Origin of the sequence: Mycobacterium sp. SMC-13 (assembly GCF_045311035.1) — a bacterium.
Taxonomy (GTDB): domain Bacteria; phylum Actinomycetota; class Actinomycetes; order Mycobacteriales; family Mycobacteriaceae; genus Mycobacterium.
This window is the reverse complement of the sequence record NZ_JBJIAI010000001.1, coordinates 568,777-613,166: the sequence shown is the minus strand read 5'-3', so window position 1 is coordinate 613,166 and position 44,390 is coordinate 568,777. Positions and strand designations below refer to the sequence as shown.

General features: G+C 67.6%; 41 protein-coding genes (1 of these 41 running past the window's edge). 17 read left to right on the top strand and 24 right to left on the bottom strand.

Annotated features, from left to right (window positions below; genetic code table 11):
* Positions 1–149: 149 nt before the first annotated feature.
* Positions 150–1,352 carry an MFS transporter gene (locus tag ACJH6I_RS02990; protein ID WP_406774561.1) on the top strand — a complete coding sequence of 401 codons (1,203 nt, stop codon included), beginning with the start codon at positions 150–152 and terminating at the stop codon, positions 1,350–1,352.
* 167 nt (positions 1,353–1,519) lie between these two features.
* Positions 1,520–2,953: a glyceraldehyde-3-phosphate dehydrogenase gene (locus tag ACJH6I_RS02985; protein ID WP_406774560.1), complete on the top strand. Its 1,434-nt coding sequence runs from the start codon at positions 1,520–1,522 to the stop codon at positions 2,951–2,953.
* Positions 2,954–3,026: 73 nt separating this feature from the next.
* On the opposite strand, the gene ACJH6I_RS02980 is transcribed toward ACJH6I_RS02985, so the two are convergent.
* Positions 3,027–3,695 carry a TetR/AcrR family transcriptional regulator C-terminal domain-containing protein gene (locus ACJH6I_RS02980; protein ID WP_318985072.1) on the bottom strand — a complete coding sequence of 223 codons (669 nt, stop codon included), beginning with the start codon at positions 3,693–3,695 and terminating at the stop codon, positions 3,027–3,029.
* A gap of 102 nt (positions 3,696–3,797) precedes the next feature.
* Between ACJH6I_RS02980 and ACJH6I_RS02975 the strand changes: the two genes are divergently transcribed.
* The 3 genes from ACJH6I_RS02975 to ACJH6I_RS02965 all read left to right on the top strand — a co-directional run bounded on the left by ACJH6I_RS02975 (position 3,798) and on the right by ACJH6I_RS02965 (position 8,379).
* Positions 3,798–4,811, top strand: coding sequence for an NADP-dependent oxidoreductase (locus ACJH6I_RS02975; protein WP_406774559.1), 1,014 nt, complete (start codon positions 3,798–3,800; stop codon positions 4,809–4,811).
* 7 nt (positions 4,812–4,818) lie between these two features.
* Positions 4,819–5,937, top strand: coding sequence for a hypothetical protein (locus tag ACJH6I_RS02970; protein WP_406774558.1), 1,119 nt, complete (start codon positions 4,819–4,821; stop codon positions 5,935–5,937).
* A 111-nt stretch (positions 5,938–6,048) separates the two neighbouring features.
* The gene (locus ACJH6I_RS02965; protein ID WP_406783702.1) at positions 6,049–8,379 is read left to right on the top strand and encodes an arylsulfatase; all 2,331 of its coding nucleotides are present in this window, start codon (positions 6,049–6,051) and stop codon (positions 8,377–8,379) included.
* 68 nt (positions 8,380–8,447) lie between these two features.
* Here the strand turns inward: ACJH6I_RS02965 and ACJH6I_RS02960 are convergent, their stop codons facing one another.
* The 9 genes from ACJH6I_RS02960 to ACJH6I_RS02920 all read right to left on the bottom strand — a co-directional run bounded on the left by ACJH6I_RS02960 (position 8,448) and on the right by ACJH6I_RS02920 (position 19,493).
* Complete coding sequence (locus ACJH6I_RS02960; protein ID WP_406783701.1) at positions 8,448–9,305, bottom strand: hypothetical protein; 858 nt, start codon at positions 9,303–9,305, stop codon at positions 8,448–8,450.
* Positions 9,306–9,449: 144 nt separating this feature from the next.
* Positions 9,450–10,502: an LLM class flavin-dependent oxidoreductase gene (locus tag ACJH6I_RS02955; RefSeq protein WP_406774555.1), complete on the bottom strand. Its 1,053-nt coding sequence runs from the start codon at positions 10,500–10,502 to the stop codon at positions 9,450–9,452.
* Positions 10,502–11,008, bottom strand: a complete 507-nt coding sequence (locus ACJH6I_RS02950) for an SRPBCC family protein (protein WP_406774554.1) — start codon at positions 11,006–11,008, stop codon at positions 10,502–10,504. The genes ACJH6I_RS02955 and ACJH6I_RS02950 overlap by 1 nt, the downstream gene beginning before the upstream one ends.
* Before the next feature lie 4 nt (positions 11,009–11,012).
* Positions 11,013–11,609, bottom strand: coding sequence for a TetR/AcrR family transcriptional regulator (locus tag ACJH6I_RS02945; RefSeq protein WP_406774553.1), 597 nt, complete (start codon positions 11,607–11,609; stop codon positions 11,013–11,015).
* A gap of 160 nt (positions 11,610–11,769) precedes the next feature.
* Complete coding sequence (locus ACJH6I_RS02940; protein ID WP_406774552.1) at positions 11,770–13,572, bottom strand: fatty acyl-AMP ligase; 1,803 nt, start codon at positions 13,570–13,572, stop codon at positions 11,770–11,772.
* A gap of 61 nt (positions 13,573–13,633) precedes the next feature.
* Complete coding sequence (locus tag ACJH6I_RS02935; RefSeq protein ID WP_406774551.1) at positions 13,634–14,758, bottom strand: LLM class flavin-dependent oxidoreductase; 1,125 nt, start codon at positions 14,756–14,758, stop codon at positions 13,634–13,636.
* 3 nt (positions 14,759–14,761) lie between these two features.
* Positions 14,762–16,150, bottom strand: coding sequence for an NtaA/DmoA family FMN-dependent monooxygenase (locus ACJH6I_RS02930; RefSeq protein ID WP_406783700.1), 1,389 nt, complete (start codon positions 16,148–16,150; stop codon positions 14,762–14,764).
* On the bottom strand, positions 16,147–17,325 hold the full coding sequence (locus ACJH6I_RS02925) for an LLM class flavin-dependent oxidoreductase (RefSeq protein WP_406774549.1): 1,179 nt from the start codon (positions 17,323–17,325) through the stop codon (positions 16,147–16,149). The genes ACJH6I_RS02930 and ACJH6I_RS02925 overlap by 4 nt, the downstream gene beginning before the upstream one ends.
* 407 nt (positions 17,326–17,732) lie before the next feature.
* Complete coding sequence (locus ACJH6I_RS02920) at positions 17,733–19,493, bottom strand: amidohydrolase family protein (RefSeq protein WP_406774548.1); 1,761 nt, start codon at positions 19,491–19,493, stop codon at positions 17,733–17,735.
* Between the two features lie 139 nt (positions 19,494–19,632).
* Here ACJH6I_RS02920 and ACJH6I_RS02915 point away from each other — a divergent pair, with 139 nt between their 5' ends.
* Complete coding sequence (locus ACJH6I_RS02915) at positions 19,633–20,268, top strand: TetR family transcriptional regulator (protein ID WP_318985079.1); 636 nt, start codon at positions 19,633–19,635, stop codon at positions 20,266–20,268.
* A 45-nt stretch (positions 20,269–20,313) separates the two neighbouring features.
* Here ACJH6I_RS02915 and ACJH6I_RS02910 read toward each other — a convergent pair whose 3' ends face one another.
* The 4 genes from ACJH6I_RS02910 to ACJH6I_RS02895 form a co-directional block, all read right to left on the bottom strand.
* Positions 20,314–21,171, bottom strand: coding sequence for an SDR family NAD(P)-dependent oxidoreductase (locus tag ACJH6I_RS02910; protein ID WP_406774547.1), 858 nt, complete (start codon positions 21,169–21,171; stop codon positions 20,314–20,316).
* Between the two features lie 63 nt (positions 21,172–21,234).
* Positions 21,235–21,660 (bottom strand): hypothetical protein, encoded by a 426-nt coding sequence (locus ACJH6I_RS02905; protein ID WP_212811458.1) that lies wholly within the window; start codon positions 21,658–21,660, stop codon positions 21,235–21,237.
* Positions 21,661–21,717: 57 nt separating this feature from the next.
* Positions 21,718–22,068, bottom strand: coding sequence for a hypothetical protein (locus ACJH6I_RS02900; protein WP_212811459.1), 351 nt, complete (start codon positions 22,066–22,068; stop codon positions 21,718–21,720).
* A gap of 107 nt (positions 22,069–22,175) precedes the next feature.
* Entirely contained in the window at positions 22,176–23,333 is a 1,158-nt protein-coding gene (locus ACJH6I_RS02895) for an acyl-CoA dehydrogenase family protein (RefSeq protein ID WP_212811460.1), read from the bottom strand.
* A gap of 86 nt (positions 23,334–23,419) precedes the next feature.
* On the opposite strand from ACJH6I_RS02895, the gene ACJH6I_RS02890 reads away from it, so the two are divergent.
* On the top strand, positions 23,420–24,049 hold the full coding sequence (locus ACJH6I_RS02890) for a TetR/AcrR family transcriptional regulator (protein WP_212811461.1): 630 nt from the start codon (positions 23,420–23,422) through the stop codon (positions 24,047–24,049).
* 45 nt (positions 24,050–24,094) lie between these two features.
* On the opposite strand, the gene ACJH6I_RS02885 is transcribed toward ACJH6I_RS02890, so the two are convergent.
* The 5 genes from ACJH6I_RS02885 to ACJH6I_RS02865 form a co-directional block, all read right to left on the bottom strand.
* Positions 24,095–24,484 carry a hypothetical protein gene (locus ACJH6I_RS02885; protein ID WP_212811462.1) on the bottom strand — a complete coding sequence of 130 codons (390 nt, stop codon included), beginning with the start codon at positions 24,482–24,484 and terminating at the stop codon, positions 24,095–24,097.
* 69 nt (positions 24,485–24,553) lie between these two features.
* Positions 24,554–25,606 carry an alcohol dehydrogenase catalytic domain-containing protein gene (locus ACJH6I_RS02880; protein ID WP_318985081.1) on the bottom strand — a complete coding sequence of 351 codons (1,053 nt, stop codon included), beginning with the start codon at positions 25,604–25,606 and terminating at the stop codon, positions 24,554–24,556.
* Positions 25,603–26,847 carry an LLM class flavin-dependent oxidoreductase gene (locus ACJH6I_RS02875; protein WP_244872553.1) on the bottom strand — a complete coding sequence of 415 codons (1,245 nt, stop codon included), beginning with the start codon at positions 26,845–26,847 and terminating at the stop codon, positions 25,603–25,605. The genes ACJH6I_RS02880 and ACJH6I_RS02875 overlap by 4 nt, the downstream gene beginning before the upstream one ends.
* 171 nt (positions 26,848–27,018) lie before the next feature.
* Positions 27,019–27,660, bottom strand: coding sequence for a TetR/AcrR family transcriptional regulator (locus ACJH6I_RS02870; RefSeq protein WP_406783699.1), 642 nt, complete (start codon positions 27,658–27,660; stop codon positions 27,019–27,021).
* Between the two features lies 1 nt (position 27,661).
* Positions 27,662–29,287, bottom strand: coding sequence for a PucR family transcriptional regulator (locus ACJH6I_RS02865; RefSeq protein WP_406774542.1), 1,626 nt, complete (start codon positions 29,285–29,287; stop codon positions 27,662–27,664).
* 114 nt (positions 29,288–29,401) lie between these two features.
* On the opposite strand from ACJH6I_RS02865, the gene ACJH6I_RS02860 reads away from it, so the two are divergent.
* From ACJH6I_RS02860 to ACJH6I_RS02830, 7 genes are all read left to right on the top strand, one after another.
* Positions 29,402–30,901: a CoA-acylating methylmalonate-semialdehyde dehydrogenase gene (locus tag ACJH6I_RS02860; protein ID WP_406774541.1), complete on the top strand. Its 1,500-nt coding sequence runs from the start codon at positions 29,402–29,404 to the stop codon at positions 30,899–30,901.
* 27 nt (positions 30,902–30,928) lie between these two features.
* Positions 30,929–32,311 carry an aspartate aminotransferase family protein gene (locus ACJH6I_RS02855; RefSeq protein WP_406774540.1) on the top strand — a complete coding sequence of 461 codons (1,383 nt, stop codon included), beginning with the start codon at positions 30,929–30,931 and terminating at the stop codon, positions 32,309–32,311.
* Between the two features lie 15 nt (positions 32,312–32,326).
* Positions 32,327–33,055 (top strand): (Fe-S)-binding protein, encoded by a 729-nt coding sequence (locus tag ACJH6I_RS02850; protein WP_406774539.1) that lies wholly within the window; start codon positions 32,327–32,329, stop codon positions 33,053–33,055.
* Positions 33,052–34,518, top strand: coding sequence for a LutB/LldF family L-lactate oxidation iron-sulfur protein (locus ACJH6I_RS02845; protein ID WP_406774538.1), 1,467 nt, complete (start codon positions 33,052–33,054; stop codon positions 34,516–34,518). The genes ACJH6I_RS02850 and ACJH6I_RS02845 overlap by 4 nt, the downstream gene beginning before the upstream one ends.
* A complete protein-coding gene (locus ACJH6I_RS02840; RefSeq protein ID WP_406774537.1) occupies positions 34,515–35,132 on the top strand; it encodes a lactate utilization protein C in 618 nt (205 codons plus the stop codon). The genes ACJH6I_RS02845 and ACJH6I_RS02840 overlap by 4 nt, the downstream gene beginning before the upstream one ends.
* Before the next feature lie 20 nt (positions 35,133–35,152).
* The gene (locus ACJH6I_RS02835; protein ID WP_406783712.1) at positions 35,153–36,277 is read left to right on the top strand and encodes an epoxide hydrolase family protein; all 1,125 of its coding nucleotides are present in this window, start codon (positions 35,153–35,155) and stop codon (positions 36,275–36,277) included.
* Between the two features lie 368 nt (positions 36,278–36,645).
* Complete coding sequence (locus ACJH6I_RS02830) at positions 36,646–37,218, top strand: hypothetical protein (protein ID WP_406783698.1); 573 nt, start codon at positions 36,646–36,648, stop codon at positions 37,216–37,218.
* On the opposite strand, the gene ACJH6I_RS02825 is transcribed toward ACJH6I_RS02830, so the two are convergent.
* The 4 genes from ACJH6I_RS02825 to ACJH6I_RS02810 all read right to left on the bottom strand — a co-directional run bounded on the left by ACJH6I_RS02825 (position 37,188) and on the right by ACJH6I_RS02810 (position 40,788).
* Positions 37,188–38,570, bottom strand: a complete 1,383-nt coding sequence (locus ACJH6I_RS02825; protein ID WP_406783697.1) for a purine-cytosine permease family protein — start codon at positions 38,568–38,570, stop codon at positions 37,188–37,190. The two genes, ACJH6I_RS02830 and ACJH6I_RS02825, sit on opposite strands and share 31 nt — an antisense overlap.
* 4 nt (positions 38,571–38,574) lie before the next feature.
* Positions 38,575–39,459: an EamA family transporter gene (locus tag ACJH6I_RS02820; RefSeq protein WP_406783696.1), complete on the bottom strand. Its 885-nt coding sequence runs from the start codon at positions 39,457–39,459 to the stop codon at positions 38,575–38,577.
* Positions 39,460–39,597: 138 nt separating this feature from the next.
* Positions 39,598–39,843 carry a hypothetical protein gene (locus ACJH6I_RS02815; RefSeq protein ID WP_406783695.1) on the bottom strand — a complete coding sequence of 82 codons (246 nt, stop codon included), beginning with the start codon at positions 39,841–39,843 and terminating at the stop codon, positions 39,598–39,600.
* 123 nt (positions 39,844–39,966) lie between these two features.
* Positions 39,967–40,788, bottom strand: coding sequence for an acyl-CoA thioesterase domain-containing protein (locus ACJH6I_RS02810; RefSeq protein WP_406783694.1), 822 nt, complete (start codon positions 40,786–40,788; stop codon positions 39,967–39,969).
* An 85-nt stretch (positions 40,789–40,873) separates the two neighbouring features.
* On the opposite strand from ACJH6I_RS02810, the gene ACJH6I_RS02805 reads away from it, so the two are divergent.
* Genes ACJH6I_RS02805 through ACJH6I_RS02795 form a run of 3 tightly spaced genes read left to right on the top strand, consistent with a single transcriptional unit; the run spans position 40,874 to position 43,119 of the window.
* Entirely contained in the window at positions 40,874–41,797 is a 924-nt protein-coding gene (locus tag ACJH6I_RS02805) for a LysR family transcriptional regulator (RefSeq protein ID WP_212811472.1), read from the top strand.
* 29 nt (positions 41,798–41,826) lie between these two features.
* Positions 41,827–42,636, top strand: coding sequence for a tat pathway signal sequence (locus ACJH6I_RS02800; protein WP_406783693.1), 810 nt, complete (start codon positions 41,827–41,829; stop codon positions 42,634–42,636).
* A gap of 9 nt (positions 42,637–42,645) precedes the next feature.
* Positions 42,646–43,119: an RDD family protein gene (locus ACJH6I_RS02795; RefSeq protein ID WP_212811473.1), complete on the top strand. Its 474-nt coding sequence runs from the start codon at positions 42,646–42,648 to the stop codon at positions 43,117–43,119.
* A 4-nt stretch (positions 43,120–43,123) separates the two neighbouring features.
* Here ACJH6I_RS02795 and ACJH6I_RS02790 read toward each other — a convergent pair whose 3' ends face one another.
* On the bottom strand, positions 43,124–44,390 hold the 3' portion of the coding sequence (locus tag ACJH6I_RS02790; protein ID WP_406783692.1) for a carboxylesterase/lipase family protein. Its footprint extends 245 nt past the window's final position; 1,267 of the gene's 1,512 nt are visible here — the last part of the coding sequence; the start codon falls outside the window, past its right edge; it ends in the stop codon at positions 43,124–43,126.

Sequence of the window (44,390 nt, the reverse complement as noted above, 5' to 3'; positions counted from 1 at the left end):
AACACTGACCTCAATGATCTATCTCTGCCTGGGCGGGCTCCACCCTCAGCTACCCACGAGAAGGTGAGGAGTAGCACATATGTGCGATTATGCCAGACGGGTCGGACACGTGCCATGTATTGCCGCCGGGTCCCGTGCACAATCGGTGCGTGACCGGCCGACCGCTCAAGCCCTGGCACTTCGTCCTCGTCTTCGGGGTGGTGAGCCTGCTCGCCGACATGGTGTACGAAGGCGCCCGCAGCATCATCGGTCCCTATCTTGCGACCCTCGGCGCGTCCGCCGCAGTCGTCGGATTGGTCGCCGGCGCAGGCGAATTCATCGGATACGGGCTGCGCGTCGTCGCCGGCTATGCCGTCTCGCGCACCCAGCACTACTGGACGTGGACGATCACCGGCTACGCGCTGACCGTGCTGAGTGTCCCGTTGATCGGCGTCACCGGATCTCTCGTTCCGGCGCTGCTGTTGTACGGCACCGAGCGTCTCGGCAAGGCGGTGCGCTCGCCGGCGAAGGACACTCTGCTGTCGCATGCGTCGACGAGCACCGGGCGCGGCAGCGCGTTCGGCGTGCACCAGGCCCTCGACCAGACCGGTGCCATCGCCGGGCCGCTGTTGCTCGCGGCGGTGTTGAGCGCCCACGCGGGCGACTACCGAATGGCGTTCGGCGTACTCATCGTTCCCGGCGTCCTGGTCCTGGTCCTGCTGGGCTGGCTTCGGTTTCGCGTTCCCGACCCGCGGAGCTACGAAGAAGAGGCCGTTCGCGAAGCCACGGAATCCACCCCGGGCAGCCCCGCGGTGCCGAAGCGATTGCCCGCCCAGTTCTGGCAGTACGTCGTCGCGATCGGCCTGCTGTCATGCGGCGTCGCATCATTCCCGTTGTTGGCGTTCCATGCCCAGCGCACCGGACTGCTCACCGACGCTCAGGTGCCGATCCTGTTCGCGATCGCGATGGCGGTGGACGGCGCAGCGGGTCTGGTGATGGGCCGGGTGTACGACAAGCGTGGACCGATCGTGCTGCTCGCGGTTCCCCTCGCCGCCGCGTGCTCGGCGATTGCTTTCACCGGTGACCGCACCCTGGTCTGGGTCGGCGTCGCGATCTGGGGTGTCGTCAACGGCGTGCTCGATTCCACGGTGAAATCGGTGGTCACCGAGCTCGTGCCGGCAAACACCAGGGCCATCGCCTTCGGCTGGCTGGCCCTGTTGCGGGGCGTCGCGTTGCTGATCGCCGGCGGCCTGCTCGGTGCCGTCTACGACATCTCCCCCGGCTACACGATGGCCCTGATCGTCGTGGCGAACATCGCGGCGCTCGCCGGTTTGGTGCCGGTGTTGCGGCGGATCCAGCCGGCCGCACGCTGACGCCGCGCTGAAACACCTGGGTGAGGCCTGTTCGGCGCACGCGCCAGCGTGCCTGTCAACCCCTACGTGCCCTGCCAGCGGGACGACCTGCAGAACCGGAAATGCCGATCGCTAACATGAATGCGCTGCTCAGCGCGATCGGCCAAGCGACCCGTAGGACAGATGAGTTGAATACACCAGAACTTGCCAATTGGAACACCCAGGAAGCCCTGGCGGAGGCGATGATTCCGATCGTCGGCACCTTGCACCGCACGCGCGGCGTCACCGTCCTGCTGCACAGCCGGTCGCTGGTGAACAAGTCGGTGATCAGCATCCTGCGCACCCACCGTTTCGCTCGGCAGATCGCCGGCGAAGAGCTGTCGGTGGTCGAGACCTTCCCGTTCCTGGAGGCTCTGGCGAACCTGGACCTGGGTCCGGCCAAGATCGATCTCGGCCTGCTGGTACACGCCTACCGCGCCGATGAGCGTGGCCTCTCGGTCGCCGACTTCGTCGCCGACGCGCTGTCCGACGTCACCGGTGACAACAAGGCCGAGCCGCAGGGCCCGCGCGACGTGGTCCTGTACGGCTTCGGCCGGATCGGTCGCCTCGTGGCGCGACTGCTCGTCGAGAAGGCCGGCGGCGGCAACGGCCTGAACCTGCGCGCCGTCGTGGTCCGCAGCGGTGGCGCCGACGACCTGAAGAAGCGTGCTTCGCTGCTGCGCCGCGACTCGGTGCACGGACACTTCAACGGCACCATCAAGGTCGACAAGGAGAACAACCTCCTCATCGCCAATGGCAACGTCATCAAGTTCATCTACGCCAACGACCCGTCCGAGGTCGATTACACGCAGTACGGCATCAACGACGCCATCCTCATCGACAACACCGGCAAGTGGCGTGACCGCGCGGGTCTCGAGCAGCACCTGCGTCCGGGCGTCTCGAAGGTCGTCCTGACCGCGCCGGGCAAGGGCGACGTGCCGAACATCGTGCACGGCGTCAACCACCTCGGCCAGGATGTCAGCCAGCAGATCTTCTCGTGTGCGTCGTGCACCACCAACGCGATCGTCCCGCCGCTCAAGGCGATGGACGAGAAGTTCGGCATCATCCGCGGCCACGTCGAGACGGTGCACTCGTTCACCAACGACCAGAACCTGCTGGACAACTACCACAAGGCCGACCGTCGTGGCCGTTCCGCGCCGCTGAACCTGACGATCACCGAGACCGGCGCCGCCTCGGCCGTCGCCAAGGCCCTGCCGGAGCTCAAGGCCAAGATCACGGGCAACTCGATCCGCGTCCCCACCCCCGACGTCTCGATCGCCATCCTGAGCCTGCAGCTCAAGAAGGAGACGACGAAGGACGAGGTGCTCACGCACCTGCGCGAGACGTCGCTGTCGGGCCCGCTGAGCCGCAACCTCGACTACACCGCGGCCACCGACGCGGTGTCGAGCGACTTCATCGGTTCGCGTGCGGCGTCCATCATCGACGCGAACGCGGCCATCGTCGATGGCGACCAGGCGATCCTGTACTGCTGGTACGACAACGAGTTCGGTTACTCGTGCCAGGTCGTCCGCGTCGTGCAGTTCCTCTCGGGTATCGAATACCCGACGTACCCGCGCAGCTGATCCACCTTCCGCCGAAACGGCATTCCGACAGACAAGTTCACGAGACTTGCTCTGCTGGAATGCCGTTTCGGCGCTAGAGGGGCAGCCCGTAATGCGCCGCGATACCGGTCAGCAGCAACGTGATTCGATGCTGGAAGGCCTCGTCACCGAACGGGTCGTCACCCGATTTCGCGATGGCACGCAACGTGGGAAACTCCGACGGTGAACGTTTGGCGGTGAGCGCGAGAATCCGGGCCAACCATGGCTGCCCGCTCTCGGAGTACAGGTATTCGCGATGGGCCTCGGTGACACTGCCGACTGCCATGGTACTCACCGATGCCCATACCGCGAGGGCGTCGCTCGGCGACAAACCTTGCGCGGCAAGCGCTTCCACTGCATCGGCGGTGTACTCCATCTCGACGTCATGGCCGACCGCACCACTGACGAACTTCTCCACCAGCGCGGGTTCGGCGGCCAGCACCGTCCGGATGTAGGACGCATAGTCGCGGAGCCAGGTCGCCCAGTGTCCGCCGGTGTACCGCGGCGGCGGTGAGTTCGTCAGGGCACTGACGGTGGCCAGGCGCAGCAGGTCGTGCTGGTTTTTCACGTGATGGTAGAGCCCCGGCAGGCTGATACCGAGATGCTCGGCGACCCGGCGCATCGTGGCGTTCTCGGTGCCGATCTCCAAAACCGCTGCGGCAATGGCACTCTGGTCGACACGCGGCGGCCGCCCCCGGCGGGGTGCTGCGTTGTTGACGCTCATCGGACTCTCCTGGCGACCACTTCCACATTCGGGGTTGACGATAACCGAGAGGACTTTTAATAATCAATATGAAAACTCTCCGGTACCCACAGAAACGACACGATGAACCGAGAAAACCGTCAGATCCGGTTGCGGCGCCGCCCCAACGGTCTGGTCTCCCCCGACGACACCGAGATGGTGACGGTGCCCGCACCCGTCCCCGCAGAGGGTGAAGCACTGCTGCGGACGACCTATGTCGGCATCGACGCCGCTGCCCGCACCTGGCTGGACGGCGAACCCGGTTATCTCCCGGCGCTGGGGCTCGGTGAGGTGGTGCGCGTGGCAGGCATCGGCGAGGTCGTCGAATCTCGTTGCGAGGCCTACAAAGTCGGCGACCTGGTCACCACGCTGACCGGCCTGCAGGACTACGCGATCATCCGCGACGACCTGTTCAGCACACCGGTGGTGGGGTACACCGACCCTCTCGCGGTGATGTCGATCTACGGTCCCACCGGGGCGACCGCCTACTTCGGCATGACAGGCGTCGGAAAGCCCCAACCCGGCGAGACGGTCGTCGTCTCCGCCGCTGCAGGCGCCACCGGATCGGTCGCCGGGCAGATCGCCAAGATCGCCGGCGCGCGCGTCGTCGGCATCGCGGGCGGCCCGGAGAAGTGTCGCGTCGTGGTCGAGGAGTTCGGGTTCGACGCCTGCGTCGACTACAAGGCCGACGATTTCCCGGCCGCCTTGAAGGCGGCCTGTCCGGGCGGCATCAACGTCTACTTCGACAACGTCGGTGGCGACATTCTCAATGCCGCACTCGGCAACCTCGCCCACCGGGCGCGGGTGGTCATGTGCGGCATCATCACGACGTACCTCAACGGCGACCACCCCGGTCCGTCCAACTACGTGAACCTGCTGTCCACGGCCTCGACGATGCAGGGCTTCATCGCACTCGAGGAGTGGGCACGGTTCGACGAGGCCTTCGCGGCACTCAGCGGCTGGGAACAGCAGGGCCTGCTGGTGCATCGCGAAACCGTTTACGAGGGACTGGAATCCAGCATCGACGCGCTGAACGGTCTGTTCACCGGGGCGAACATCGGCAAGATGCTGGTGAAGATCAACGACCCGAAGCGGTGACGCCGCCGTGCTGACGCCCTTTGACGACTATCCGATTCACGCCTCGGCAGACCCGGTAGGCGTGCCGGCCAGCGGTGACCCCAACCACTACGATCGCTACTGGTTCAACGGCCACCAGCGTGACGGCGACTTCTACTTCGGTGCGGCCATGGGGCACTACCCCGTTCGCGGCATCATCGACGCTGCCTTCAGTGTCGTGAAAGACGGTGTCGAACATTCGATCTTCGCCTCGGGCGCTATGCCCCTGGACCGGTCGGCGACCATCGGCCCTTTCCGCGTCGAAGTCGCCGAACCATTGCGGACCATCCGCTATGTCGTCGAGGACAACGAGCAGAACATCTCCTGCGACCTGACCTTCCGAGCCACCACCGTGGCCGTCGAGGAGCCACGTCAACAGCGCCGCACCGCTGAAGGCATCGTGCTGACCGACCACACCAGGCTGACGCAATGGGGGTCGTGGGAAGGGATCATCAGCGTCGACGGCGAGGACCTTGCGGTCAGAGCCGGTGACGTGCCGGGGACCCGGGATCGGTCGTGGGGCATCCGGCCGGTCGGCGAACAGCTCGCCGTGTTGCGCCAACCCATGCCGTTCCAGGTCTTCTGGCTCTGGGCGCCATTGCATTTCGGAGACCGATTCACCCACTACGCGTTCCATGAGCATGAGGACGGCCGCCGGTGGCTGGAGACTGCCGCGGTCCTGGACCCGCTGCCGGACGGTGCGTCACCGTGCAGTCGCGTCGGCGTACGCGAGTGCTACGACATCGGCTACGAACTGGACTGGGAGCCCGGGCGGCGCGAAATCCGGCGGGCCCACCTGTGGTTCACCGATCCCATCGAGGGCGAGACACACATCGAACTGGAGAAGCTCTATACGTTCCGGATGCGCGGCATCGGCTACTGGCACCCGCACTGGGGCCACGGCTCCAATCATGGCCCGTACGAAATCGGCAGGGAATCAATCCGGTTGGGCGATTTCGATCCGACGGACTTCACGTCGCTGCACCTGCAGAACGTCGTGAAGGCGACCATGGGTGAGCGCACCGGGATCGGCGTCGTCGAACAGATCGCCATCGGTCCGCACACCCCGTCGGGACTCACCGGATTCCTGGAGGGCTACCAGGGCTGACCCGGCACGGCAAAGATCTCCCCCGCTGACGCGACCGTCAGTGGCGTACGGCACAGTAGACCCCGGATCGGGGAGCAGTCTCTTGCCGCATCAGCAGAAGGAGGTGTCGAGTTGTCTGACACGAGTGTGGTGGCACCGGTACTGCCGGACGGTGGCGTGTTGCCATTCCCGCCGGTTCCATCCGCCAGCATCGCCGGCCGGACGCTGCAGGAGTCGACGTACCAGCCGCGGACCGTCCCCAAGCGGTTGCACGACGACACCCCCAACATCGTCATCGTCCTCATCGACGACGCCGGTCCCGGACTGCCGTCCACTCTCGGTGGTGAAGTGACCACCTCGACACTCGACCGGGTGTGCGCGGAAGGCGTCTCCTACAACAGGTTTCACACCACGGCCATGTGCTCGCCGACGCGGGCCTCGCTGTTGACGGGTCGCAACCATCACGAGATCGGCAACGGGCAGATCGCCGAACTCGCCAACGACTGGGACGGGTACGCGGGCAAGATTCCGCGGTCCAGCGCGACGGTCGCCGAAGTTCTCAAACAGTACGGCTACGCCACCTCGGCTTTCGGCAAGTGGCACAACACCCCAGCAGAGGAAACCACCGCGGCCGGCCCGTTCGAGAACTGGCCCACCGGTTTGGGTTTCGAATACTTCTACGGCTTTCTCGCCGGTGAGGCGTCCCAGTACGAACCCAACCTGGTCCGCAACACCACGGTGGTCGCCCCGCCGAAGACTCCCGAAGAGGGCTACCACCTGTCGGAAGACCTCGCCGATGACGCCATCTCGTGGCTGCGCCGGCACAAGGCCTTCAATGCCGACAAGCCGTTCTTCATGTATTGGGCGAGCGGCTGCCTGCACGGCCCGCACCACATCATGAAGGAATGGGCGGACAAGTACGCGGGCAAGTTCGACGACGGCTGGGATGCCTACCGGCAGCGGGTCTTCGAGCGGGCCAAGGAAAAGGGCTGGATTCCGCAGGACTGTGAACTCACCGAACGCGACGAGACCCTGCCGGCGTGGGACGACATCCCCGAGGACGAGAAGCCGTTTCAGCGGCGCCTGATGGAGGTCGCCGCCGGCTACGCCGAGCACGTCGACGTTCAGGTCGGCCGGATCGCCGACGAACTCGATGCCCTCGGCTACGGCGACAACACCCTGTTCCTGTACATCTGGGGCGACAACGGTTCCTCCGGCGAAGGCCAGAACGGCACGATCTCAGAGCTGTTGGCGCAGAACGGAATTCCCACGACGGTGCGCCAGCACATCGACGCGCTCGATGAGCTCGGCGGACTGGACGTCCTGGGCTCTCCCCTGGTCGACAATCAGTACCACGCGGGCTGGGCCTGGGCCGGCAGCACGCCCTACAAGGGCATGAAGCTGCTGGCGTCGCATCTGGGCGGCACCCGGAATCCGCTGGCGGTGCGTTGGCCCGCGAAGATCGCCGCCGACACCGTGCCGCGCGACAACTTCCTGCACTGCAACGACATCGTGCCGACGATCTACGAGGTGGTCGGCATCGAGCCGCCGCGCACCGTCTACGGCGAACCGCAGATGCCGCTGGCCGGCGCCAGCTTTGCCCGCACCCTCGCCGACCGGAACGCGCCGGGCGGCAAGAAGACTCAGTACTTCGAGATCATGGGCAGCCGGGCGATCTATCACGACGGCTGGATCGCGTCGGCGCGTGGGCCGCGGTTGCCGTGGGTGCCGGGGCAACCCCCGGGCATCGCGACGTGGACGCCCGATCAGGATGTCTGGGAACTGTACAACCTGGATGAAGACTGGTCGCAGGCCAACGATCTCGCAGGGCAGCTGCCGGAGAAGCTCGCGCAGATGCGGGAGATGTTCGCCATCGAAGCGGCCCGAAACGCCGTGCTGCCAGTCGGTGGCGGACTGTGGGTTCCGGTGTACCACCCGGAATTGCGGATCGCGCCGCCGTTCCGGGAATGGCAATTCTCCGGCGACATGATCCGCATGCCCGAGTTCTGCGCCCCGGCGCTGGGCAACAAGAACAACGTGGTGACCATCGACGCCGAGGTCCCGGAGGACGCATCGGGCGTGCTGTACGCACTGGGCAGCGGCGCGGGTGGCCTGACCTGCTACCTCGAGGACGGCCACATCCGCTATGAGTACAACCTGTTCATCCTGCAGCGCACCAAGATTCGGTCCGAGTCCGTCATCGCGCCCGGCCGTCACACCATCACGGTGACCACCGAGTACGCCGAACCACGCCCCGGCGGTCCACTGGACATCACCGTCGCCGTCGGCGGTGAGACGGTGGCCACCGGACAGGTTCCGATCAGCGCCCCGCTGCTGTTCACCGCGAACGACTGCCTCGACATCGGCACCTGCCTGGGGTCGCCGGTGTCGATGGACTACCGCGAGCGCGCCCCCTTCCCGTTCGAAGGGCACATCCACAACGTCCAAGTCACCTACACGTAGGCGGGCGCCGTCCTGCCACGGCCCGCGCCGTTGCGGACCGTGGCAGGACGCCCCCGAGTTGGGTCAGGTCACCACGTCACCGACGTTTCGACGTGGCCCATCTCCGACTTCTGCTTGCCACTGGCATCATGGCAGGACAGCACGACGTTGTAGGTCGAGAGAGTCGGTGCACCGCTGAAGTTCTCGGTGTGGTTCCCGTTGGCAGGGACGTTGAACTGGCGGGTGGTCTTGCGCGGCGCCAACGGATTGATCGAGTTCGTGGTGGCGACGTAGTTGCACGTGGCCGCGAGGTTCGACGTGTTGGTGACGTTGAAGGCGACGCTCGTCGCACCCGGGGCGCCGAATGAGGCCTGGATCGCGTTGGTCACCTCGGGAATCGCGGCGCATTGCTGCCCGGCCGGAACCGTCGGAGTCGGCGAGCCGTCAGGGCATCTGATGTCTGCCACTGGCGCTGCTTCACACTGCTGGCCCGCGGGCACCGTCGACGTCTTCGATCCCGCCGGGCAATTCACCGGCGCCTCCTGCGGTTTTGCGGGCGGGGTGTAGTTGTAGTCGGCCCACGGCCCGCACCAGTCGCCTTCGAAGTCCTTCTTGCGGCAGCCCTGGACGCCGATCTTGAAAGCCTTGCCGCCGTTGTCATGTCCCCACCGTGCGGTGGCGCCGTTGATGCATTTGAATTCGTATTCGGACTGGATGCCGTTCCACATGATGTGTACCGCGTCGATGACGTAGTCACCGTGCACGCGAGCACATCCGCCGATGATGCACGTGACGTGGACGTCGCTGTCGGGCGTACAGGTCGCGGTGAGCCCGTTCGACAACTGATCGGCGCTCGCCGCCGGCGGCAGCATCAGACCGAACGTGCACAGACACGCGACCAGAATCGGCGTGACGATGCGTCTCAGATTTCGCCTTCGACTGGGCATGACATCTCCTCGGGCAGCGGAACATGGCAGACGGATCGCGGTGCGCTGGCCAGCTCGAACCACGGTTCGACGCTACGTCCGCGTCACGGCCCGGCAAATAAGGGAACTCCCTATGATGTGCCCGCCGCCGTCAGGCCTGCCGGATCACCGCTCGATCGAATGCACCAGGTCGATGGCGGCACCGAGCGTGGTGAACCGTTCCTCGAGAGTGTCGCCCGCCGGGTAAATCCGGACGGTGTCGACGCCGGCATCGCACCACACCTGAAGGCGATCGCGCACCATGTCGGCAGTGCCGATCAACGTGGTGGCCAGGATCATCTCGTCGGTGATCAGCGCCGCCGCGCCGTCGCGGTCGCCGGACTGCCAGCGTTCCCGGACCGCGGCCGCGACCTCGGCCCAGCCCTGCCGGCTGTACGCCTGGTTGTAGAAATTGGTCGAGGCCGAACCCATCCCACCGAGGCTGAACGCCAACTCGGACTTCCGGGCGTCGATCAGCGTCTTGAGATGGGCCTCGTCGCGGGCGAACGACACCTCGGCACCCTGGCAGATGTCGAGATCGGCACGCGCGCGGCCCGAGCGCCCGAGACCGTCGTCGAGGTGGGCGAAGTAGGCGTCGTCGGCACCTTCGGGGACGAAGCTGGTGCCGAGCCAGCCGTCGGCGACCTCGCCGGTGAGCCGCAGCATGGCGGGTGTGAGACTCGCTATGTAGAGCGGGATTTCGTGCTCCGCCCGCATCGACAGGCGCATCGGCTTCACGTCACCGCCCGGCAGCGGAATCTGGAACTGGCTGCCGCTGTGCGTGACCCGCTCGCCCGCGATTACTTGCCGGATGATGTCGATGGTCTCCCGCATCCGGCCCAGCGGCTTGGCGAACGGTACGCCGTGCAGTCCCTCGATGACCTGGGGTCCCGATGCGCCGAGGCCCAGCAGGAAGCGCCCGCCCGACAGATTCGACAGCGTGATCGCGGCCTGGGCGATGGCCACCGGCGTCCGGGTGCCGAGCTGAATGATGCCCGAGCCCAACAACATCCGTTCCGTGCACGCGGCGTAGTACCCCAGTGCCGACGGCGCGTCGGATCCCCACGCCTCGGCGACCCAACAGATGTCCAGGCCCAACTTCTCGGCCTCGGAGACGAAAAGCCTTTGATAATTCCAGTTTCCGAGGCTCGCTGCCTCGACCGTCGTCGCGGCGCGCATCAGCTCTCGGCCCGCTGCTTGATGTACGCCAGTGCGCACTGCATCCCGGACTCGAATTCGCGCAGCCGGTTGAACACGATCTTCTGCTCCTTGTCGGGCATCCGGGCGATCGCCAGAGACAACCCCGACGGTGCGGGGCCCATCTGGGCCCATTCCGCCAACCGGGTCCCGGTGCCCTCGGGGTGCAGGCTCAGGCGCCACGTTGCGGTCGGGTTGCCGGCATCGCCGATGGCCCAGGCCATCACATGTTGTGGTTCGTACTCGACGATCTCGCACTCCGTCGACCACTCCCCGAGTGCGGGATGGCTGTTGTGGCCGACGAAACGGGCGCCCACACGCGGTGCGTCACAGTCCCCGAGCCATTCGACCCGCTGCAACTCGGGGCTGCACTCGGGCATCACCGTGATGTCCGACGCCACTTCCCAGACCCGCGCCACGGGCGCGTCGATCCACGTCGACGCCTCGACGGTAGGGGCGTCGGCATACACCGCACCGGTCCATTCCATGGTCTCAACTTCCCTTCGGGGTAGGTGCGCCGGCGGCAAAGAGCGTCCGGGCTGCCAACAGCAACTTCAGTTCGGCGTTGACATCATCGAGCGGCTGCAGGCTCGATGTGGCCCGGCACATGGTGATGGCACCTTCGATGGCACCGAGCGACATGGTGGCCAGTCGGCGGGCAACCACGGTGCCGACGCCGTCGGCCACCAGACAGTCGGTGACCAGCTGGTACCAGGTGCGGAAGATCTGATTGGCGTGCTGCGCCAGCGCCGAGCCCGGTGCGGCGCTGACGGCAATGGACACCACCGGGCAGCCGACCGAAAAGTTGTTCTGGCGCAGCAGCTTCCGCCAGAATCCGGTCACGGCGTCGACGACGGCCGCCGGTCCGTCCGGTGCCGCCCTGGAGATCAGCCGGGAGATGGCATCACCGCTGAGCTGCGCGGCCTCGTCGATGATCTGAGCGCGCCCGCCGGGAAAGTGGTGGTAGATGGAGCCTCGCGGCGCGCCGCTGCGGCTCAGCACATCGTCGAGCGTGACACCGTCGACGCCCCGCTCACGCAGCAGTTCGACGGCGGCGAGCACCATCGACTGGCGAGTGTCGGGCGGCATGGGGCGACTCCTGGCGAGCGGATCGATTGACTCGAATTATGATCGTGTTCATATCGAGGAGTCAAGAACCGCCCACATCCGAAGCGCACGAGCTGTATGGACGTGCGTCAACGCACCCGAATATGATCGGATTCATAACCGGCCGCGTGGCGCCCGGTGCTTACAGCGAACCGTCCAGATAGGCGGCTCTGCAGGCGCGGCGCGCCAGCTTCCCGCTGGTGGTGCGCGGGATGCCGCCGGCGGGCAGCAACCGGACCTCGGCGACGGTCACGCCATGACGCTCCGAAACGAGCGCATGGACCGACTCGATCGCGGGCCGGGGATCATGGCGCGCCGTGCCCGAGGCACGTTCGGCGATGATCACGAGCTGTTCGCCATCCTCGCCCGGCACGGTGAAAGCCGTCACGTAGCCGCGCCGCACCAGTGGTGACGCGTCGGCGGCCGTCGTCTCGATGTGCTGCGGATAGTGGTTCTGCCCACTGATCGTGATGACGTCGGCGAGACGACCCGTGACGTACAACTCGCCGTCGAGGTAGAAACCCAGATCACCTGTCCGCAACCAGGATCCGTCGACATCGGCGCCGTCGGCGTGACTGTTCAGCGGCAAGGTGCTGCGCAGCCGAGCGTGGAAAACCTCTCGGGTCTCCTCTGGCCGGCCCCAATAACCACGGCCGATGTTGTTGCCCTGCAACCAGATCTCGCCGACGCGACCGTCGGGCTGTTCGGTTCCGGTGACCGGGTCCACCAGCACCACCCAGAGACTGCTCGCCGGCTGCCCGCACGCCACCTGCGCAACCGCACCCGGTGCGTCCTCGGCCACCGGCACCGCCACACCGGACGCCAGTTGCGCGCGGTCGAAGTACCGCACCGTCGCCTCCGCGTCGGGCGCGATGTTGGACACGAAAAGTGTTGCCTCGGCGATGCCATAGGACGGCTTGATCGCCGTCTTCGGCAGTCCATACGATTCGAAGACCGCGTTGAAGCTCTTGATGGCGTCCATGCTGACCGGTTCCGAGCCCACGATCATCACCACGTTCGCCAGGTCGATGTCGTCACCCGGGCTCGGCGCACCACGATGCGCCGCCCATTCGTAAGCGAAATTCGGTGCCGCGGTGACCACTCGGCCGACCTTCGAGCCGTCCGACAACGCCTGGATCCACCGCAACGGCCGGCGGACGAACGCCGTCGGCGACATCAATGTCGAGTGCCCGCCGTACACGGTGGGAAAGCCGATCATCGACAGACCCATGTCGTGATACAACGGCAGCCAGCTGACGCCGTGTGTGTTGCGATCCAGCATGTCGATGGACAAGATCATCTGAATCAGGTTGGTGCCCACCGCTTTATGGGTGATCTCCACTCCGACGGGCGGGCGGGTCGCCCCCGAGGTGTACTGCAGGTGCGAGACATCGTCGATCTCGAGGTGGACGGGTTCGAACGAAACACCCTCGTCGTCCGGCACCTCGTCGATGGCGACGACTGCCGGCGTGCCCAGGTCCGGATGCGCGGCGAGGAATTCGGTGACGGCCGGCCGCGCCGCCGCCGTCGTCACGATCGCTGCCGGTCGCGCATCGTGGAGTGCGGTGTCCAACCGCTCGGCATGCCCCGGCAATTCGGGCGCGAACAGCGGTACTGCGATGGCGCCGGCCTTGATCGCCGCGAAGAACCCGGCGACATATTCGAGGCCCTGTGGCGCCATGATGGCAACGCGGTCACCGCGCTCGGTGACGGACTGCAGCCGGGCCGCGATGGCCGCCAGTCGCACCCCGAGTTGGGCCCAGGTCACTTCGTAAGTCCGCGCTTCGGTGCCGGAGTAGTCGAGGTAGCGGTATGCCACCATGTCGGGGAGATGCGCGATGTTCCCATCGATCAGGGCGATCAGCGTCGCGCCGGGCGGCAGCGTCACCGCCCCCGATTCGTCGACGCAGTCCTCGATCTGGAAAAGGCCGCTGCCCGGTGTCATGGGTCCAGCCTATGCGCACCCTTGAAAATGGCTGCGCCGCTACACATCTATCTGTAGTTGTTCACCGCCGCGACCACTCGTCGGCCAACAACTCGTAGGAGCGCACCCGGTCCCGGTGGTCGTGGGTGATGGTGGTGATGATCAATTCGTCGGCCCCGGTCGCGTCGCGTAGCCGTTCCAGCTTGTCGGCGACCTGTGCGGCGGTCCCCACGAACTGGGTGTCCACCCGGTCCGCGACGAGCTCACGTTCGGCAGCCGTCCAGCTGTGCGCACGCGCTTCGGCCGGGGTCGGGAACGGGATTGCGCCTTCGGCGGTGCGGATGCTGCGCACCCACAGGCCGTATCCGGTGGCGAGTTCGCGGGCCGTGGCCTCGTCATCGGCGACGACGACATCCGCCGACACCGCGACGTACGGCTCGTCGAGTTCAGTCGATGGACGGAACGCGGCCCGGTAGGCATCGGTCGCCTCGAGGACCGACGATGGTGCGACGTGGTAGTTGCTGGCGAACCGCAGTCCTCTGGTCCCGGCGACCTCGGCGCTCTCACCGCCGCTGCTGCCCAGGATCCAGATCTGGAGGTCGGCGCCTTCCCCGGGCACGACCTGCGCCGCCAAGCCGTCGGCGTCGCGGTAGACGCCGGCGATCAACGCCAGGATGTCGCTGATCTGGTCGGTGTAGTCCTGCGATTGCGCGCCGGGCAGCTGCAGGAGTGCCCGTTGGAGGGCGAACCGCGGTGACTGCAACAGCGGGCGCGGATCGAACTTCGGTGGAATCAGCAGCCCGCGCGCGCCGTTGCGGACACCCGGTGCGCCCACCGAGGCACCCACCGGGACTTTCGGTTCCCGCGGCTTCCCACCGGAGCGCCCCAGGCCGAGGTCGAACCGGCCCGGGTGCAGCGCGTCGAGCAGACCGAACTCCTCGACAGTCGCCACCGCGGTCCGGTGACCCATCTGCACTGCCCCCGAGCCCAGTCGGATCGTGGAGGTCTCCGCCGCGGTCAGCGCGAGCAGCACAGCCGGCGAGGTGCCGGCGATACCGGGATTGAGGTGGTGCTCGGCGAACCAGTAACGCGCGTAGCCCAGGGCCTCCGCGCGCTTGGCGAGGTCGATGCTGTTGCGTAGCGCCTGCGGCGCAGTCGAACCCGACGAGATCGGCACCAGATCGAGCACGGTCAGTGGAGTCGCCATGAGCTACGACGCCACTTCTGCGGAGACATTGGTGCGCACCGCCGGCCGCGGCAGCGGCGCCAGTCCCAGGTGGTCGCGCAGTGTGGTGCCCGTGTAGTCGGTGCGGTACGTGCCGCGCTCCTGCAGCAGTGGCACCACCCGGTCGACGAACGGGTCGAGGCCGCCGGGCGTGATGTGCGGGACGAGGATGAATCCGTCGCTGGCATCGGCCTGGACGTAGCGGTCGATCGTCGCCGCGATGGTGTGGGGCGATCCGATGAACGATTGCCGCCCGGTGACTTCGACGATCAGCTCGCGCGTGGTGAGGTTCTGCGCCTCGGCCTTGGCCCGCCACTCGGCGGCGATCGCGAGCGGGTCCCGGAACATGCGCACGCTGGCCCGGCCGCGCGCGATGGTGTTCTCCCCCACGACCGGATCCACCGCCGGCAGCGGCCCGTCCGGGTCATGGTCGGACAGGTCGCGGTTCCAGACCTGTTCGAGGAACTTGATCGCGGTCTGCCCGGACACCTGGGCGAGCCGGACCTCGTGCGCGAGGTCGGCCGCCTCGTCATCGGTGTCACCGATCACGAACGTCGCGGCCGGGAGGATGAGCAACTCGTCATGGCGCCGGCCGTAACGTGCCAACCTGCCCTTGACGTCGGTATAGAACGCCTGCCCGGCCTCCAGCGTGCTGTGCCGCGAGAAGATGGCGTCGGCAGCCGATGCCGCGAACTCGCGGCCCTCGTCCGAGTCACCCGCCTGGAAGATCACCGGGCGCCCCTGCGGGCTGCGTGGCACGTTGAACCGGCCGTGGATGTCGAAGTGGCCGTCCGTGTGCGAGAACGCGCCGGCATCGGGTTCGGACAGGAACACGCCGTTCGTCTTGTCCGCCACGATTTCGTCGCCGCGCCACGAGTCGAACAGCTCCAGCGCCGTCTGCAGGAATGTCTTGGCCCGTTCGTAGCGCTGGTCCTCCGCCAGGAACCCGCCGCGGCGAAAGTTCTCGCCCGTGAACGCATCCCACGAGGTGACGACGTTCCAGGCCGCACGGCCGTCAGAGAGATGATCCAGGGAGGCGAACTGCCGGGCCACCTCGTAGGGTTCGTTGAACGTCGAATTGATGGTGCCGGTCAAGCCGATTCGCTCGGTCACCGCGGCCAGCGCGGCCAGCACGGTGAAGGTGTCCGGGCGCCCGACGACGTCGAGGTCGTAGATCTCGCCGTTCTGTTCGCGCAGGCGCAAGCCCTCGGCCAGGAACAGGAAATCGAATTTCCCGCGCTCGGCCGTCCGCGCGAAGTGCTCGAACGAACTGAACTCGATGTGGCTGCCGGCCGCCGGGTCACTCCACACCGTGGTGTTGTTGACGCCCGGAAAGTGCGCGGCGAGGTGAATCTGCTTGACTGGCTTGCTCATTGGCTGCTCCTTGCGTAACGGTTGGACGGGCGCGGCAACCCGAGCAGGCCTCGCAACGTGTTCGCTTCGTACCCGTCGCGGAAGAGTCCGCGGCGCCGCAATTCGGGCACCAGTTGTTCGGTGATCTGGACCAGGTCGTGCGGCAGGGTCGCCGGCCGCAGCCGAAATCCCGTCAGCCCGGCGCCGTGCCACTCCGTCAGCAGGTCGGCCAATTGCGCGGCGGTTCCGGCGAACACTGTTGCATCGCTGCGATATTCGGCACCGGCGACGTCATCGAGCCGGCGCCGGCGGGCCTGTGCCGCCGGCGCACTGTCATCGAGAAACACCACCACATCGCCGAAGATGTGCAACGTCTCGGAACCGCGGCCGGCGTCGTGTTGCAACCCACGGATTTCCTCGACGACAGCTACGGCCTGTGCGGCGTCGCCAGGGGTGACAAAGCCGACGTCCGAGCTGCCGGCGATCAGCTCGTGGCCGGCGCGGCCGTGGCCCAATGCCGCGACGATCGGCTGCCCCTGCGGTGGGCGCGGCGTGATGGACGGACCCTTGACCGAGAACCAGCGGCCACTGAAGTCGATGTAGTGCAACTTGTCCCGATCGATGAAGCGGCCGGTGGCCGCATCGCGGATCTCGGCGTCGTCCTCCCAGCTGTCCCACAGCCGGCGCAGCACCTCGACGTAGTCGGCGGTCTCGGCGAAATACTCGCCGGCCCGCGACCGGGCCGCAGCCTCACGTCGCCCGAAGTGCGCGGCGACATCCGGGCGGCCGGCGATCTGGACGCGCACGCCGGCCCGGCCGGCACTCACGTAATCGAGCGTCGCGATGGACTTCGACACATGGAACGGCTCGGTGTGGGTGACGACGGCCGTGGGCACCAACCCGATCCGCTGGGTACGGGGCGCGACCCGAGCCGCGATCAACACCGCGTCCAACCGGCCACGGACCCGATCGACGCGCTGGTCCGGCACGAAGGGGTCGTCGGACTGGATTGCCAACGAGTCCTCGACGGTCACGAAGTCCAGCGCACCGCGTTCGGCCTCGAGGACCAGGTCGGTCCAGTAGCCGGCGCCGAAGAGATCGGCGGGTCGCGCGTCGGGTTCGCGCCACGCGGCCGGGTGCCAGCCGGCGCCGTCCAGCGCCACGGCCAGATGGATTCGGCTCGACGAATCAGGCATCGCAACCTGCCTTCCTGACGGGGTACGACCACTCTGCCGAGCCGCGCGCAGATCGCGGCGGTGGCCGCAGTGTCCGCGCCAGGGCAGGGAATAGTCGGCCGAGCGGTCGGCACGTCCGGTAGGCGGACACTCGGCCGGCGCGATGGCCGGCCGGAGATCAGGCCGGCGGGATCGCCGATGTCCGCCGGAGCGGCCGTTGGCGGGTGCGCTGGGGCATCAAAAAGGCTCTATGCCAACGTCTTTGCGACGTGCGGCAGTCGACGGCGTCCGAACCTGGCGCGCCTCGCGGCGAGTTCCGGGGACCCAGGACAGATCACTGGGATGCGAGTTTGCGCGCGGGGCCTGCCGCGTCTGCACGACCCCAGAGGTATCGCGATGCTCCTGAAATCATCAGGATTCCAAACCAGCTAGCGGATGCCGCGGACCAGCCGGCCCGGCCGTGCGCCGGTGTCGATGCCGTGCCGGCGGGTGACGGTGCCGCTGACGATCGTCGCGTCGTAGCCACTTGCGCCCTGCACCAAGCGTTTTCCACCGGCGGGCAGATCGTGCACCATCTTCGGCGCGTGCAGCGTCAGCGCGTCCAGATCGATGACGTTGACGTCCGCCTTCTTGCCGACGGCGATGACGCCGCGGTCCGACATCCCGTACAGCTGGGCGGTGTCATGCGACTGCTTGCGGATGACGTACTCCAGCGGCAGCTTCTCACCGCGATGGCGGTCCCGGGCCCAGTGCGTCAGCAGAAACGTCGGGTACGACGCGTCGCAGATCATGCTGCAGTGCGCGCCGCCGTCCGACAGCCCGAGCACCCCGGCCGGATGCGTGAGCATCTCGCGGATGGCGTCATGGTTGCCGTCCGAGTAGTTGAACATCGGGTACATCAGCATGGCGCCGGCGTCGGCTTCCAGCATCAGGTCGTACATCGCGGCCAGCGGGTCCACGCCGCGGCGCTCCGCGATCGCCGCCACGGTGCGCTCGACCGTCGGCTCGTAATCCGGCGGTTCGCCGATGTGGTACAGGCGATTTGCCGCATTCTGCGCCAGCATGAACATGCCGTCGAACAACTTCGTGGGATCGATCGGCAGGTCTTCCTCCGCCAGGATCGCGGCCCGCACCGCGGGCTCGGCCAGCTTCTCCGCGAGCTCCTCGCGCGTGCACTCGGCGACCAGCCGGCGGTACGTCGGCCGGTGGGTGAACGCGTGGTGGCCGGGGAAGCCCAGCAACATGCCGAACGGCCGCGCAGCCACCTGCGGGAACAACCGGCTGCCCGCCTGGTGCGCGGCCGCCGACAGATCGAGCTGCTCACGCCACAGATTGGGGTCGGCGTCGACCTGGATGAGCGCGAAGCTCAGGGCACAGTCGATCTCCTCTCCCAGCCGGCGCATCCACTCGAGTTCCTTGCGCGGCGCGACGATGTCCTCGCCCGCCGCGCCCTGCGGGGCCAGCTCGAAGACGGCCGCCCCACCGGCCGCGGTCGCCCGGCCCAGTGCGAACAACTCGTCTTCCGCGGCGAAGGTGCCGGGCACGGGCTCGCCGTCCATGGCGCGGTGTGCCAACGTGCGTGATGACGAAAAGCCCAGGGCCCCGGCCTCGATCGCGTCCTGGACCAGTTTGGCCATGGCCTTGATGTCGTCGGCGGTGGCCGGTTCGTTGCGGGCGCCGCGCTCCCCCATGGCGTACGCGCGGACCGCGCCGTGCGCGATCTGGGTGCCCATGTCGACGGCCAGTTCACGCTGCCCGACGACGTCGAGGTACTCGCCGAAACTCTCCCAGCCCCACGTGATGCCCTCGGTCAGGGCAGTGCCGGGGATGTCCTCGACGCCCTCCATGAGCGCGATCAGCCATTCCTCCTGGCCGGGGCGCACCGGCGCGAAACCGACGCCGCAGTTGCCCGCGACCACCGTCGTCACGCCGTGGTTGCTCGACGGCTCCAGCACGCTGTCCCAACTCACCTGGCCGTCGTAGTGGGTGTGGATGTCCACGAACCCGGGAGCGACGATCTTGCCGGTGGCATCGATGGTCTCGGCCGAATCACCGGACAGCACAGGGTCGTTCGGACCGCGGCGGTGAACCTCGACGATCTTGCCGTCCTTGATCGCGACGTCGGCGGTGAACCGGTCGGCGCCGGTGCCGTCGACGACGGTGCCACCGGTGATCTTCAGATCGAACACATCTGCTCCCTCGTTGCTGCCCGCGAACATCCGTCGGCGGCAGTACTGTAACAGTGTTACACCGTGCTGGGCGGTAGATCCAGAGACAGGACTCAGCCCTGGTGTGATTAGGTGTTCGGCAAGGCTGAAGGAGGTGGTCATGGCTGAGGCAACCCAGCGCGGGTCCGATGGTCCGTCGAAACCTGTTGACGCTCAACTCATTCTGGATACCGCCGCGGCGCTGCTGGAACGCGACGGTGTCGAGGGCTTCTCCATGCGCAGCCTGTCCGAGCATCTCGGCGTCGCCGTCACCTCGATCTACTGGCACGTCGGCGGCCGGGACAAGCTGTTCGACCACCTGATCGACCGGCTGATCGAGGTGATGGCGAGCCTGCCCGCCACCGGCGACACGCCGGCCGATCGCATCGCATCCCTGGCCCGCGCACAGCGCACCGCGCTCATCGAACGCCAGCACCTGATGGCGATCGCGCACGAACGCGACCGGACGCCGTCACTGTTCCAGCCGGTGCAGCAGACCCTCGCCGCCGAACTGGCCGCACTGGGGATCACCGGCAATCAGGCGGCACTGGCCTTGCGGTCCATCGAGGTACACGTGATTTCGTCTGCGCTGATGCAGTTTTCGGCCATCCGCAGCGGCGAGCACGAGGAAGAGGACCCCTCACTCTGGGGCGACGATTGGCCAGATCAGAAACTGGTCGACGCCCTGCGCTCGCCGACCGACTACGACGCGGTGTTCGAGTACGGACTGGCCGCGCTCCTCGCCTCACTGGTGTGATTTGTGCACGAAAATCCGCGGTGAGCGCGGAAAATCGTGCACAAATCACTTGGTGGCGAACCGGCGGGTGCGCAGCTTCGGGATCGCCTGCTCACTGAGGACCCGGGCGCGTTCGGCCATGGCGCCGGCGACGGCGTCGGGGTGGGTGGTCAGATAGAAGCCGCCGGCCGCCGACTGGTCGAAGATGGCCGCGGCCGCGGTGAGCGGGTCCATGGCGGAGAGCTGGTGCATCGCCGCGCGCTCGGACTCTGAGGCGTCGGCGGCGTCCCCGCTTCCGCTGTCGACACCGCCGGCCGCCGTGAAGATGTTGGATTGCACCGGTCCGGGCAGCACCGCCTGCACGGTTACGTGGTCGTCGTGCCCGGCGAGCTCGACCTCGACGCGCAGGCACTCGGTGAGTGCGAGCACGGCGTGCTTGCTGACGATGTACGGCGCCTGCAGCTGCACCGTCGACACGCCACCGACGGACGACATGTTCCACACCCATGCCGGTTCGTCCGACGCCAGCATGGCGGGCAGGAAGGCCCGCACGCCGTGGAAGACGCCGCTGACATTGATGTCCATGACGCGCTCCCAATTGGCGACCGGCGTGTCCCACAGGTAGCCGAACTGCTCGATGCCGGCGTTGTTCACCAGCAGCCGCACCGGCCCGATCTCGCGGTTGACCCGGTCGGCCAGGGCCTGCACGGCCTGCGCATCGCGGACATCGCACACCGCGTCGACAGCGGTTGCACCGGCAGCGGACAGTTCATCGCGCAGCGCGGCGATCGCGGCGGCGTCGACGTCGGCGAGCACCGTCGTCATCCCGAGCCCGGCGGCGTACCTGGCCAGTCCGGCCCCGATGCCCGAGCCGGCACCCGTGATGACCGCGATCCCACCACCGAACAGTTCCTGTGCACCCATGGCCGAAGTAAATCGCAGGGCGCGGGCCCGGACGGCCCGAACGTCCGATCAGTGGAATGCCGGTCAGGCCGGCTGGACCTCGACCTCGGCTCTCGGCGCCGCGCGCAGCACACACCGCGCATAGCCGATCCAGCTCACCACGCAGGCCACGAAGCCGATGACGATCATCGGCGTGACCGCCTGACCGAGAACCACTGCGACGGAATCACTTCCGGCCAGCCGCCGGTCGACCGCGCCGCCCGTCATCAACGGCAGCAGACTGACCACGAAGCAGGCGATGGCCGCGGCCAGCGCGGTGCCGAACATGGCGCGCACCGCGGCGACGATCATCGTGCCGGCCGCGAGCAGGATCAGCACCGCGAAGGGCAGCGGCCGCAACGCGGCGCCCAGGTTCCCGGTGATGTCCCAGATTCCCCAACCGCTCATGGAACCGTGCCCATGGTCGTTGTGGGCGGTGTACCACGGCAGCACGGCAGCGACGACGATCATCGCGAAGGCGATGACCCCGATCGCCCAGCGCGTCAGTACGTTCTCGATCTCGACTCCTCAGACCCCCGTGAACGTCGGCTGCATCAGCGTCAAGATGGCCATGGCCAAGCTGATGAGCAGACACAGACTCAATACGATCATCGCACCCACCAGCAGCCAGCGGCCCATCCGGCGGCGAATGCGCGTCAATTTCGCGATGCGACGGTCCGCGACGTAACTGATGGCGACCATGGCGAACGCCACGTCGATGTGTTCGTCGCCGACGGTCGCCGCGCCCGCCGCGATCTCCTGCAGGCGCCCGGGCTCGATCTGCACTCCCGCGACGGCGAAGCGCCGACTGAGCCGGCGCGCCTGACCCCGCGTGAGCGGATGGTCGCACACGTGCACGTGGTGTCGTGGGGCTGCCACTTTGCGTCGTTCCCTCGATTCGGGCACCTCGACAGGCCCGAAAATGCAGAAGGCGCCCGGGAATCAAGTTACTCCGACGGGCGCCTTCGCACACTGCGACAGCGCTTTTAGAGCCCCATGTCCTTCGCGATGATCATCTTCATGACCTCACTGGTACCGCCGTAGATGCGGCCGACGCGGTTGTCGGCGTACAGCCGGGCGATCGGGTACTCGTTGATGTAGCCATAGCCGCCGTGCAGCTGCAGGCAGCGGTCGATCACGCGCGCGGCCGCATCGGTGCAGAACAGTTTGGCCTTGGCGGCGTCGGCAGCGGACAGCTCGTCGAGGTCGTGCGCTTCCATGGCCCGGTCGACGACGGCTTCCATCGCGTCGACGTCGGCCTGGCAGGCGGCGAGCTCGAACTTGGTGTTCTGGAATGAGGCCACCGGCTTGCCGAACACCGTGCGGTCCTTGGTGTACTGCACGGCGAACCGGACCGCGGCCTTGGCCTGCGCGTAGGCGCTGACGGCGATGCCCAGCCGCTCGCGCGGCAGGTTCTGGCCGAGGTAGTTGAAGCCCTGGTCGGGCTCGCCGAGGATGTCCTCGACCGGGACCTTGACGTCGGTGAAGTTGAGCTCGGCGGTGTCCGAGCAGCGCAGGCCCAGCTTGTCGAGCTTGCGGCCGACCGAGTAGCCCTCCAGCTTGGTGTCGACCACCAGCAGCGAGATGCCGAAGCGGCGGTCGTCTTCCTTGGGGGCCGACGTGCGCGCGCATACGATCACGCGGTCGGCGTGCACACCACCGGTGATGAAGGTCTTGGAGCCGTTGAGGACGTAGTGGGTGCCGTCCTCGGAAAGCTTTGCGGTGGTGCGCATTCCGGCCAGATCGGAACCGGTGCCGGGCTCGGTCATCGCGATGGCGAACATGATCTCGCCGCTGAGCATGCCGGGGAACCAGCGCTTCTTCTGCTCTTCGTTGCCGATGTCGCGGATGTAGGGCAGACACAGGCCGACGTGCACGCTGGAGCCGCCGAACGACACCGCGGCGCGGGCCAGCTCCTCGGTGAGGATCGCCTGGAACTTGTAGGAGGTCAGACCCTCGCCGCCGTACTCCTCCGGGATTTCCGCGCCGAAGATGCCGAGTTCGCCGAGCTTGTAGTAGAACTCGCGCGGCACGAGGCCCTTCTCGAACCACTCGTCGTAGACCGGACTCACCTCGGCCTCGACGAAGGCCCGGATCATGGCCCGGTAATCCTCGTGCTCTTCGCTGTAGACCTCGCGTTTCACAGACAACTCCTCAAAAGTGGTGAACAGTGTTAGCTTGTTGCCGTCACCATAAGCTAACAATGTTCGCTAATTCAAGGGAGAAGCAGATGGGCAGGCCCCGCGTACCGCTGCTCAACCGCGAACTCATCCGTGACACCGCGTTGGACTTGATCGATCGCGACGGCCTCGCCGAATTGTCGATGCGCAAGCTGGCCGCCGAACTCGGCGTCCAGGCGTCGTCGCTGTACAAGCACTACCCCACCAAGGACGACGTGCTCGACGCCGTCGCGAGTCGGGTCGCCGGGGAAATCGACACCTCCGGGTTCGACCGCGGCGATGACTGGCAGGACGCGCTGGCGGCGTGGGCCCGCTCCCACCGCGCCGCGCTGGCCGCCCACCCGAATCTCGTGCCCTACCTGGCGACCGGGCCGGGCCGTCGCGATGTCAGCCTCCGGATCGCCGACGCCGTCCACGGCGGCCTGGTCGGCGCCGGCTGGCCACCACGGGAAGCGACCTTGATCGGTGCCGCCACCCGGTCACTGGTGCTCGGGTCGACCGTCGGCTCCTTCTCACGTGGATTCACCGACGACGTGCAGGTCTACCGCGACCGCTACCCGCACATGGGCCAGGCACATCTGCTGCGTGGCAAGGCCGACCAGATCGACACGGCCGGTTTCGAGCTGGCCCTGACTGCGTTCATCGACGGATTGGCCATCCGCTTCAACGCCCTACCGTGATTTGTGCACGATTTTCCGCGGCCGGCGCGGAAAATCGTGCACAAATCACCTGTCTTGCGGGGGTTTGGGTCCGCCGCCGAAGGGGTTCAGCCGCGACACCCCCGGGATGTTCGACAGCAGCCGGAACACCTCGTTGCCGGTGTTCACCAGGGCTTCGAGTTGCGGCAGCAGGGCGTCGAGCGTCCGGAACATGGGATCGGCCATGGCCATGACCCGCTCGGTACGGTCGATCGTCGCGTTGAGCCGCTCGGTGGCCACCGCCAGGTTCTCGATGAGATCGGGCACCTGGGCGGCGAGCTGGACGGAGGCCGGCGGGATGCGCATGGCACCGCTGGCCACCGCCTGCGTCATCTCGACGGCGGACTGGGCGGCATCGACCGCGGACTGAGCCGCAGCCTTCAGGTCGCTGGGCTTCGGAATCATTTGACCGGCCATACAGTTAACTGTGCCGCACCCGGGCCCGCCTGTCCCGTGATCGACACGGCTACACGTCGGTAACGCTGCTCACGACCAAGACGGCAGTACCAGGATCTTGACGTGCTCGTCCGGATTCCGCAGCGCGGTGAACGCATCCGCAATGCCGTCGAGCCCGGTGCGTCCGGTGATCAGTGCCTCGGCGTCGATCTCCCCCGCGGCCAGCCGGCCCAGCACCTTTTCGTAGGCCTGCTCGTACGGGCCGTGCCCGAAGTTGATCGCGATCTGTCGCATCTGCGCGACCACCGGGATGATGGTCTCCTCCGCGAACGGCGATGCCACCACCTGGATGCGCGAACCCCACGGCAGTGTGTGGGTCAGGGTGTTGAGCGTGCCGACCCGGCCACTGCACTCGTAGGCGATCAACAGGCCACCGCCGGTCTTGCCGCTACCCAGCAACTCGTTGTAGACGTCGATCGGGTCCTGCTCAGTGGGGTCGACGACGATGTCGGCGCCCATCTTCGCGGCGAGCTCGCGCCGCTTCGGCGACGGCTCGGAGGCGATGACGAGGTGCGCGCCTGCGGCTTTCGCGGCCAGGATCGTGCCCAGACCGATCGAGCCGCAGCCGATCACCAGCGCGGTGTCCGCGGGCGTCAGCCCCGACTGCTGCATGTGCATCTCGCCGACGTGCAGCGGTTCGGCCAGGGACGCGTGTTCGAGCGAGAGGCCGTCGGGCACATGCCGCACCCAGAAGGCGTCGACGACGATGTACTCGCCGAACGCCCCGTGGTAGTCGTTCGAGTAGCCGATGATCGTCGGCATCCCGTTCTGCTCGGTGGTGATGCCGAGGCCCGTGACGCGGTCGTCGACCTGGAAATCCTCGACGCCCTCGCCGGTTTCGACGACGACGCCCGCCCATTCATGCCCCAGCACCACCGGACGGGTGGCGTCGAAGACGGCGAACGGGAAGCCCGCCCCGGCGGCGACGGACACGAACCGGCACGGGTCCTTGGACATGCTCAGGTCGCTGCCGCAGATGCCGCACGCGGCCACCTTGATGCGCAGCTGGCCCGGACCGGTGGCCGGCGGCTCCGGCACGTCCGTCACGGTGAACTGGCCGTCGATGAACTGTGCTGCCCTCATGCGTGTGCTCCTGCGGTGTTGAGTTCGTTGGCGGGCGCCGGCGTGGCGGGCAGATCGGTCGGCTGCCCGTAGTAGTCGGTGTAGGCCTTGGTGATCGCGCCTACGAGGTTGCCGATGAGCACCTCTGAGTTGTCCTGCGCGAACTGCAGGCTGGCCTGACGGCCGGCGTTGCGGCGGCGGAAGTGCGGGATGACCTCCGAGGCGAACAGCTCGTAGCTGCGCTTGGTGTTCTCCCAGTCGGCCAGGTCGACGTGCATGATCAGCAGGGTGCCGAAGCCGCCGGTCTTCTCGATCAGGCGATCGATCTGCGCGATGGCGTCCTCGGGCGTGCCGATGATCGCCTGACCGAACTCGCCGAGCGATTCGGTGCGCCAGTAGTCGATGATGCCGGCCGGGGTCTGCGCCCAATCCGGGTTGATGTTCTGCTGCCGGTTGACGTATTCGGCGATGGCGTGAATCCGGCGGCTGACGGCGCGCTCGGCTTCCTCGCGCGTCTCGGCGATGAACATCGGGTTGACCAGACGCCATGTCGACCGGTCGGCGACATGGCCGTTCTCGGCCGAAACCTGTTCGTACACACCCCAGTTGCGGTCGAGCGACTCGTAGCCGGCCTGCGAGCTCGCGGCCAGCGACAGCAGCGACAATCCGTGCTTGCCGGCCAGTACCGAGCCGTTGGGCGAGATGGTCGAGGCGGTGGCCACCTCGATGCCGGCCGGGTTGTAGGTGGGCAGCTGGGCGCGGGCGTCGCGCAGGGTGAACCAGTCGGTCTCCATGTTGACCACCTCACCGCGCAGCAGACGCAGGACGGCTTCCAGCGCCTCGCCCTGCATGCGGCGCTGGTTGGTGGTGGTGATGCCCATCATGTGCGCGTCGAGCGGGATCTTGCCCGGGCCGGTTCCGACGATCAGCCGGCCGCGGGTCTGCAGGTCCAGCTGTGTGATGCGGTCCGCGGTGATCAGCGGGTGGTGGTACGGCAGCGACATCACCCCGGTGCCGAAGCGGATGCGCTCGGTGCGCTCGGCCGCGGCGGCGATGAAAACGTCAGGCGCCGGGACGATCTCGGCGCCGGTGGAATGGTGCTCCCCCATCCAGGCCTCTTCGAAACCGAGGTGGTCCAGATGCGTCATCAGGTCGATGTCGCGGCGCAACTGCAACGCCGGGTCGGCATCGAGCGGATGGTACGGGGCGAGGAACGCCCCGAACTTCATGGACGTCGGGCTCCACTGGGCAACGCTGCTCACGGTGGTCTCCTGATTCTCGGTGAGGGCTGTCTCGGCTTGCCCGGCCGACTGTAATCCGATCACTCGATTGGATCAAGTGATCCAAAAATCTCGGCGTGCTCGTCAGGCACGAGTGCGACGAAAATGCACGCAGATTGCGGCGTGTTGCCGTACAGACACGGCCGCTCGCGGTTAAGAGTTCAGGAGGCGCTCGGTGCCGCCGACGACGAACGTCACGAGGTCTTCGTAGAACGCTTCCAGTGCCGGGGCCGACAGCTTGGCGCGGTCCCATTCGTCGGCGCGGCTCAGGCCCTGCACGAAGCCCATGATCGACACCGCCCAGCGGGCCTCGAGCCGGGCCTCGTCGGCGTTCGGGAAGGCCCGCCGCACCTGCGCCAGCAGGGCGACGCGCAGCTTGGGCTCGATGTTCTCGTCGGCCGGGCCGGCCTGGGTGATCTGGGCCATGATCTTGATCCAGCGCATACCGCGGGTGCGCTGGCGCCGCAGCAGATCGAGATAGGGCGCGGTGACGGCGCGGACCAGCGCGTCGGGTGTTGGCGCGGCCGAATCCGCCGCCAGCACATCGACATTCGCCTGGATGGCCGAGCCCACCGCGGCCCCGAGGTCGAGCACCACCGCGCGCAGCAGCTCGTCCTTGGAACCGAAGTGGTAGTGCACCGAGGCGGCGCCGAGGCCCGCCGCCGCATTGACCGAGCGCACCGAGACGGCGTCCACGCCCTGCTCGGCGAAGAGCTTCTCGGCCGTCTTCACCAACTTGGCGCGGGTGGCATTGCCCTGGCGGTTCTGCGATGTGCCCGACACGGTCAGAAGCATGTCACAGCGGTGCGCCGACGCCACCGAAAGCGTTGCGTGTCTCCAGGATCAGCAACGCCACGTGCAGGGAGGTCGCCGACTCACCGTCGGCGAGGTCGACGCCGAGGATCTGCTCGATGCGGCTGAGCTTCGCATAGAGCGACGGGCGGCTCAGATGCAGCCGCGACGCGAGCGCCGACTTGTTGCCGCCGAGTTCGAGGTGGCCGCGCAAGACGTCGAGCAGGCCCTCACCCGTCTCCATGTCGTGCAGGATCAGCGCGCGGAGCTCCCCCTCGGCGAATCGCTGCACCCGCGGGTCGGTCCGCAGCATCGACAGCAGCCCGCGCAGCCTGATGTCGGCGACCCGGAAGCAGACCCGTTGCGACGCGGGCAGCGACAGCGCCGCCTCGGCGACATGGGCGGCATCGGTGATGCGGTGAATCGCGTCGATCAGGCCCGCCGCCGGCGAACCGATGCCCAGTACCAGGCCGTGAGCGTCGACGGCACGTTCGGCGTCGCGCCGCAGCGCCCGGCCCAGTGGTTCCAGCGCGCCGCCCGCGCGCGTGTTGAGCGACAGCACCATGGCGATCTCGCCGGGACCGCGTAGCGAGAACAATCCGGTGTGCCCCAACGCCTTCACCGACCGGGTGACCACGTCGAGCAGGCGCGCGCTGCGGCGTTGTTCGGACACCGGGTCGGTGCCGGAACCATCCGGCGCGGCCCAGCCCGCGATCCGCAGCGTCGCGGGCAGGTACTGCGCCGCCGGCCGCAGGCCCAGCGCGAAGGCGCGCGCGGTCGCCTCATCCTCGAACCGGATACGTTCGCGCGCAACATCTTCCAGCAGGCCGGCCTGCGCCTGATGCTCGATGTCGGTGCGGCCGCGCTCGGCCATCCGGTGCAACACCAGCGCCTGCGACGCCCGCTCCAGCACCATCGTGAACCTGCCCGCCACGTCGTCCGAGGCGCTCAGCGCGATCAGACGGCCCCACGCATCCTCGCCGCGTCCCACCTCGCTGATCACCCAGTCGTCGGTCCGTTCGGCCCCGGTCTCGTGCTGACGGGACCGACGTTGCCAGTCCCGCAACACATCTGAGGTCGGGCGCCCGGCCGTCGCCACCGCGACCGCCTGATGGGTGAGGTCCTCGAGGACGACGGGCGCGCCGAGCAGATTCGCCGCCGCCTCGGCGATCCCGGCGGGCGTCGCCCGGCGCATGCTCAGGTCGGTGAACACCTCGTGCGTCTGCCGCGCGAAATCGACCTCCTGGTACTGGTCGGCGACGATCACGCGGTGCACCTGTTCGGTCACCTCGACGAACTTGATCACCCGGCGCACCGCCACCAGGGCCAGCCCGAGTTCTTCCGCGATCGCGCCGACGTTGACGGGCAGCGGCACGGCGCCGGCGCCCAGTTCGACGATGACGCCGACCGCCTGCGCGGCGGCGACCGACCGCAGGTAGTCCAGCGGCGCGGCCCGCAGCGCGGCACCGGTCGTCAGCACCAGCTCACCGCCCTGCAGGACTTCCGAGAGGTCCGGGACGTCGCTGACGTGGACCCAGCGGATCGGGCGGTCGAATCCGGTGGCGCAGAGAATCTCGGGCTCCCCCTGCTGGATGACCGGCAGGGCGACGATCTCGGCAACGGTGGGCATTTACAAAGTGTAAATCGGGTGGTCGAACTTGATACAGATTGTCGGCCGATTCAGAGGTTCCATCGCGGCATGCTGAGTGCACACCCGCCCCGACCAGGAAGGCCAACCTCGACGATGACCACCTCGCAGACCATCTCGCACTGGATCAACAACGACGTCTTCACCGGATCCTCGGGACAGTCGGCACCGGTCACCAACCCGGCCACCGGCCAGGTCACCGGCCAGGTCGCGCTCGCCAGCGTCGAGGACGCGCAGACCGTCATCAACGCCGCCGTCGCCGCCTTCCCGGCCTGGCGCGACACCTCGATCACCAAGCGCGTGCAGACGCTGTTCGCCTTCCGCGAGCTGCTCAACGCCCGCCGCGAAGAGCTCGCCGCGATCATCACCGCCGAGCACGGCAAGGTGCTCTCCGACGCCATGGGTGAGGTCGCCCGCGGCATCGAGGTCGTCGAATTCGCCTGTGGCATCCCGCATCTGCTCAAGGGCGGCTACGCCGAGAACGCCTCCACCAACGTCGACGTCTACAACATCCGGCAGGCCCTCGGCCCCGTCGCCATCATCGCGCCGTTCAACTTCCCGGCCATGGTGCCGATGTGGTTCTTCCCCATCGCCATCGCCGCCGGCAACACCGTCGTCGTCAAGCCGTCCGAGAAGGACCCGTCGTCCTCGCTGTGGATGGCCGAACTGTGGAAGGAAGCCGGCCTGCCCGACGGCGTCTTCAACGTCCTGCAGGGCGACAAGACCGCCGTCGACGAGCTCCTGACCAACCCCGCCATCAAGGCCGTCTCGTTCGTCGGCTCCACCCCGATCGCACAGTACGTCTACCGGACCGCCACCGCCTCCGGCAAGCGCGTGCAGGCCCTTGGCGGCGCCAAGAACCACGCCGTGATCCTGCCCGACGCCGACCTCGATCTGGCCGCCGACAGCATGGTCAACGCCGGCTTCGGCTCGGCCGGTGAGCGCTGCATGGCCATCTCGGCCTGCGTCGCGGTCGGTCCGATCGCCGACGACCTCGTCGCCAAGATCGTCGAGCGTGCCGCCGCCATCAAGACCGGTGACGGCGCCAAGGACTCCGACATGGGCCCGCTGATCACCAAGGTGCACCGCGACAAGGTCGCCGCCTACATCGACGCCGGCGAGGCCGAGGGCGCCAAGGTCGTGCTCGACGGTCGCAACCTGACCGTCGAGGGCGCCGAAGACGGCTTCTGGCTCGGCCCGACGCTGCTCGACAACGTCACCCCCGAGATGAGCGTCTACACCGACGAGATCTTCGGCCCCGTGCTGTCGGTCGTGCGCGTCGAAACCTACGCCGAGGCATTGGCCCTCATCAACAACAACCCCTACGGCAACGGCACCGCGATCTTCACCAACGACGGTGGCGCGGCCCGCCGGTTCCAGAACGAGGTCGAGGTCGGCATGGTCGGCATCAACGTCCCGATCCCGGTTCCCATGGCGTTCTTCAGCTTCGGCGGCTGGAAGGCCTCGCTGTTCGGCGACACCCACGCCTACGGCCCCGAAGGCGTCCAGTTCTTCACCCGCGCCAAGGCCGTCACCCAGCGCTGGGCCGACCCCAGCCACGGTGGCATCAACCTGGGCTTCCCGGAAAACAACTGATCGCGCGACCCAGATAGAGGACCTGACATGACCCTCGCCGCGGACCACGTCCTGCCCGCCGGACACACCCTCGACTCGATGCGCGCCGAAGCCGAGCGCGCCTACGCCCTCGACCGCGCCCACGTCTTCCACTCGTGGTCGGCCCAGGGCGCGCTCAACCCCATGACCATCACGGCGGCCGAAGGCAGCTACTTCTGGGACGGCGACGGCAACCGGCTGCTCGACTTCTCCTCGCAGCTGGTCAACACCAACATCGGCCACCAGCACCCGAAAGTCGTTGCCGCGATTCAGGAACAGGCCGCCAAGCTGTGCACAATCGCACCGCAGCACGCCAACGCCGCCCGGTCCGAGGCCGCGCGGCTGATCGCCGAGCTGACCCCCGGCGACCTGAACCACATCTTCTTCACCAACGGTGGCGCCGACGCCAACGAGCACGCCGTCCGCATGGCGCGGCTGCACACCGGCAAGCACAAGGTGCTGGCCCGCTACCGCGCCTACCACGGCGGCACCGACCTGGCGATCAACCTGACCGGCGACCCGCGACGGTTCGCCAACGACCGCGGCGCCGCCGGCGTCGTCCACTTCAACGGCCCGTTCCTGTACCGCTCGGTGTTCCACGCCGAGACCGAGGAGCAGGAATCCGCCCGGGCCCTCGACGAGCTGCGGCGCGTCATCGAGCTCGAGGGCGCCTCGACCATCGCCGCCATCATCCTGGAGTCCATCCCGGGCACCGCCGGCATCATGGTGCCGCCGCCGGGCTACCTGGCCGGTGTGCGCGCACTGTGCGACGAGTACGGCATCGTGATGATCGCCGACGAGGTCATGTCGGGCTTCGGCCGATCCGGAAAATGGTTCGCCATCAACCACTTCGATGTCATTCCGGACCTGCTGACGTTCGCCAAGGGCGTCAACTCCGGCTATGTGCCGCTGGGCGGTGTCGCGATCAGCGACGCCATCTTCCAGACCTTCGCCGAGCGCGCCTACCCGGGTGGCCTGACCTACTCCGGGCACCCTCTGGCGACGGCGGCCGCCGTCGCGACCATCAACGCGATGCGCGACGAAGGCATCGTCGAGAACGCCGCCCACCTCGGTGCGGACATCATCGGGCCGGCCCTGCGGGATATGGCGCAGCGGCACCGCAGTGTCGGTGAGGTCCGCGGCGCGGGCGTGTTCTGGGCCGTCGAACTGGTCAAGGACCGCGAAACGCGGGAACCGCTGGCGCCCTACGGTGGCAGCAGTGCCGCGATGAACACCGTCATCGCGTTCTGCAAGGAGAACGGCCTCATGCCGTTCACCAACTTCAACCGCATCCATGTGGTGCCGCCGTGCAATGCCACCGACGACGAGGTCCGGGCCGGGCTGGAAATCCTGGATCGCGCCCTCGACGTGGCGGACCAGCACGCCCGGTAGGGGTACTGTCGGCCGGTGCGGATAGCGCTGTTCGCGACCTGCCTGGCCGACGCCATGTTCCCGGCTGCCGCCATCGCCACGGTGCGGCTGCTGGAGCGGCTCGGGCACGAGGTCGCGTTTCCGGCCGGGCAGACCTGCTGCGGCCAGATGCACGTCAACACGGGTTACCTGCGTGAAGCCGTGCCGTTGGTGCGCAACCACGTGGACGCCTTCAGCGGATTCGATGCCGTGGTGGCGCCGTCGGGATCGTGTGTCGGGTCGGTGCGTCACCAGCACGCGATGGTGGCGCACCGCGCCGGCGACACCGAGCTGGCGGCGCGCGCGGACTCGGTTGCGGCGCACACCTTCGAGCTCTCCGAGTTCCTGATCGACGTGCTCGGCGTCGACGACGTCGGCGCCTATTACCCGCACCGCGTCACCTACCACCCGACGTGTCACTCGCTGCGGCTGCTGGGTGTCGGTGACAAGCCGCTGCGATTGCTGCGCAACGTCCGCGGCCTGACGCTCGTCGAACTGCCGCAGGCCGAATCCTGTTGCGGCTTCGGGGGCACCTTCGCCGTGAAGAACGCCGACGTGTCCACCGCGATGCTCGAAGACAAGATGGCGAACATCGCGACGACGGGCGCCGCGGTGTGCACGGCAGGTGACGCATCGTGCCTCATGCACATCGGCGGCGGACTGAGCCGGATCGGCAGCGACGTCCGCACCGTGCACCTGGCCGAAATCCTGGCGGCCACACCATGACCGCGGTGTTTCTCGGGCAGCCCGGCGTGGGGAATCTCCGTGGCGACCAGAGCTTCCCGGCTGCCGCGCGCACCGCCCTCGGCGACGCGCAACTCCGCCGCAACATCGGCCATGCCACCGGCACGATCCGCGCCAAACGCCTTGCCGCCATTGCCGAATGCGACGACTGGGAGCAGCTGCGGGCCGCCGGCAGTGCCCTGAAACAGGATGTGCTGGCGCGGTTGCCGGAGTTACTGGAGCAGCTCGAAGCCAATGTCACAGCGCGTGGCGGCACCGTGCACTGGGCGCGCGACGCCGACGAAGCGAATCGCATTGTCGCCGAGCTGATCCGGGGCACCGGCAGCAACGAGGTCGTCAAGGTGAAGTCGATGGCCACGCAGGAGATCGGGCTCAACGAGTACCTGGAGGCCGAGGGCATCACGCCCATCGAAACCGATCTGGCCGAGCTGATCGTTCAACTCGGACACGACAAACCGAGTCACATCCTGGTTCCGGCGATCCATCGCAACCGCGCGGAGATCCGGGACATCTTCGAACGCGAAATGCCCGGCGCCGGCGAACTCACCGACGAGCCCCGCGTGCTGGCCATGGCCGCCCGCGCGCATCTGCGGCGAAAGTTCCTGTCCGCCAGGGTCGCCGTCAGCGGCGCCAACTTCGGGGTGGCCGAGACCGGGACCCTGGCGGTCGTCGAATCCGAGGGCAACGGGCGGATGTGCCTGACGCTGCCCGAAACCCTGATCACCGTCATGGGCATCGAGAAGGTGATCCCGCGCTTCACCGATCTCGACGTGTTCATGCAACTGCTGCCGCGGTCGTCGACCGCCGAGCGGATGAACCCGTACACGTCGATGTGGACGGGCGTGCACCCCGGCGACGGGCCGCAGCGGTTCCATCTGGTGCTGCTCGACAACGGCCGGACGCGTGTCCTCGCCGACGAAGTGGGACGTGCTGCGCTGCACTGCATTCGGTGCAGCGCCTGCCTGAACGTCTGTCCGGTCTACGAACGTACCGGCGGGCACGCCTACGGCTCGGTGTACCCGGGGCCCATCGGCGCGATCCTCAGTCCCCTGCTGACCGGGACCACCGGCCACGACGACCCGAACGCGAGCCTGCCGTACGCGTCGTCGTTGTGCGGCGCCTGCTTCGAGGCCTGCCCCGTGCGCATCGACATCCCGTCGATCCTGGTGCATCTGCGTGCGGTGCAGGTCGATTCAGAACGTGGCGGGCTGCCGGGCGGACAGGACCTGGCGATGAAAGCCGCGGGCTGGGCCATGGGTTCCGCGGCGCGGTTCGGGTTGGCGGAGAAAGCGCTCGGGGTAGGCCGACTGATAGCGGGGAAAGACCACCACATCAGCAGACTGCCCTGGCCGGCATCGAAATGGACTGCGAGCCGGGATGTTCCGGCACCGCCCACCGAGACGTTCCGGCAGTGGTGGGCCCGAAACCGGGGCGGTGAACAATGACCGACGCGCGGGCAGTGATACTCGGGCGCATCCGCACCGCACTCGGATCAGCCCCGCCGGCCGAGGTACGCGTGCCGCGCGACTATGACCGGCAGCCGCTGACCGGCCCTGGTGACGTCGACCGGTTCGCCGAGGCGGTGGCCGACTACCGCGCGCGCGTTCACCGCGTCGGGCCAGATGCGGTCGCCCCGACCATCAGCGCTCTCGTCGGCAGCGGGACCGCCGTCGTTCCCGCGGACCTGCCGCCCGACTGGGTGACAGGCAGCCACACCGTCGTCGACGACCCGCCCGTCGGCCTCGAGGTACTGGACAGCGTCGCTGCGGTGGTGACGGGCTGCGCCCTCGGGATCGCGGCAACCGGAACCATCGTGCTGGATGCCGGTGCGGCACAGGGCCGCCGCGCGCTGACGCTGGTGCCCGACCATCACATTTGCGTCATCCGGGCCGACCAGATCGTCGACACCGTGCCGCAGGCCTTCGCGGCGCTCGACCCGTCACGCCCGCTGACCTTCATCTCCGGCCCGAGCGCGACGAGCGACATCGAACTGCAGCGCGTCGAGGGTGTACACGGTCCACGGACCCTCGACGTCGTGATCGTCGGGGCCGCAAGGTAAGAATGGATCCTGTGACTGACATTGCCCCGTTTCAGATTGCCGTGCCCGACGCCGTGCTGGACGATCTGCGCCATCGTCTGACCAACACCCGGTGGCCGGAAGCCGAGTGCGTCGACGACTGGAGCCAGGGCATTCCGCTGGGCTACACGCGCGCCCTCGCCGACTACTGGGCCAATGGCTACGACTGGCGGGCCCGCGAGGCCACGCTGAACCGGTTCGATCAGTACGTCACCGAAATCGACGGTTTGGACATCCATTTCATCCATCAGCGGTCACCGCACCCCGATGCGCTGCCGCTGGTCATCACGCACGGCTGGCCCGGGTCGATCGCCGAGTTCCAGAAGGTCATCGGCCCGCTGACCGATCCGACCGCGCACGGCGGACGGGCCGAAGACGCCTTCCACGTGGTGTGTCCGTCGCTGCCCGGCTACGGCTTCTCGGGCAAACCCGCCGCCACCGGCTGGGGCGTCGAGCGGACCGCGCGGGCCTGGGACGAGCTCATGGTGCGGCTCGGCTACACCCGTTACGGCGCGCAGGGCGGCGACTGGGGTGCGGCGGTGACGACCCAGATCGGGCGGAACGTGGGTCATTGCATCGCAATCCACACCAACATGCCCATGGGCCGTCCCGCCGCCGGCACGACGGAGTTCACGGCCGAGGAACAGAATGCGCTGGCGGCGCTGAAGCGTTACCAGGACGTCGATTCCGGCTATGCCAAGCAGCAGTCCACGCGTCCGCAGACGATCGGCTACGGCCTGGTCGACTCACCAGTGGGGCAACTGGCGTGGATCGTGGAGAAGTTCTGGTCGTGGACCGACCATGATGGTGACGTGGAGAGCGCGCTGAGTCGCGACGAGATGCTCGACGACGTGATGATCTACTGGGCGACGGCCACCGGGGCATCATCGGCGCGGCTGTACTGGGAGAGCTTCCGGGTGTTCGGCGGTGGCCAGAAGAAGGTAGAGCTGCCCACCGGTGTCGCGTCGTTCCCGAAGGAGATCCTGCGGGCGCCACGGTCCTGGTGCGAGACCGGCTACAACATCACCCACTGGACCACGATGCCGCGCGGTGGCCACTTCGCTGCATTCGAGCAGCCCGAGTTGTTCGTCGACGACGTGCGCGCGTTCTTCGCGACGGTGCGCTGACGACTGAGTTATCCCCAGTGTGAGGTCTATGCACAGAAGCAGCCAGTTATGGGTGCACAGCACTCACATTCGTCGGTGTCGCTACCGACGGTGTGGCCATGCAACCATTCATCGGAAGTCAGGAAGTACGCCGGGGAGCGCTCACCAGACATGATCTTGCCCGCGATTACCGGTCGATATTCCGCGATGTATACCTACCGCGCGATATCGAACTGACGGCGAAGCTCCGAGCACAAGCCGCTTGGCTCGCGAGCGGTGCGCCGCTGTGCGGATTGTCTGCAGCCGCGGTGCTCGGCACAAAATGGTTGGACCCAAGCGACCCCGCGGAGATCTTGCGCGCAAATCGGCGGTCTCAGGCTGGGCTCGCCGTGCGGTCGTGGACTGTCGGCGCGTGCGAACTGTGCGTAGTCGGTGACATCACCGTCACCACCGCGGCCCGGACGGCCTTCGACATCGGCCGCACTCGTCCTGCACCACAAGCAATTCCGATTGTCGACGCGGTGCTCAACGCGACCCGCATCACGGCGGCCGATGTGGCAGCGGTCGCCGAGGCACACCGTGGAGTCCCGGGTGCAGCGAGACTGCGAGCCATGCTTGGGCTGGTCGACGGCGGTGCGGAGTCTCCGCAGGAGAGCAGATTGCGGCTCGTTCTAGTCGGTGCGGGTCTACCGACGCCACAAACGCAGATCGAGTTCCGTCACCTCCGTATCCGCGTCGATATGGGATGGCCCGAGTGGAAAGTGGCAGTCGAGTACGACGGCGTGCACCATTGGACGGACCGCCGGCAGCGGTCGTGGGATATCGATCGGATCGCATTGCTCGAAGCCGAAGGCTGGACCGGGGGCCGGCTGTCCGATCTGACGACTGTGAGTCCTACGCAGGGATTATCGCGAAATCACCTGCATAGGACTCACACTCGCGACGCTCGCCACCGCCGGTAGCTGCCGTAGACCACCAGCGCGACAACGAAATTCACGAAGTACGCGATGTCGGCGCCATGCCACGCCACGGCGACGGGCCCTTGCAACAGCGTGGTGTTCATGAACGGGATCGCGGCGCCGTAGGCCACCGCGAACGCGACGAGCGCGGCAATGGCGTCGGCGCGCGGCGTCGTCTCCGCCGCGGGATCCACCGTCTGCCGGCCGCGGCTTCGGCGGCGCCAGTCGACGATCACGATGGCCGCGAAGGCGGGAATCCAGTAGCTGATCAGGAGCAGCACATTGGTGAATCGCGTTGCGGTGTCGCCGGTGTGGAGCCACAGGATGAGGCCGAACGCCAGCGCCGTCACCACCAGCGAAGAGATTGGCCGCCGTACGCGGACGCCCAGCGTCTGCAGGGCGAGGGAACCGCTGTAGTCGTTCATCACGCCCGAGCCCACCGATGCCAGCGCGATGACCGCCAGCGCGATGGCACCCAGTGCTCCCCCGCCCATCACCGACCGCACGCCCTCGGCAGTCTGGTCGGTGATGAGACTGCCCGCGGCGATGCCGATGGTCTCGACGAACACGTACGCGGCGGCCAGCCCGGCGAAACTGAACCCGAACACCTTGCGCGGCGTGGAATCCGCCGGGAGGTAGCGGCTGAAGTCGGCGGCATAGCTGGCCCAGGACACGGCCAGGCTCAGGGCAATGGTGACCGCCAGCACGAAGGCGCCGGCGAGGTCGGCGCCGTGCGCGGTCGCCGGCGTCACAACCTGGTGTCCGGCAACGAGTTTGACCGCGAACACGACGAACGTCACGAACAACACCACGGTGAGAACGGCCTGCAGCCGATGGATCAGCTCGTAGCCGATGAACCCGACCGCGCCCTGCACGCCCAGCACGATCAGCACCGCCGCCCAGAACGGGATACCGAGCAGGACGGCGAGCGCTTCGCCGCCGAACAGACCGACCAGTGCGTCCCATGCCACCGACGAGAGCCATTGCAGCACAGCAGGTACCGCGATCAAACCGCCGAAAGCCAGCCGCGCCCCGGGCAGCTGCGCGGTGCCGGTGCGCGCGCCCAGCGTGGAGAGGTAGCCGACGACCAGCGACCCGAGCACCGTGCCGACGAGCATCGCCAGCATCGCCAGCCAGAACCCCAGACCGAGCGCGCCGATCATCGCGCCGGTGAAGACGCACGTCATGTTGATCTGCGGCGCGAACCACACCGTGAACAACCGGCCCGGCGTGCCGTACCGGCGGTCGGCCGGAACCGGGGCGATGCCATGGGTTTCCACCGACAGGTCCCCGGCCCGGCTGGGGGTGCGGCCGGTGAACGGCGAGGCGGTGAGCGCGGTGGCCGGTGGCGTCATGCCCCTATTCGACCACGAGGACCGGTTCCTGGTGGTCCGCTCCGGCCACGGGTCGAGCGCCACTGCGGGCGGCGCCGACACCGGCCAGCACGACGAGTGCGAGACCGGCGACGGCGGGCAGCCCCGGCACCTGATGCAGCACGATCAGCCCAAGCATCATGGCGAATGCGGGTTCGAGGCTCATCAGCGTGCCGAACGCCGCCGCCGTGAGGCGCTTGAGGGCCAGCATCTCCAGCGTGAACGGGATGGCCGGCAACAGGATGGCCAGCCCCAGGCCGGCCAGCAGCAGGTGCGGCGTCAGATGGCCGACGACAGCCGGACCGGCCACCATGGTGACGACCAGCCCGGCCACCGGCATGGACACCGCCAGACCCGTGATGCCGGAGACCTCGTCGCCCACGCGCTGTGTCAGCAGGATGTAGGCACCGAGGCAGACCGCTGAAGCGAGCGCGGCGAGCACACCCACGGGGTCGACGGCAGCAGCCCACGGTTGGGTAAGCAGAACGACGCCGGTGCCCGCCATCGCGGGGAACAGCAGCCGTCCGCGTCCGCGCCCCTTGGCCACTGCGACGGCAAGCGCGCCGAGGTATTCCAGGGCACTCGCGGTGCCGAGCGGAATGCGGGAGACCGCCACCATGAACAGCACCGTGAAGCCGGCGGTGGCGATACCGAGCAGGACACACGACAGGAACGCCGAGCGGGTGAACGACTTCGGCCGCGGCCGGACGAACAGCAGCATCAACGTGCCGGCCCAGGCCAGGCGGAGCCAGGCCACGCCGGCCGGCCCGATGCCGTCCATGAGCTTCACCGCAAGGGCGGCGCCCAGCTGCACCGACATCATGGACGCGACGGTCATGAGTGCGCCGTTTCGCGCCGCTGCGGTGGTCATGCGTTGTATTGAACGGGAACCAGAATGTTCATGTCCACGTGATAATCGTGGACATATCGTTCGCAATTCATGAATGAAGCCGTTGCTGCAACGACTGCAACAACGGCTCCTTCGTGATCCGGATCAGAACCGAACCGATCAGAACGTCGGAACGAACGTGCCGTTCACCCAGACGCCCCAGTGGTTCCATCCGGCATCCCAGACCTGGGGATTACCCATCGACCACGCCGGTTCGGCCGGCTTCGGGGGCGCCCATGCCGGCGGTGCCGTCACGGTCGGCCCGGGAAGCGGCGTCATGCTCGCCGCGGCCATGCCTGTGCCAACACCTGCGGCACCGGCGAACAGAGCACCGGCAACAGCAGTGGTGACAGCTGTTTTCTTCATCCTCATCGCGATCCTCCAATCAGATGATTGCGGGGTGTCCCACCCCACGGATTGCTCGGACAGTTCTTGGTTACCGCATGCGTCCCGTCGCTAAACCTTCTGCAGCGCTTCACAATCGGAGCGCTACACGTCCCGCCTGATCCGATCGGGGAACCGGCTGTGGCCGAAATCGATCTGAGCGGCGGGATTGCTGACCGCAGTGGTGAGCCCGGTACCGATCGGCCCGGCGCTGTCGTACAGCGTGGTGGCACCGACCGCGATGCCGCGGTCCGCCCAGTGCGTCTCGGCCTCGACGCCGACCCAGTCGTCCTGCGGCAGCCGCGTCAACGCCACGGTGAGGTCGCCGTTGATGTAGCCGATGCCCGCGGTCCCCAGATTCGTGACCATGCTGGTGCCCTCGGCGGCCACGGCGGCCCGGACGAACGGCGTGTTGGTCTCGCCCTCGATGACGTCGAGGGGCTGGTTGACGTAGCGCTTGCGGGCCGTGTTCTGATGCTCGGCGATGGCCCGCGTCCAGCCCACGCCGTCACTGCTGATGTACGGCGCCAGACCGCCGTCGATCTCCGTGGGCGGCTCGAAATCGGTTGTGCGGAACCACTCCTCGCCGGGAGGCGCCTCGGCGAGCCGATACTGCACCAGCGTGGCCCGGGCGACGACCACGCCCTCCTGCACCACGTCGCACTCGGAATTACGCACGCGTCGCCCGTCCCGGACCAACTTCACCTCGGTCGTCGTCGGCACGCCGCGCGCGGCGCGGAACAGGTCGACGGTGAGGCGGGCCGGCAGAAAGTCGGGCAATCCGAACGCGGCCTCCAGTGCGTGGGCGGCCAGCCCCACCACCGCCGGACCGTTGAGGTGGTCTTCACCCCACAGGCTCTGGGCGAATCGGGTCGGCTGGACCCGGTCGGCGTCGATCGGGATGAAGTGGGCGGGGCGTGCGGTCACTTTCGGATCGTCGCACATTGACTAAATATTCATAACTTCGGGCCGGAGGACGCAGAATCATGCAGATTTCCTGGACAATGGTCGGATGGACACCCGACGGCTGCGCCTCCTACTGGCGCTGTCACGCCTGGGGTCGATGCGGGCCGTCGCCGAAAACCTCAATCTGACGACGTCGACGGTGTCGCAACAGATCGCCGCACTCGCCAAGGAGACCGGCACCCAACTGATCGAACCGGAAGGCCGCAGAGTCAGGCTGACACCGGCCGGACAGCGCCTGGCCGATCATGCGGTCACCATTCTCGCCGCCGTCGACGCGGCGCGCCTGGACCTCGATTCCGACGCCGAACCCGTCGGCACGCTGCGGATCGGCGGATTCGCCACCGGCATCCGCGTCTCGCTGCTGCCGATCCTGGCGGAACTCACGAAGGAGCACCCCGGAATCGATGTCGCCATCAGCGAATACGAGCCCATCGAAGCGTTCGCGCTCCTCACCGACGACGACCTGGACCTGGCCCTGACCTACGACTACAACCTCGCTCCGGCCTCCCCCAGTCCCCTGCTGGAAGGCTTTGCGCTGTGGTCGATTCCGTGGGGCCTGGGCCTACCGGCCGATGAAGCCCACGGACCCGCCGAACTGTCCGACTACGCGGACCGGACCTGGATCGTCAACTCGCGCAACACCGCTGACGAGGATGCCGTCCGCACGCTGGGTGCGCTGAGCGGATTCACCCCGCGCATCGCCCATCAGATCGACAGCCTGGAGCTGGTCGAGGATCTGATCGTCGCCGGATACGGCGTCGGTCTGCTGCCGCTGGAACGCCCCACCAGCGCGGGCATCAAGGTCGTCCCGCTGGCCGGGCCGACGGTGATCCACACCGCCTACGCCGTCACCCGCAAGGGCCGCACCAATTGGCCGCCGCTGCGGGCCGTGCTCGACCGGCTGCGACCGGGCGACGGACCGGTGCCCCTACCGACGTGGCCGCGCCCCGAGGCCGTCGGCACCGAATGACACTGACCGAGATCTGGGAGGCTACCGGCGTGAAACTGCTCAGGGCGGCGCTGGTCGCAACACTTTTGACCGGATCCGCGCTGCCCGCCGCGCGCGCCGAATGTACCGGTGCCTGCGATGCGCAGCAACGCGTCGCGGCGGCAGACGCCTACCTGGCCACCCGGCCGGGCACCGTCGGCTACGTGCTCCGCGATCGCAAAACCGGTGCGGTGTACCGCAATTCGCATGCCGGAGACATGGTCTGGACGGCCTCGACCATCAAGCTCGGCATCGTGGTGGACCTGTTCGCCCGGCAGAGCGCTGGGCTGCTGCGGCTCACCGACAACGACATCGCCCTGATGGGCAAGATGCTGCACACCTCGGACAACGACGCCGCCGACACCCTGTGGACGCGGTACGGCGGACCCGACCACACCATCTTCAACAACGACTTCCCGCATTTCGGCATGACGCGGGTCCAACCCCAGCGGGGATTCGGAGACATGTTCCCCTACTGGGGTTTTCAGAAGTCGACCACCGACGATCTGGACCAGATGGTGAACTACATGCTGACCCGGTTGCGGCCCAACGAGACCGCCTGGATCGTGAACGCCATGCAGAACGTCGATCCGATCCAGCAGTGGGGCGTCTGGGGCGCCGGCCCGAACATGGCGCCCGGCAACAAGGACGGCTGGTCCGAGGAACAGGGCGGCTGGGTGACCAACACCGTCGGATTCGCCGGTCCCGGACAACGTTTCACGCTGGCCGTCATGAACGCGTTGAACGGCGCCGGCGGCAATGCGGACGGCCAGGCCACCACTACGCGGTTAAGCCAGATATTGCTGGCCAATCGGCAGTAAATTGACGTCATGACCTACGGCGAGAACTACCCAACCTCAGGCGCTTACGGCGCACCGACCCCGGTGCATCCCGGCGACCTGCTGCCCCGTTTCTTCGCGCGGTTCATCGACGGACTGATCGTCGGAGTGCTGGCCTTCTTCGGCGCCTTCTCGATCGGCTCGATGTCGGACATCATGGTGACCGGCCTGTTCTCCGGGCTGGGCACCTTCCTGTACTTCGTGCTGTTCGAGGTGCTGGCCGGCGCGACGCCCGGCAAGATGGTGCTGGGCCTCAGCGTCCGCGGCCCGCACGGCATGCCGAAACCCGATCTCAAGCAGTCGGCCATCCGCAACTCGTTCACCCTGCTGACCATCATCCCGTGGGTCGGCGGGCTGCTCGCGTTCATCGCATACATCTTCATCGCCGTCACCATCAGCTCCAGCCCCTGCAAGCAGGGCCGGCACGACGAACTCGCCGGCGGCACCCAGGTGGTCAAGAAGTAGCGGCCTAGCCGTGGACCAGTGAAAAGCCTTCCCAGGCCTGACGCTGCTCGGCCCGGGGATCGAACTCGACACGCGTCTTGCGGTCGAACACCAGCACGGCGCGGTCGTCGGCGTCGTACCGTGGCCAGCCCTCGCCGGGGACGCCCGTGCGGGCGAACGCCCGCCAGCGGTTCTGCACGTCATTGCTGATCCGCAACGCCGACTTGCGGTCCATGGCGGCGGTCAGTACCGAACCCAGCGGGGTCCGGTACACGTCGAACACGGCGAGCAGTTCGGTCGCGTGCGTGGCGCCCAGACCCGTCCAATGCAGCGCCGGCGGCGCGTAGTCGTACCGGTACGCGTACGTGGGCGCGTGGCGCATGTGCGCGCCGGCGATATCCCACGCCGCCGTGCCGAAAGCGAAGTCGCCGCCGAGCTTGATACAGGCGTCGGCCGATTGCGGGTAGCCCGGATAGGCCCCCACGATCCGGGCGCGTTGCTCGGCCGGGACATGGGCCAGGATGCGTTCGATCATGGCCTCGTTGGTGGGCAGCAGCTGCATGAACTTGGTGAACAGGCGGCCCTCGTCGGCATTGCTGCCCACGATGAGCGGCACCTGGTGGGCCCGCCCCTCGCGCATCGCGACCATCGGATCCTCGGGGAGGAACTCGGTGCCGTACGCCGGGCCGGCCGGAAAGGCACCCGGCATGTCGGCCACCGCACCATGGATGACGCGGTCCAGCGCGGCCAACAGCTCAGCCGGTTTCGCGGCCATGAGCGCGGCGGCGCCGTCGCGCTCACCGCCGCCGAGCTGCGCGGCGAACTGCTTCGCGAACTGGGCCGCCGCGTCGGGTGACCGCACCATGCCACTGGCGGGGCTCTCGGCAATCGCTTGGTGGAAAAGGCCTTTCGCCTGCGGCACGGCGAGCAGCGTCGCGACGGCGTGCGCACCGGCACTCTCCCCGAAGATGGTCACCCTGTCCGGGTCACCGCCGAAAACCGCGATGTTGGTCCGCACCCACTTCAGCGCCGCCACCAGGTCGCGCAGGAACAGGTTGTCGTCCAGCGGGTGCTCCGCAGTGGCCAGGGTCGACACATCGAAGCAGCCGAGCGCACCCAGCCGGTAGTTGGCCGAGACGAAGATGCAGCCGCGCCGCGCCAGTGCGGCCCCGTCGTAGATCGGGGTGGCAGAACTGCCGAGGATGTAGCCGCCACCGTGGATGAAGAACATCACGGGCAACGGCTCGCCGGTGGGCTGCTCGGGTGTCACCACGTTGAGGGTCAGACAGTCC

Bases quoted from the DNA above. Each gene is read 5' to 3' on its own strand.
- ACJH6I_RS02980 (WP_318985072.1), bottom strand. From the start codon at position 3,695: ATGAGCGTCAACAACGCAGCACCCCGCCGGGGGCGGCCGCCGCGTGTC.
- ACJH6I_RS02975 (WP_406774559.1), top strand. From the start codon at position 3,798: ATGAACCGAGAAAACCGTCAGATCCGGTTGCGGCGCCGCCCCAACGGT.
- ACJH6I_RS02960 (WP_406783701.1), bottom strand. From the start codon at position 9,305: ATGCCCAGTCGAAGGCGAAATCTGAGACGCATCGTCACGCCGATTCTG.
- ACJH6I_RS02955 (WP_406774555.1), bottom strand. From the start codon at position 10,502: ATGCGCGCCGCGACGACGGTCGAGGCAGCGAGCCTCGGAAACTGGAAT.
- ACJH6I_RS02950 (WP_406774554.1), bottom strand. From the start codon at position 11,008: ATGGAATGGACCGGTGCGGTGTATGCCGACGCCCCTACCGTCGAGGCG.
- ACJH6I_RS02945 (WP_406774553.1), bottom strand. From the start codon at position 11,609: ATGCCGCCCGACACTCGCCAGTCGATGGTGCTCGCCGCCGTCGAACTG.
- ACJH6I_RS02940 (WP_406774552.1), bottom strand. From the start codon at position 13,572: ATGACACCGGGCAGCGGCCTTTTCCAGATCGAGGACTGCGTCGACGAA.
- ACJH6I_RS02935 (WP_406774551.1), bottom strand. From the start codon at position 14,758: ATGGCGACTCCACTGACCGTGCTCGATCTGGTGCCGATCTCGTCGGGT.
- ACJH6I_RS02930 (WP_406783700.1), bottom strand. From the start codon at position 16,150: ATGAGCAAGCCAGTCAAGCAGATTCACCTCGCCGCGCACTTTCCGGGC.
- ACJH6I_RS02925 (WP_406774549.1), bottom strand. From the start codon at position 17,325: ATGCCTGATTCGTCGAGCCGAATCCATCTGGCCGTGGCGCTGGACGGC.
- ACJH6I_RS02915 (WP_318985079.1), top strand. From the start codon at position 19,633: ATGGCTGAGGCAACCCAGCGCGGGTCCGATGGTCCGTCGAAACCTGTT.
- ACJH6I_RS02910 (WP_406774547.1), bottom strand. From the start codon at position 21,171: ATGGGTGCACAGGAACTGTTCGGTGGTGGGATCGCGGTCATCACGGGT.
- ACJH6I_RS02905 (WP_212811458.1), bottom strand. From the start codon at position 21,660: ATGATCGTCGTCGCTGCCGTGCTGCCGTGGTACACCGCCCACAACGAC.
- ACJH6I_RS02890 (WP_212811461.1), top strand. From the start codon at position 23,420: ATGGGCAGGCCCCGCGTACCGCTGCTCAACCGCGAACTCATCCGTGAC.
- ACJH6I_RS02885 (WP_212811462.1), bottom strand. From the start codon at position 24,484: ATGGCCGGTCAAATGATTCCGAAGCCCAGCGACCTGAAGGCTGCGGCT.
- ACJH6I_RS02880 (WP_318985081.1), bottom strand. From the start codon at position 25,606: ATGAGGGCAGCACAGTTCATCGACGGCCAGTTCACCGTGACGGACGTG.
- ACJH6I_RS02870 (WP_406783699.1), bottom strand. From the start codon at position 27,660: ATGCTTCTGACCGTGTCGGGCACATCGCAGAACCGCCAGGGCAATGCC.
- ACJH6I_RS02865 (WP_406774542.1), bottom strand. From the start codon at position 29,287: ATGCCCACCGTTGCCGAGATCGTCGCCCTGCCGGTCATCCAGCAGGGG.
- ACJH6I_RS02860 (WP_406774541.1), top strand. From the start codon at position 29,402: ATGACCACCTCGCAGACCATCTCGCACTGGATCAACAACGACGTCTTC.
- ACJH6I_RS02855 (WP_406774540.1), top strand. From the start codon at position 30,929: ATGACCCTCGCCGCGGACCACGTCCTGCCCGCCGGACACACCCTCGAC.
- ACJH6I_RS02845 (WP_406774538.1), top strand. From the start codon at position 33,052: ATGACCGCGGTGTTTCTCGGGCAGCCCGGCGTGGGGAATCTCCGTGGC.
- ACJH6I_RS02840 (WP_406774537.1), top strand. From the start codon at position 34,515: ATGACCGACGCGCGGGCAGTGATACTCGGGCGCATCCGCACCGCACTC.
- ACJH6I_RS02825 (WP_406783697.1), bottom strand. From the start codon at position 38,570: ATGACGCCACCGGCCACCGCGCTCACCGCCTCGCCGTTCACCGGCCGC.
- ACJH6I_RS02820 (WP_406783696.1), bottom strand. From the start codon at position 39,459: ATGACCACCGCAGCGGCGCGAAACGGCGCACTCATGACCGTCGCGTCC.
- ACJH6I_RS02815 (WP_406783695.1), bottom strand. From the start codon at position 39,843: ATGAAGAAAACAGCTGTCACCACTGCTGTTGCCGGTGCTCTGTTCGCC.
- ACJH6I_RS02805 (WP_212811472.1), top strand. From the start codon at position 40,874: ATGGACACCCGACGGCTGCGCCTCCTACTGGCGCTGTCACGCCTGGGG.
- ACJH6I_RS02795 (WP_212811473.1), top strand. From the start codon at position 42,646: ATGACCTACGGCGAGAACTACCCAACCTCAGGCGCTTACGGCGCACCG.